Origin of the sequence: Ramlibacter agri, assembly GCF_012927085.1 — a bacterium.
In the GTDB taxonomy this organism is placed as follows: domain Bacteria; phylum Pseudomonadota; class Gammaproteobacteria; order Burkholderiales; family Burkholderiaceae_C; genus Ramlibacter; species Ramlibacter agri.
Genome location: NZ_JABBFX010000001.1, coordinates 3100779 through 3156473, shown reverse-complemented (window position 1 = coordinate 3156473; position 55695 = coordinate 3100779). Strand labels below are relative to the sequence as shown.

The following is a 55695-nucleotide window of genomic DNA, read 5'->3' as shown; positions in this document are numbered from 1 at the left end:
TGAAGCGCACTGCATAAGCATCGTTCCAGTCGACCCCCACGTCAGCCGGCGCCACTGCATCGAGTGCCGTGTACAGGCGCTTGAGCGAGTTGCGGGCGTCGTCCAGGTGAACGTCGCTGTAGTTCAGCGGGCTGCGGTAGTGCGTGCGCGCGATGAAAAAGCGCACCGTCTCGGCGTCGAACTTCTGCAGCACCTCGCGGATGGTGAAGAAGTTGCCCAGCGACTTCGACATCTTCTCGTTGTCGATGTTGACGAAGCCGTTGTGCATCCACGTCGTCGCCAGCGGCACGCCGTTGGCGCCTTCGCTCTGCGCGATCTCGTTCTCGTGGTGCGGGAACTGCAGGTCGGCGCCGCCGCCGTGGATGTCGAAGGTGTCGCCCAGCAAGGCGCACGCCATCGCGGAGCACTCGATGTGCCAGCCCGGGCGGCCGTTGCCATAGGCGCTGGCCCATTGGGCGTCCTGCGGTTCGTCCGGCTTGGCGGACTTCCACAGCACGAAGTCCAGCGGGTCTTCCTTGCCTTCCAGCACGGCGACGCGTTCGCCCGCGTGCAGTTCGTCGAGCGACTTGCCCGAGAGCTTGCCGTAGCCGGGGAAGCGGCGCACGGCGTAGTTGACGTCGCCGCCGGCGCGGTAGGCGAGCCCCTGGTCCTCCAGCTTGCGCACGATGTCCAGCATCTGCGGCACGTAGTCGGTGGCGCGCGGGTCGTGGGTGGGACGCTCGATGCCCAGGGCGTCGAAATCGCGGTACATCTCGGCGATCATGCGGTCGGTCAGCGAACGCACGGTCTCCTTGTTCTCGAGGGAGCGGCGGATGATCTTGTCTTCGATGTCCGTGATGTTTCGCACGAACGTCACCTTGTAACCGGAGGCCTTCAGCCAGCGCTGCACGATGTCGAAGGCGATGCCGGAACGGGCATGGCCCACGTGGCACAGGTCGTAGACGGTCATGCCGCACACGTACATGCGCACGTGTCCGGGCTCAAGCGGCGAAAAGTCCTCCAGGGCACGCGTCAGCGTGTTGTAGATGCGCAGGCTCATTGTGGAATGTGGGTGGCACCGTCGGGACGTCACAGGGGGCGCTGGGCGCCGGTTCCGCGGGCCGGTGTGTCTTGTTCTAGCAGCAGCGGAATGTTCCGCTCTGGCGGCCCCGGCTACAATCGGCCAGCAGTATATAGCCCCCTGTGAGGGCTTGTCATTGCGGTTGGAGTACCCCAGAGGCCTTATGACGCTTGCGCGACCCACGATTCCAAGAACACTAGTCCTCGCCGTCCTGACCGCCGCCCTGCTGGCGGCCGGTGGCCTGGCCCGCGCCGACGATTACAGCGACGTCAACCAGCTGCTGCGCGGCGGCAAGCTGCCCGAGGCGCTTTCCAAGGCCGACCAGTATCTCGCGGGCAAGCCGAAGGACCCGCAGATGCGCTTCATCAAGGGCGTCATCCTCACCGAGCAGGGCAAGACCGGCGAGGCGATCACCACCTTCCAGAAGCTGACCGAGGACTACCCGGAGCTGCCCGAGCCCTACAACAACCTCGCCGTGCTGTACGCCGGCCAGGCGCAGTTCGACAAGGCACGCGCGGCGCTGGAGATGGCGATCCGCACCAACCCCAGTTACGCCACCGCCCACGAGAACCTGGGCGATGTCTACGCCAAGCTGGCCAGCCAGGCCTACAGCCGCGCGCTGCAGCTCGATGCCAGCAACACCGCGGTGCAGCCCAAGCTGGCGCTGATCCGCGAGCTGTTCTCCGCCAACCCCAAGGTGTCCGCCGCCGCTGCCCGCACCGGCGGCGCCATCCCGGCGCCGGCAACCGCCGCCGCGCCCGCGCCTGCCGCGACGAAGGCGCCCACCGGCGGCGCCGTGGTGGCCCAGGCTCCGGCCCCGGCACCTGCCGCCAAGCCGGCCCCGGCCGTCGCCGCAGCCCCGGCCGCCGCGCCCACGCCGGCTCCTGCTCCGGCGGCGCCCGCCGTTGCCGCCGACAAGGCCGCCGCGACCAAGGACGTCGAGGCCGCCGTGCACGCCTGGGCGACCGCCTGGGCCGCCAAGGACATGGGTGGCTACCTCGGCTCCTACGGCAAGGAATTCGACCCGCCAGGCAAGCAGTCGCGCAAGGCCTGGGAAGAAGAACGCCGCGGCCGCATCGTCGGCAAGTCGCACATCGCCGTGAAGATCACCGACCTGAGCGTGTCGGTCAATGGCAACAAGGCCACGGCGCGCTTCAAGCAGGACTACGCCGCCGACGCGCTCAAGGTCAACAGCCGCAAGACGCTGGACCTGGTGAACAACGGCGGCAAGTGGCAGATCGTGCGCGAGAGCACGGGCTGAGCCCGGGACCAGCGTGGCGCCGGCATTGCAGTTGAATCCGCTTCGCACGCTGGGGGTGCTTGCCTGCGCCGCCGGCCTCCTGGTCACCGCCCACGCCGCCCCGCCCCACCTGCACAAGCCTGCCGCCCCGGCGCATCCCGCGCCGGCCGCGGCGCCGCAGGTGCGTGACGGCGAAGCCGAAGCCCGCCTGATCGAGGTCTACAAGCTGATCGGCCAGGCCCGCAGCCGCGAGGCGCTGGCGAAGGCCGAAGTGCTGGTGCGCCAGCACCCCAACTTCCAGCTCGCGCAACTGGTCTACGGCGACCTGCTGATGGCGCAGCAGGGCCCGGTGCGCGCCTTCGGCGACGTGCCCGAAGCCGCCGCCAAGGAAGGCGGCGCGATGCTGGCGGAACTGCGCGAGGAGTCGCAGCTGCGCATGCGCGCGCTGCGCGAGCGGCCGCCGGCCAACGCCATCCCGGCGCAGTTCCTGCAGCTGGCGCCGAAGAACCGCCACGCGATTGCCATCGATACATCGCGTGCCCGCCTCTACCTGTTCGAGAACGAGCCGGGCCAGCCGCTCAAGCTGATCGGCGACTACTACATCTCGGTCGGCAAGCTGGGCATCGAGAAGGCCGAGGAAGGCGACATGCGCACGCCGCTCGGGGTCTACTGGGTCACCAGCAACCTCGACCCGAAGTCGCTGAAGGACTTCTACGGCGCCGGCGCCCTGCCGATCAACTATCCGAACCCCTACGACGCCCGGCGTGGCAAGACCGGCCGCGGCATCTGGCTGCACGGCACGCCGCCGGCGCAATACTCGCGCGCGCCGAAGGCCACCGACGGCTGCGTAGTGCTGTCCAACCCGGATCTCGAGCGCATCATCAAGGCCGTGGAGGTCCGCACGACGCCGGTGGTCATCGCGCCCTCGCTGCGCTGGGTGAACCCCAACAGCGTGGAAACCGATTCGCGCCGCTTCGCCGACGTGCTGACCGCCTGGCGCGAAGCCAAGGCCAGCGGCGACATCAACCGCATGCTGGGCTTCTATACGCCCGACTTCACCGTCAACGGCAAGTCGCGCGCCGACTCGCAGCCGCTGCTGCAGGTGGAACTCAACCGCACCCGAGGCAAGGCGGTGGAACTGAAGGACCTGAGCTACCTGCGCTGGACCGACTCGGCCGACACCATGGTGGTAACCTTCGGAGAAGTCCCCACGGGGTCCCGCACGGGGCCCGTCAAGCGGCAATACTGGGTTCGCCAGGGGCTGCAGTGGAAGATCTTCTTCGAAGGAGTGATCGGTTGAGATTCCCCCTGACGCGCCGCGCTTTCGCGGCGCTGGCGCTCGGCGCCTGCCTGGCCGGCGGTGCCCTCGCCGCGGATGCCCCGCGCGTGAAGCTGGCCACCACGGCCGGCAACATCGTCCTCGAGCTCTACCCGGACAAGGCGCCCAAGACCGTAGCCAACTTCCTGCAGTACGTGGGCGACAAGCACTACGACGGCACGACATTCCACCGCGTCATCAACGGCTTCATGATCCAGGGCGGCGGCTACGACCCCAAGATGGTCGAGAAGCCGACGCGCCCGCCGGTGGCGCACGAAGGCCGTGACGCCTATGCCAAGGGCCTGCGCAACCAGATCGGCACGGTCGCCATGGCGCGCACCAACGATCCGGATTCCGCCACCTCCCAGTTCTTCATCAACGTCGCCGACAACAAGTTCCTCGACCCCACGGTCAAGGAATACGGCTACACCGTCTTCGGCAAGGTCGTCGAGGGCATGGACGTGGTGAACAGGATCAAGGCGGTCCCGACTGGCGCGAACGACGTGCCGCAGACCCCGGTGGTCATCACCTCGGCCACCATCGTCAAGTAAAAGGAAAGAAACATGAATCCGAAGGTCGAACTGCACATCCAGGGCCAGGGCGTCGTCACGCTGGAGCTCGACGAGCAGAAGGCGCCGAAGACCGTCGCCAACTTCCTCAACTACGTGAAGAAGGGCCACTACGACGGCACCATCTTCCACCGCGTCATCAGCGGCTTCATGGTGCAAGGCGGCGGCTTCGCCCCCGGCATGAGCCAGAAGGCCACCGACGCGCCGGTCGAGAACGAGGCCGGCAACGGCCTGAAGAACGACAACTACACCGTCGCCATGGCGCGCACCAACGACCCGCACTCGGCGTCGGCGCAGTTCTTCATCAACGTCGCCGACAACGACTTCCTGAACCACACCTCGCCCACGCCGCGCGGCTGGGGCTATGCCGTGTTCGGCAAGGTGGTGGGCGGCAAGGACGTGGTCGACCGCATCAAGGGCGTGAAGACCGGCCGCAAGGGCTTCCACGACGACGTGCCGAACGACGACGTCGTGATCGAGAAGGCCGTCGTCGTCTCCTGAGCGTGGGCGGCATGGAAGCAGCCCCGCGGGCGCAGGAACTGGTCGCGCCCCAGGGCTGGCGCAGCGTGGAGTTCATCTCCGACCTGCATCTGGAGGCTTCGCAGCCGGCCAACTTCGAGGCGTGGCGCCGCTACATGGCGGCCACGCAGGCCGACGCCGTCTTCATCCTCGGCGACCTCTTCGAAGCCTGGATCGGCGACGACAGCGCCGCCGGGCCGGGGTTCGAGGGCGATTGCGCGGAAGTGCTGCGCGCGGCGACCCGGCAGCGGCCGATATTCTTCCTGCACGGCAACCGCGACTTCCTGCTTGGCGCCGGCTTTGCGGCCACGACCGGCGTGACCCTGCTGGCTGACCCCACCGTGTTCGCCTTCGGCAGCGCCCGCTGGCTGCTGACGCATGGCGATGCGCTGTGCCTGGACGACACCGAATACCAGGCCTTCCGCCGCCAGGTGCGCTCCCCGGCCTGGCAGGCCGCCGTGTTGGCGCGCCCGCTGGCGGAGCGCCGCATGATGGCCAAGGCGATCCGCAGCGAGAGCGAAGACCTCAAGCGCACCGACCGCGAGTACGCGGACGTCGACATGCCCGCGGCCCTGGCCTGGCTGCAGGCCGCCGACGCGGCGGTGATGATCCACGGCCACACGCACAAGCCGCGCGAACACGACCTCGACGCCACTCATCGCCGCATCGTGCTGAGCGACTGGGACCCGCAGGCGCAGCCGCCACGGCGCGAGGCCCTGCGCCTGGCGCGCGACGGCGCCTGGCAGCGCGTCGCCCTGGCCTGATGTTCGGCTGGCTGCGCCGTCGCCGGGAGGCTCCCGCCCTCCCCGACGCGCTGTGGCGCTCGACGCTGGCGGCCTATCCCTTTCTCTCCGAGCGCAGTCCCGAGGACGTCGCGCGGCTGCGCGAGCTGGCGGCGCGCTTCCTGCGGGACAAGGAATTCCACGGCGCCGACGGCCTCGCCATCACCGATGCGATCGCGCTGGCGATCGCCGCGCAGGCGGTGCTGCCGGTGCTGCACCTGGGCCTGTCCTGGTACGACGATTTCGTCGGCATCGTGGTCCACCCCGGCGAAGTCGTGGCGCCCCGCCAGGCGATGGACGAGGTCGGCGTCGTGCACGACTGGGAAGAGCCGCTGGTGGGCGAAGCCATGCCGGGCGGCCCGGTCATGCTCAGTTGGCACGACGTCGCGCATGCCTCGGCCGACAGCGGCTACAACGTCGTGATCCACGAGTTCGCCCACAAGATCGACATGCGCGACGGCGCCTCGGACGGTTGCCCGCCGATGCCGTCGAAACAGGCGCGCCAGCAATGGCTGGCCGTGCTGCAGCCGCAGTACGACGCGTTCCGGGAGAAGGTGATCGTCGCCGAGCGCTTCGGCGGCGAGGAACCCTGGCTGGATCCCTATGGCGCGCAGAGCATCGACGAGTTCTTCGCCGTGGCCTGCGAGGCGTATTTCGTGAACCGGCAGAGGTTCACGAGCGAGTTTCCGGCGCTCGTGCCTCTGTTCGACGGGTTCTTCCAGCCGGTTTGACCCGCACGGGTTGGCAGGTGCGCAGCTGCGCTGCGCACCGCACGCTCACTTGCGCAGCAGCGCCTTCAGCGCATTCTGCAGGCGCCGCGCCGCATTGCCTTCATGCGGCGTCCCCAGCACCTTCGCCACGTCCTGGCCCCAGGTCTCCTGTGGCGAGGGATCGTGCCGGCGCGTCAGCAGCTGCAGTTGCAGCGCGCGGCGCGCGGTGATCTGTTCCGCCGGCGTCGGCACGTCGGCGGCGATCTCCAGCCGCAGCAGCGCCTCGGCCGCATCGCCTCCCGCGGCAGGCTGCGACACCGCCTGCACCCAGGCCTGGCGCACCGGCGTGCTCACGGCCTTCAGTTCCTGGTGGCCCGGCACCTGCTCGCCCACACGCTGTTCCCAGGCGGACATCAGTTGCGTCAGCGCTTCACCGTGCGCCTGCGCCGCCAGCTTGCGCAGGGCGGCCTGCGCGTGCTCCAGCGCCTCGCGCTGCGCGCGGAAGGCGGTGTCGCCCAGGCGCGGGCCCCGGTCCTCGCGATCGCCACGGTCACCCCGGCGATCGTCGCGGCGGTCATCGCGCGGGCCACGGCGGTCGTCCCGGCCACCCGGGGCGCCGGGACGGCGCGAATCGCCGAAACGGCCACCGCGAGCCGGCGCTGCCGGTTCGGCCTTGCGCGCGCCAGGGCGGTCGTCGCCGCGCACGGCCACGACGGGCTTGGGCGGCTGCTTGGCCGGCGCGGCCGGCGCTTCGGCAGCGGCCTCGGCCTCACCTTCGTCGGCCTGGCCTTCGGCGGCCTCGCCTTCCGGCGCGGCGGCTTGTGCCGGCGCGGCAGGCGCGGGAGCCGCAGCAGCGGCATCGCTGTCGCGGGCCCGCAGCGCCTGCTCCAGCGCCGTCATCGCCGTACGGATCTTCTGGGCGTCGCCGCTGGCGGTGGCTTCCTCCACCGCCTTGGACGCTTCCAGCACGGCGCGGTCACGGCCGCTCATGGCGGACGCGGCCTTCTCGCGCTCGGCGGTCTTGCGGTTGAACGCCTCGTCGATCGGCTTGCGGAACGCGTCCCACAGCTTCTGTTCCTGCTTGCGGTCCAGCGGCACGGCCTGGGCTTCGCCCTGCCAACGCTGCTGCAGCGACTTGACGGCATCGATGCGCAGCTGCGGCGCATCACCCAGCGCCCGGGCTTCGTCGATCATCGCGTTGCGGCGCTCGATGGAGGCCTTCTGCGCCTGCTCCAGCGGGGCGGCGGCACGGCCGATCGCGTCCTTCCACTGCGGCTGCAGTTCGGCGAACGCCTTCTCGCTCAGGTGGCCGGCCTCGCGCCAGCGGTCCGAGAACTGGTGCAGCGCGCGGTTGAAGCCCTTCCAGTCGCCACGTTCCGGTTCGGGGTGGGCGGCGGCCCAGGACTTCACTTCCTCGATCAGGGACAGGCGGGTGCCACGGTGCTCGGCGGCCTCGGCCTTCACCTTGTCCAGCCATTCCTGCACCACCTTGTAGGCCTCGTTGCAGGCTTCGTCGAAGCGCTTCCACAGCGCGTGGTTCGGCGGGCCACCCTGGTCCACCTGCTTCCACTGCTCGCGCAGGCTGCGCAGGGTTTCCTGCATCTTGCGGCCGCCGAAACGCGGACGGCGTTGCGGGGCGACGGCGGGAGCCGGGGCAGCATGGCTCGCTTGTGCCTCGGCTGCGGGCTCGGCTTGCGTAGCGGCTCCTTGATCAGGAGCGGCCGCCGATTCGGGAGCTGCCTGGGCTTCGGCCGCAGGTTGCAGTTCGCTGGCAGCCTCTGCAGCGGGCTGCACCGGGGCTTGGGCTTCGGCGGCTTCGACCGCCGGCTGCGTCTCTGCGGACGGGCCGGTTTCAACTGCGGGCTGCGCTTCGACGGCAGGCTGCGCCTCGGCGGCCGGCTGGCCTTCCGCGGCGGCTGGCGCCTGCTCCGTGCCAGCGGGCTGGACGCCCGGCTTCGGCTTCCGGGGCGGACGCGCCGGCTTGGCGGCCGCGCCCGGGGCGGGGACGGTCTCGAACAGCGCTTCGGCCTTGGCCACCAGTTCCTGGCGCAGTTGGTCGGCACGCCAGCGCTGCCAGCCTTCCAGTTCGGTGGCGGCGGTCAGGGCGTTGTGCGCCTGCGTCTCCAGCTTGTCGTCGACCAGCTTGCCGTGCTCCTTCAGCGCGTTGCGCAGCGCATTGGCCGCGCCGGCGCTCGCCTTGCCGTGGCCCTGGGCGATTTCCGCTTCCAGTTTGGAAAGGGCGTCGGTGATGGCGTGGCTGGCCTTGGCGCGCAGTTCCGGGTCGACCTTCGGCTTGGGCGGCTTCGGCGGCTTGGGTGCGGCGGCCGGCGCTTCGGCGGGCAGGCCGCGGGCCTGGCGCAGTTCGTCGGCCCACACCGGCACGGGCGGCAGCGGCGCGCTGGCGTCGTCGGCGGCGGCGATGGCCTGGGCCAGCGCGTTCTGGAACGAATCCCACACCACCTGCAGCTGGCCGCGCGAGGCTTCCAGCAGCGGCGGGAACTTGGTGTCCACGCTGCCCCAGTTGGAATCATCGAGCAGCGCCTGGGCCTGCCCCTGCCATTGCGGCACGTCGGCGCGCAGGGCGTCGGCGGCGGCCTGGGCGTCGCGCCAGGACTTGGTGGACAGGACTTCGATGCGCTGCGCCAGCAGCACCGCCGCCTCGCGCTGCACCTGGACGCGGTTCTGCAGGTCCTCGATGCCCTTGATGCGATCGGCCAGCTGCGTCTTCACGCCAGCCAGCGGCTCGCGGCTCAGGGGCGCGCCGGCCTTGGCGGCATCGCGCTGCCAGGCCATGGCGTCGGCGATGTTCAGCCGCGGCTGGGCCAGCAGGACACGGGCGCGCTCGGCCCATTCGGCGGCGATGGCCTCCTGGCCCTTGGCGCGCTTGATCTCGTCCAGCTTCTCGCGCAGCAGGCGCGCGGCGCCCTTGTCGCGGGCGCTCAGCTCCCGGAACACCTCGTGCATCTGCTCGGTGCTGGGCTGGCTGGCCAGCCACTCGCGCACACGGGCAGCGCGCTCGCCGGACGTCGGCGCGGAAAAGGCACCACCCGTCAGCGCGTCGAGCTGCTGGGTGTCGTGGGGTTTGAGTGAGCTCACGGACAGGAATTCTTCTGGTGGGAAAGGAAAGCCCCCAGGCGGGGGCAAGTGCGTATTCTCGCCGCGAATCGGCTCCGTCGTGCAGATGCCCCGCGAGACCTGCATCGCGCGGCGATTTTCGCTGCTCCAAATAAGAAAGCCCGGACAGGAAGCCTGAAGCCGCCTGCCGGGCTGGACGGTCGACCCATGTCGCCACCGTCTGGGTTCGCAACGTGGAGGTCGATGTCCATGTTGCGCCGGAAGCAATGTATTGCTTCCAAGAGGGGCCGGGGCTGCCACAGACCGTGGCCCTACCGGCTAACACCTGATCGCTCAGGCCCTGTGAAGTTAGATGACGCGCGCGGCGTTTTCAAATCCGAGTTTTCAATGACCGCGGGATGCGCGATTGACCTCCTTGCCTTGACAGGGTCGCACCAGTTTCCTTACGGCCGTAAAAAATCCGGCGGGACCGCCCGTCGCCGCCGCGTCATCCGACAAACGGTTACAGCCGGACCGTCCGGCAAGCCACCGCGCAGTCGGCGTTTCTTGCCCCAATCTGGTGCGCCGACTTGTAACAGACGGTTGTCACCGGGATTCTTTGGCATTCGCGCTCTTATTTTTGTAGCGCGACCCTGCCTTGTCGGACGCTGACCTACAAATTGCCACGGCACATTCCGACCGTGTTGCGGACTCAAACCGGCCTAAATTCTCCAGCCGTTATGTTTCATAGCGTATAAAAAGTGACAGAAACATCCTTGACCTCGTATTTGGCCGCCTGCTAGAGTCCGCCCGTCCCTGGCCGTCGGAGCGCCGGGGACGACCTGAACCCGCTGCCGACCCCGGCTAAGTCGACACCGTGGCGGGCGCCTCCAGCAAGGAGGGCCCCCGGTTTCGATGGCGTACCAATCCAAACGAGGAGCCATGTTGGGACCGTGCTGCTGCCCTCGCAGCGCACACCTCGCATGAATCCGCGCGTAGAAAGGAAGTGCTATGACAGCGTTAGGCAAAGCAGCCTCCGGGCTGCGGACGTTCACCTCCGACGTCGCCCAAGGCTTTTTTGAAATCACGCATAACGGCTTCGCGGTCGTCGGCCTCGCCGTCGTCTTCGCGGTGCTGACCCTGACCGCCCGCCCGGACCTGCGCCAGGCTGGTGAAGGGCAGCTCATGTCCTGGCTGCGGGCCCGCCAGGCCCAGGCCCTGGGCATGGTGCCCGAACTCGATGCGATCGACCGCGCCACCGCGCTCAACCCCAAGGACCTGCCGAAGCAGCAGGCCGCCGTCGCCTACTGGCTCAGCAAGAAGTACCGGGTGGCGCCGGAGCCGATCAGCGCGCTGGTCGCCGAAGCCTACGAGACCGGCAGCCGGACCAAGATGGATCCGACCCTGATCCTGGCCGTGATGGCGGTGGAATCGGGCTTCAACCCGTTCGCCCAGAGCACGGTCGGCGCGCAGGGCCTGATGCAGGTCATGACCGGCGTGCACAGCGACAAGTACGAGAACTTCGGCGGCAAGCTGGCCGCCTTCGACCCCGTCACCAACCTGCGGGTCGGCGTCAACGTGCTGCAGGAATGCATCCAGCGCGCCGGCTCCGTCCAGGCCGGCCTGAAGTTCTACGTCGGCGCGGCCAACCTCACCGACGACGGCGGCTACGCCGACAAGGTGATGGCCGAACACGAGCGCCTGCGCCTGGTGGCTTCCGGCCGCATGGTGCCGCTGGTGCCGCCGGCCGCCCCGGCCCTGCGCACCAGCGCGCCCGGCCCGGCCCTGCCGGCCGTGAAGGAAGAGGCAGCCCGCCCGGTCGCAGGGGCGGAACCGACGATCTGACGGCCAGCCCGCGGCCTCAGTTAAACTTGCGGCCGCACGCGACTGGCGATAGGCGCCCCATCCTCGGGGCGCTGACGTGGACCAACAAACCACTGGGGAGCGTGCCGCAGCCTGCTGGCGGAAAGCCGCTGCGCTGCAGCGCTCATCGCGCTGCTGCGCCTCAGCTTCCCACGCAGGCTTCGATCAGCCGTTCGCCTGGGCAGCCCCGCTGGAAGGCCAGGGGCGCGACGTCCTAGGAACTGCCGCATGTACCACCGCAACATCCTCATCGAACAGACCGACCCCGAACTCTGGGCCGCCATCCAGTCCGAAAACCGCCGCCAGGAAGAGCACATCGAGCTGATCGCCAGCGAGAACTACGCCTCGCCCGCGGTGATGGCCGCGCAGGGCACCCAGCTGACCAACAAGTACGCCGAGGGTTACCCCGGCAAGCGCTACTACGGCGGCTGCGAATTCGTCGACATCGCCGAGCAGCTGGCGATCTCCCGCATCAAGGAACTGTTCGGCGCCGACGCCGCCAACGTGCAGCCGCACTCCGGCGCGCAGGCGAACGAGGCCGTCTTCCTGGCCTTCCTGAAGCCCGGCGACACCATCATGGGCATGAGCCTGGCCGAAGGCGGCCACCTCACCCACGGCATGCCTCTCAATATGAGCGGCAAGTGGTTCAACGTGGTGAGCTACGGCCTGGACAAGAACGAAGCCATCGACTACGACGCGATGGAGCGCAAGGCCCACGAGAGCAAGCCGAAGCTGATCATCGCCGGCGCCTCGGCGTACAGCCTGCGCATCGATTTCGAGCGCTTCGCCAAGGTGGCGAAGGACGTCGGCGCCATCTTCATGGTGGACATGGCCCACTACGCCGGCCTGATCGCCGCGGGCGTCTACCCCAACCCGGTGCCGCACGCCGACGTGGTGACCTCCACCACCCACAAGAGCCTGCGCGGCCCGCGCGGCGGCTTCATCCTGATGAAGTCGCAGCACGAGAAGGCGATCAACAGCGCCATCTTCCCCGGCCTGCAGGGCGGCCCGCTGATGCACGTCATCGCCGCCAAGGCCGTGGCCTTCAAGGAAGCGCTGCAGCCCGAGTTCAAGGCCTACCAGCAGCAGGTGGTGCGCAACGCCCAGGTCGTCGCCGAGACGCTGGTCCAGCGCGGCCTGCGCATCGTCAGCGGTGGCACGCAGAGCCACGTGATGCTGGTCGACCTGCGCGCCAAGGGCATCACCGGCAAGGAAGCCGAAGCCGTGTTGGGCGACGCCCACATGACCATCAACAAGAACGCGATCCCCAACGATCCCGAGAAGCCGATGGTCACCAGCGGCGTGCGCATCGGCACGCCGGCCATGACCACCCGCGGCTTCAAGGAAGAAGAGGCGCGCCAGACCGCCAACCTGGTGGCCGACGTGCTGGAGCATCCGCGTGACCCGGCCAACATCGCCAAGGTCCGCGAGCAGGTCAACGCGCTGACCCGCCGCTTCCCGGTCTACAAATGACAGCCCCCACGGTCGGCGCTACGCGTCCTCCCTGCCCCCCGAGGGGGCGCTTGCTTGCTTGGGGCGGCCCGGCGCTGCGCTCGGCATGAAGTGCCCCTTCTGCGGCCATGCCGACACCCAGGTGGTGGAGACCCGCATGGCCGAGGACGGGGGCTTCATCCGCCGGCGGCGCCAGTGCGCGCACTGCGAGAAGCGCTTCACCACTTATGAGCGGCCGGACGTCACCTTCCCGGCGATCGTCAAGAAGGACGGCCGCCGCATCGAGTACGACCGCGAGAAGCTGCTCGGCTCGATGAAGCTGGCGCTGCGCAAGCGCCCGGTCAGCACGGAGCAGATCGACGGCGCGGTGGAGCGCATCGAGGAAAAGCTGCTGAACATGGGCGTGCGCGAAATCCCCAGCTCGCGGCTGGGCGAGCACGTGATGCGCGAACTGAAGAAGCTGGACAAGGTCGCCTACGTCCGCTTCGCCAGCGTCTACCGCAGCTTCGAGGACGTCGACGAGTTCAAGCACGTGGTCGACGAGATCCGGAAGTAGGCTCCCGCCTCACATGCAGCTTTCCAGCTGCACCTTCTGCACCCGCGGCCTGCCGCCCGCGTTGATGATGATCTGCCGGCCCTCCCCCGGCCCCGCCGAGAGGCGGCACAGCGTGAACGTGCCGGCCTGGAAAGCGCCCGACGCCATGACCGTGCCACCCAGCGGGTGGTAGGACACGTAGCGCGCCAGCGGGTTGTTGGCCGTCAGGCGGTATTGCGGCGGCAGGGGGTTCAGGCGCTGCAGGATCGGCTCGTGCGCCTCGCGCGTCCCGCTGTTGTTAGTGTCCTCGAACAGGATCCAGCCCTGCTCCCACCCGCCCTGCTCCGCGCAGGACTCGCCATCGGGTGACTTGCACACCGCAACCCGCCGGTTGCGCTTGATCGCCTCGCTGCGCGCCAGGAACAGCTGCTGCATCACGTCGTTGGACACGCCCGCCAGCCGCAGGTCGTGCACCATGTCCGTGATCGAGGTGAGCGCCATGGCCAGCAGGCCGCCGAGCACGCTGAAAGTCACGAGCATTTCGGGCAGCGTGAACCCGCGCTGAGTCGTCTTGTCCATGCGGCCACGATAGGAAGCGGGCCGTGGCGCGGCAGTGAACTATGGGCCGCGGCTTCGCGCAGAATGCCGCCATGGAAAAGCTGCATCCTGCGATGGAAGAAGCGCTCGCGCTGGCGCACCGCGCGATCGCCCTGTCCGAGCCCAACCCGCGCGTGGGCTGCGTGATCGTCGCCGCCGACGGCAGCCGCGTGCTGGGAAGCGGCCACACGCAGGCTGCCGGCCAGGCGCACGCCGAAGTGCAGGCGCTGCGCGACGCCGCCGCCCGCGGCGAGGACGTGCGCGGCGCCACCGCCTACGTCACGCTGGAACCCTGCTCCCACCACGGCCGCACCGGCCCCTGCTGCGACGCGCTGGTGCAGGCCGGCATCGCCAAGGTGGTCGCATCGCTCGGCGACCCGAATCCGCTGGTCGCCGGCCAGGGCTTCGCGCGCCTGCGCGCGGCCGGCGTCGCGGTGGAGGTCGGCCCGGGCGCCGCCGAGTCGCGCGAACTGAACATCGGCTTCTTCAGCCGCATGGAGCGCAAGACCCCCTGGGTGCGGATGAAGATCGCCGCCTCGCTGGACGGCCAGACCGCGCTGGCGAACGGCGCCAGCCAGTGGATCACCTCCGAAGCAGCCCGCGCCGACGGCCATGCCTGGCGCGGCCGCGCCGGCGCCATCCTCACCGGCATCGGCACCGTGCTGGAGGACAACCCGCGGCTGGACATCCGGCTGTGGCCGGCGCCCAAGCAGCCACCGCTGGTGGTGGTGGACAGCCGCCTGCAGACGCCGCCGGACGCGGCCCTGTTCGTGCCCGGCCGCCATGTGCTGGTTTACGCGGCGGAGCAGCACGCACAGGCCCAGGCCGCGCTGGAAGCCCGCGGCGCCGAAGTCGTCTACCAGGCCGGCGGCCCCAAGGGCAAGGTGGACCTGGCCGCCATGCTGGCCGACCTGGCCCTGCGCGAGGTCAACGAGGTGCACGTCGAATCCGGCTTCAAGCTCAACGGCTCGCTGCTGCGCGAAGGCCTGGTGGACGAACTGCTGGTCTACCTCGCGCCCAAGCTGCTCGGCCCCGGCCAGGGCATGGTCAACATCGGGCCCCTGCAGCGGCTGGACGAAGCCGTGGAACTGGAGTTCGGCGAGATGAAGGCTTTCGGCCCGGACCTGCGCATCCTCGCCAAGGTGAAAGCCAGCTGCCAGCCACAAGTGGGAAAATAGTCCGCATGTTCACCGGCATCATCACCGGCGTCGGACGCATCGCCGCCGTCGACGACCTTGGCTCTTCGGCCCAGCACGGCAAGCGACTCACCGTCGAAACGCCGGCCGGCTACCTGGAAGACGTGCAGCTCGGCGACAGCATCGCGATCAACGGGGCCTGCATGACGGTGACCTCGCTGGACGCGAACGCCCACCATTTCAGCATCGACATCTCCGCCGAATCGCTGGACAAGACCGCGGGCCTCGGCGAGCGTGGCCCGGTCAACCTGGAAAAGGCCTTGCGTGCGCAGGACCGCCTGGGTGGCCACCTGGTTTCCGGGCACGTCGACGGCGTCGGCACCGTGCAGCGCATGGAGCCGGTCGGGGAAAGCTGGGAGCTGCGCATCCTGGCGCCGCAGGCGCTGGGCAAGTACCTGGCCTACAAAGGCTCCATCACCGTCAACGGCGTGAGCCTCACCGTCAACAGCATCAGCGACCTGGCCGACGGCACCGAGCTGAGCATCAACCTGATTCCCCACACGGTGGACAACACCGCGTTGCATGCCCTGAAGGCTGGCAGCCGGGTGAACCTCGAGATCGACCTGATCGCGCGCTACGTGGAACGCATGCTCGGCGCCGGCCTGCCGCAGGCCCGCAGCGCGGCCTAGAGCCATTTTCTCCAGCCCGGGCTCGCACTTCTCCTAAGCCCGGCGACCCCGCCTGGGGGATCATGGCGGTCGCGACATTCCGTTACATGCTGACGGAACCGCTTCGCGCCACGCAGTACCCCCCATGCCAGCCACCACCAACCGCCGGGTGCTCGTCGTCGACGACATGCCGGCGATGCACCACGATTTCCGCAAGAGCCTGGTCGCCGGCCGCAGCGACGCCGCGCTCGACCAGCTCGAAGCCACCTTGTTCGGCGAAGCGCCGGCCGCCAACGACGCGGAAGGCTTCGACGTCGATTCGGCCTACCAGGGCAAGGAAGCGCTCGAGAAGGTTGCGACCGCGATGCGCGAAGGCCGCCCCTACGCGCTGGCCTTCGTCGACATGCGCATGCCGCCCGGATGGGACGGCGTGGAAACCATCGAGCGCCTCTGGCAGGTGGACCCGCAGCTGCAGGTCGTGATCTGCACCGCCTATTCCGACCACGCGTGGGAGGACGTGCTGCAGCGGCTGGACGTGCAGGACCGGCTGCTCGTGATCAAGAAGCCCTTCGACATGATCGAGGTGGCGCAGCTCGCGCGCACGCTCACGGTCAAGTGGGACCTGGCCCAGGACGCGCTGCACCACCTGGGCGAGCTCGAAGCGACCGTGCAGAAGCGCACGCATGAACTGCAGGTGGCCAAGGAGGCCGCGGAACAGGCCAGCCGCGCGAAGGACGAGTTCCTGAGCAACATGAGCCACGAGATCCGCACGCCGATGAACGCGATCATCGGCCTGTCGACGCTCTTGCTGCAGACGGCGCTCGACCCGCAGCAGCGCCAGCACCTCGGCATGGTCGCCGAGTCGGCCGACCACCTGATGGGCATCCTCGACGACATCCTGGACTTCTCGCGCATCGAGTCCGGCAAGCTGGCCCTGGAGCAGACGCATTTCACGCTGGCCTCCGTGGTCGACCGGGTGACCGGCACGCTGGGCGCCAAGTGCGCCGCCCAGGGACTGGTCCTGAGCTGCGACGTCGACGCGCAGGTGCCGCCGCTGCTGGTGGGTGATCCGCTGCGCCTGGCGCAAGTGCTGCTGAACTTCACCGGCAACGCCATCAAGTTCACCGAGCGCGGCCAGGTCGCGATCGCCGCGCGGGTGGAGTCCCGTGCGCCGGGCGAAGTCGTGCTGCGCCTGTCGGTCACCGACACCGGCATCGGCATCACCGCCAGCCAGCTGCAGCGGCTGTTCCAGCGCTTCCAGCAGGCCGACGCTTCCACCACGCGCCGCTTCGGCGGCACGGGCCTGGGCCTGGCGATCTCCCGCAAGCTGGCCCACCTGATGGGCGGCGAGGTCGGCGTGGAGAGCGAGCCCGGCCGCGGCAGCTGCTTCTGGTTCACCGCGCGCCTGGGCCTGCCCGCCACGGCGCAGCCGCTGCCGCCCCGCATGAACGCGGAGCAGGCCCAGCGGCTGCCGCTGCTGCGCGGCGCCCGCGTGCTGCTGGTGGAGGACAACGAGACCAACAAGGTGGTGGCCAGCCTGCTGCTGCGCCGCGCCGGCATCGAGGTGGACGTCGCCAGCGACGGCGCCGAGGCGCTCGAGCGCGTGGAGCAGTCCTGCTACGACGCCGTCCTGATGGACGCGCACATGCCGGTGCTCGATGGCGTGGATGCAACGCGCGCCCTGCGCGCAAGGCCCGGCCACGCGGACCTGCCCGTCATCGCGATGACGGCCAGCGTGCTGCAGCGCGATCGCGAGCGCTTCCTGCAGGCCGGCATGGACGATTTCATCGCCAAGCCGCTGGAGCTCGAGGCGATGTGGGACGTGCTGCTCAAATGGATCCCGCCGCGCCTCGAGGCCCGGCGCGCCCGCGAGGCGGGGCAGCCATGACGCAGGCGATGCAGCCTCCGTACGGCGACTTGCGCCTGGATTCCGGTTTCGGCGCCGATGCACGCGAGCTCACCTCGGGCCTGCGCATGCGCATCCTGCTGCCGCTCGCGGCGGCCCTGCTGCTGCTGGTGTCCCTGGTCGCCCTGCTGATGTTCCTGGCGCGCGGCGAGTACATGCAGCAGCAGGCCAACGACACCGGCAAGGCCATGAAGTCCCTCCTGGTGGGGCTGACCGGCCAGGAGGTGCAGACCATGCAGTCGGTGCAGGACATGCTGATGGCCGACCCGCGCATCCTGCACGCCCAGCTCGCGCGCGACCCGCGAATGCTGCTCGGGCTGACGTCCGACCTCCTGCTGGACCTGAAGCGGCGACATGCGATCACGCACCTGTACTTCATCACGCCCGACCGCAAGGTGCTGCTGCGCGTGCACGAGCCGGACCACGCCGGCGACCGCGTCGACCGCTTCGTGATGATGGAGGCCGAGCGCAGCGGCCATGTCGCCTGGGGCAACGAACAGGGCACCAACGGCGCCTTCACCCTGCGCGTCAGCGCGCCGTGGTTCGTCGACGGCCAGCTCATTGGCTACATCGAGCTCGGCGCCGAACTGGAGGACCTGTTCGCCCAGATCACCAACACCGTGGACGGCCAGGCGCTGCTGCTGCTGAACAAGCACTTCCTGGACGAGGCGACCTACCGCGAGTACCAGAAGCGCCGGGGCATCCACGAGAACTGGGACGAGTTCCGCGACGTCATCGTCCTGAGCCGCAGCACGGCGGACATCCCCTCGGGCGTGCACGACTACCTGGCAGGCCCGCGCGGCCCGGAAGGCACGCAGCAACCGCTGCAGGCCACCGACGGCGGCCGGACCACGCAGGTGGTGGAGCAGGCGCTGCTGAATTCGCGCGGCCAGAAGGTCGGCTCGCTGCTGGTCATGACGGACGTCACCGGGCTCGCGCGCACCTGGCGCCTGGCCGCGGGCGGCGTGATCCTGGTCTTCGCGCTGATCGGCGGCGCCCTCACCTGGTTCTTCCACCGCCTGCTGTCCCGCGTGCAGCGGGACGTGGCCGGGCGCTCCGAGCGCCTGAACCAGGCGCAGGCCACCCTGCTGAGCGAGCAGGTCCAGCGCCAGCGGGCCCAGCGCGAGCTGGCCGCGCAGCAGGAGCGCAACGTGTTGCTGGAGAAGCTGCGCGAGACCCAGGACGAACTGGTCGCCGCCGCCCGCCAGGCTGGCCGCGCCGAAATCGCCACCAACGTGCTGCACAACGTGGGCAACGTCCTGAACAGCATCAACACCTCGGCCAGCGTGGTCGCCGGCACCTTGCGCAAGTCGCGCCTGGGCGGCCTGGGCCGGGCGGCGACCATGCTGCGCGACCAGGGCGAAGACGCGGGCCGCTTCCTCGCCGAGGACGACAAGGGCCGGATGCTTCCGGCCTACCTGGCGGCCGCCACCGCCGCCCTGGCCGAGGAACACCGGGACATGACGAGCGAAGTCGAACGCCTGGTCAAGAGCGTCGAGCACGTCAAGGACATCGTCGCCACCCAGCAGTCGCATGCCGGCGGCAGCCACGTCGTCGAAGCAGTGGAACCGGCGGAACTGGCGGAGGAGGCCTTGCGCATGCAGGGCAGCTCGCTGGCTCGGCACCAGGTGGAGGTGGTGCGCGACTACGCGCCCATGGCCGCCGTGCCGCTGGACCGCGGCCGCGTGCTGCAGATCCTCGTCAACCTCATCAGCAATGCCAAGCATGCGATGGCGGGCCTGGCCGGCCAGCGGGCGCGACTGACGGTGCGCATCGAACAGCCCGAGCCGCAGCGCCTGCGCATCTCGGTGCACGACGAAGGCGAAGGCATTCCGGAAGAGAACCTGACGCGGATCTTCTCGCACGGCTTCACCACCCGCCGCGACGGCCACGGCTTCGGCCTGCACAGCTGCGCGCTGGCCGCCCGCGAGATGGGCGCCGCCCTGAGCGCCGCCAGCGACGGCCCGGGCCGGGGCGCGAGCTTCACCCTCGACCTGCCGCTGCCGGCCGCCCGCGCGGCCTGACCCGGCCCCACACAGGGGCCGGCAACGGGGCAGATGCGACAATAGCGGGATGACTGCCCGTCCCGCCGTCCTCAACCCCGTTCCCGTCTCCCCCGTCGAGGACATCGTCGCCGAGATGCGTGCCGGCCGCATCGTGATCCTGGTCGACGAAGAAGACCGCGAGAACGAAGGCGACCTCGTGCTCGCCGCCGACCACGTCACGCCCGAAGCGATCAACTTCATGGCCCGCTTCGGCCGTGGCCTCATCTGCCTGACCCTCAGCCGCGAGCGCTGCGAGCGCCTGCAGCTGCCGCCCATGGTGGCCCGCAACGGCACCAAGATGGGCACGGCCTTCACCGTGTCCATCGAGGCCGCCACCGGCGTGACCACCGGCATCTCCGCCGCCGACCGCGCCCGCACGGTGCAGGCCGCCGTGGCGAAGGACGCCACCGCCGCCGACCTGGTGCAACCGGGCCACATCTTCCCGCTGCAGGCGGTGGATGGCGGCGTGCTGATGCGCGCCGGCCATACCGAAGCCGGCTGCGACTTCGCCGCGATGGCCGGCTGCACGCCGGCCGCCGTGATCTGCGAGGTGATGAAGGACGACGGCACCATGGCCCGCCTGCCGGACCTGCAGCTGTTCGCCGCCGAACACGGCCTGAAGATCGGCACCATCGCCGACCTGATCCACTACCGCAGCCGCCACGAGAGCCTGATCGAGAAGATCGGCACCCGCCAGCTGGCCACGGCCTACGGCGAGTTCACGGCCCACGCCTGGCGCGACAAGCCCAGCCAGGGCCTGCACCTGGCGCTGGTCAAGGGCCAGTGGGACGCCGAGCAGGCGGTGCCGGTGCGCGTGCACGAACCGCTGTCCGTGCTGGACGCGCTGGAGCTGGATCGCTCCATGCACAGCTGGAGCCTGGACTCCAGCCTGAAGCACATTGCCGCCACCGGCCACGGCGTCGCCGTGCTGCTGAATTGCGGCGAGACCGCCGACCAGCTGCTGGAGCAATTCGAGGGCACGGCTCGCGCGGCGCAAGCGCCCGAACGCGGCCGCATGGACCTGCGCACCTACGGCGTCGGCGCCCAGATCCTGCGGGACTGCGGCGTGCGACGCATGAACCTGATGGGCGCGCCCCGGCGCATGCCCTCCATGGCAGGCTACGGCCTGGAAGTGGCGGGCTACACGCCCCGCCCGAACGAATAGGAATTCCGATGTTTGGAGCTGACAAGGGCGCCGCGGACCGGCTGGACGGCAAGCGGCTGGCGATCGGCATCGTGCAGGCGCGCTGGAACCCCGGCGTGACCGACGCGCTGGCCAAGGCCTGCCGCGAAGCACTGCTGGAACACGGCGTCGAGGACGACAACATCGACCACGTGTTCGTGCCCGGCGCGCTGGAAGTGCCGGTGGCGCTGCAGGCGATGGCGGAGAAGGACCAGTACGACGCGCTGGTTGCGATCGGCTGCATCATCCGCGGCGAGACCTACCATTTCGAGCTGGTGGCCAACGAGTCGGGCGCCGGCGTCACGCGCGTGTCGCTGGACTACCAGCTGCCCATCGCCAACGCCATCCTCACCACCGAGAACCTGGAGCAGGCCGTGGCCCGCCAGGTGGAGAAAGGCCGCGACGCGGCGCTGGTCGCCATCGAGATGGCCAACCTGCTGGAAGACCTGGAATGAGCGAAACGCCCCCGCGCAAGACCAGCGCCAAGCCGGCGCGCAGCCGCGCCCGCGAATTCGCCGTGCAGGCCCTGTACCAGCACCTGGTGGGCCGGCAGGACCCGGAGAGCATCGACCAGTTCACCCGCGGTCTCTCGGGTTTCCACAAGGCGGATTCGGTGCACTACGACGCCCTGCTGCATGGCTGCATCAAGGAATCGGCGGAACTCGACGCGCTGATCGTGCCGCTGCTCGATCGCAAGCTGGAGGAGATCTCCCCCATCGAGCACGCCGTCATGTGGATCGGCGCCTACGAGTTCCTGCACGTGGCGGAAGTGCCCTGGCGCGTCGTGTTGAACGAATGCATCGAGCTGGCCAAGGAATTCGGCGGCACCGACGGCCACAAGTACGTGAACGCGGTGCTGAACGGCCTGGCGCCCAAGCTGCGCTCGGCGGAAGTGGAAGCCGACCGCGCAGCGGGGAAGGCGCGGCCTTGAAGATCAGCCGCCGCGCCGAACGCATCGAGCCCTTCTACGTGATGGAGGTGGCCAAGGCCGCCTCGCAGCTCGCCCGCGAAGTCGCGCGCAGCGACCAGCCGATGATCTTCCTGAACATCGGCGAACCGGATTTCACCGCGCCGCCGCTGGTGCAGGAAGCAGCCGTTCGCGCCATCCACGACGGCCGGACGCAGTACACCGACGCCACCGGCCTGCCCGCCCTGCGCGAACGCATCAGCGGCTGGTACCAGGAACGCTTCGGCGTGAATGTGCCGGCGCGCCGCATCGTCGTGACCGCAGGTGCATCCGCGGCCTTGCAGCTGGCCTGCCTGGCGCTGATCGACACCGGCGACGAGATCCTGATGCCGGATCCCAGCTATCCCTGCAACCGGCATTTCGTCAGCGCCGCCGAAGGCGAAGCGGTGCTGATCCCGACGACGGCGCAAGAGCGCTACCAGCTCAGCGCCGCCAAGGTGCAGGAGCACTGGCGCGCGCGCACGCGCGGCGTGCTGCTCGCTTCGCCGTCCAATCCGACCGGCACCTCGATCCACCCGGACGAACTGCGCCGCATCCACTCTTTCGTGCAGGCGAAAGGCGGGATCACGCTGCTGGACGAGATCTACCTGGGCCTGTCCTACGAGGACACCTTCGGCCACACGGCGCTCGCCATCGACGACAACGTCGTCAGCATCAACAGCTTCTCCAAGTACTTCAACATGACCGGCTGGCGCCTGGGCTGGATGGTCGTGCCGGAGCAGTTGGTGCCGGTGGTGGAGCGCCTCGCGCAGAACCTGTTCATCTGCCCCAGCACCGTGGCGCAGTACGCGGCTCTCGCCTGCTTCGCGCCGGAGAGCATCGCCGAATACGAGCGCCGGCGCGCCGAGTTCAAGGCCCGCCGCGACTGGTTCATCCCCGCCTTGCAGTCCATGGGCCTGCAGGTGCCGGTGGTGCCCGATGGGGCCTTCTACGCCTGGGCGGACTGCAGCGCGGTCGCCCACAAGCTGGGCGTCGAAGGCAGCTGGGACTTCGCCTTCGAGGTGATGAAGCGCGCCCACGTCGCCGTCACCCCGGGCCGCGACTTCGGCCAAGCGGACACCGGCCGCTTCGTCCGCTTCTCCACCGCCAACTCGATGGCGCAGCTGCAGGAAGCCGCGGCGCGCCTGAAGGGCGTCCTTTCATGACGGGATCGGCCATCTTTACCTGGCCGATACGCGTCTACTGGGAAGATACCGATGCGGGCGGCATCGTCTTCTACGCAAACTACCTGAAGTTCTTCGAGCGGGCGCGCACCGAGTGGCTGCGCTCGCTCGGCGTCGCGCAGGGCGCGCTGCGCGAAACCGCCGGGGGCCAGTTCATCGTCAGTGAAACTTCGGTTCGCTATCTCGCGCCGGCGAAGCTCGATGATGAACTCTCCGTTACAGCGGCGCTCGAAGCTTCGGGGAGAGCCTCTCTGATAATTGCCCAGCAGGCGCGCCGCGGCGCGCAACTGCTGGCGGAGGGGACCATCCGCATCGGCTGGGTGGACGCCGCAACGCTGCGGCCCGCCCGCATTCCCGAAGCCATCCTGGAAGTACTGAACAAGAAGCGATGAACCACCAAGACCTGTCGATCGTGCAACTGGTAATGGGAGCCAGCTGGGTGGTGCAGCTCGTGATGCTGCTCCTGCTGCTCGTCTCCGTCACCAGCTGGGCGGCGATCTTCCGCAAGTTGTTCGCCCTGAACCGCGTGAAGTCGCTGAACGACGATTTCGAGCGCGAGTTCTGGTCCGGCACCAGCCTCAACGACCTGTTCGCCGCCGCCGCGCAGAACGCCAAGCTGTCCGGCCCCATGGAGCGCATCTTCGCCTCCGGCATGCGCGAATACCAGAAGCTGCGCGAGCGCCGCATCGCCGACACCGGCACCCTGCTCGATGGCGCGCGCCGCGCCATGCGCGCCAGCTTCCAGCGCGAGCTGGACGTGATCGAGACCAACCTCTCCTTCCTGGCCTCGGTCGGCTCGGTGTCTCCCTACGTCGGCCTGTTCGGCACCGTGTGGGGCATCATGCACGCCTTCACCGGCCTGGGCGCGCTGCAGCAGGTGACGCTGGCTACCGTGGCGCCCGGCATCGCCGAAGCGCTGGTGGCCACGGCCCTGGGCCTGTTTGCCGCCATCCCCGCCGTGGTGGCCTACAACCGCTTCGCCCGCGACATCGACCGGGTCGCGATCAAGCTGGAGACCTTCATCGAGGAGTTCTCCAACATCCTGCAGCGCAACCTGGGCGGCTCGCCGCAGCCCGCCTTCGCCAACACCGCCTCGGGCCACTGACATGCCGCACGTCGCCGCCCGCGGCCGCGGCCGCCGCACGATGAACGAGATCAACATGGTCCCGTTCATCGACGTGATGCTGGTGCTGCTGATCATCTTCATGGTGACGGCGCCGCTGATCACGCCCAGCCTGATCGACCTGCCCAGCGTCGGCAAGGCCTCGCGCAAGCCGGACCAGGTGATCGAGGTGAGCGTGGGCAAGGACGAACACCTGGAGCTGAAGCTCACGGACAAGTCGGTCGGCATGCCGCTGAAGGACATCCCGCCCGCCATCCTGCAGGCGCAGGCGGACAAGCCGGCGGGCAGCGTGGCCGTCGTCATCAGCGCCGACCGCAACGTCAAGTACGAGGCAGTGGTGAAGGTGATGGACGCCCTGCAGCGAGCCGGCGTGCAGCGCGTCGGCCTGTCGGTGCAACTGACGCAATAGCGCGCCGTGGACGCCGCCTCCGACCGCCACCAGTTCGCGCCGCCGCCCCAGCCGGGGATGCTGCGCGCCGTCGTGCTGGCGGTCATCGCGCACCTGCTGCTGCTCGTCGCCCTCACCTTCGGCCTGCACTGGCAGCGCGAGAGCGAGAACACGGTGGCCGAGGCCGAACTGTGGTCCAAGCTGCCGCAGGAAGCGGCGCCCAAGCCGGTGGTGGAACCGACGCCGCCCCCTCCCGCGCCGACGCCGCCCGCGCCACCGGTCGTCAAGGCCCCGCCGCCGCCCCAGGCCGACCTGCAGGCGCAGCGCGATGCACAGATCGCCGTGGAGCGCGAGAAGGCGAAGCGCGAAGCGGAAGAGCGCCGACTGGCCGAACTGCAGAAGCAGAAGGAGCTGGATCGCAAGCGCAAGCTGGAAGCACAGCGCAAGCACGACGAGGAAGTCGCGCGCCAGAAGGAAGAGGACAAGCGCCAGCTGGCCGAGGCCAAGCGCAAGGAAGACCTCGAGAAAGAGAAGAAGCGCAAGCTGCAGGACGAGCAGCAGGCGAAGAAGCTGGCGCAGCTGCGCGACGACACGCTCAAGCGCATGCAGGCGATGGCGGGCACCGGCGCGCCGGGCTCGACCAGCGCCGCCGCCCATTCCAGCGGGCCGTCGGCGACCTGGGGCGCGCGCGTGCAAGCCAAGGTGCGGCCCTTCATCCACTTCACGGACACCGTGTCGGGCAATCCGGAAGCGGTCGTCACGGTGCGGCTCGCGCCGGACGGCACGATCGTCGCCAAGACGCTGAAGAAGTCCAGCGGCGTCAAGAGCTGGGATGACGCCGTGCTGCGCGCCCTCGAAAACGCCGAAACCCTGCCGCGCGACGTCGATGGCCGCGTGCCGAGCGGCGGCGACCTGGTGTTCCGGCCCCAGGGGTGAGCGGCCGAGGCCGGCCGACTTGTTGCGCGCGCGCGTGAGTCGTTTCGCAGTGGCGCTTTAGGCCGCCTCCTTACACATCCCCGCAACACTGCGCCCTTCCTGCGCGCCCCGCTTCGAAATCGAGAGCAAGGCTTGCAACCGGCGGTAAGTTGCCGCAGCCCCCTCTAGCCGCCGCGCAACTTGGCTGCGCAGACTCTGGCTCAAGCGCAGCGATATGCGCATCAGGGGGAAGAACAATGATCAAGCGCCGAACATTTCTTGCGCGCGGGACGGGCTGGGGAATCGCCGCCGGCGTCGCTGCACCTCTTTGGGTGCAGACGACGGCGGCGGCCGCCCCCTTGGTGGTGGGCCAATCGGCGGCGCTCACGGGGCCGCAGGCCGGCTTCGGCACGGCGATGCGCGACGGCATCCTGGCCGCGCTGCATTCGGTCAACCGCGCAGGCGGCGTCGACGGCCGGCGGGTGCAGCTGCTCTCGCTGGACGACCAGGGTGACAAGGCGAAGACCGAGGCCAACACCGAGCTGCTCACGGCCAACCGGCAGGTGATCGGGCTCACCGGTTACACGACCCGGCCCTGCTCCGAAGCCGGCGCCGTGATGGCCGCGAAGGAAGGCATCGCGCTGGTGGGCGCCTTCTCGGGCACGCCGCTGCTCTATGGCGACAAGGCGGGGACCACCTTCACCACGCGCGCCAGCTACGAGCGCGAGCTGGAAGCCATCGTCCACCACTACCGCCAATTGGGCGTGTCGAACTTCGGTTTCGTGCACCTGGAAGACGCGCGCGCCACCAACGTGCCGCTGCTGGAGAAGATCCTGGCGCAGCAGGGCGGCAAGCTGGTGGTGACGGCCGGCGTCGACCGCAAGGGGCCGTCGCTCAATGCGGCTGCCCTGAAGACGCTGGACCAGGCCAAGCCGGAGATGCTGATCATCCTGGCCAACAACGCGCCGCTCACCACGCTGCTGCGCGACTACGCGCCGCGCACGCTGGTGCTGCCGAAGATGGTGATCTCCTTCGTCGACCGCGAGAAGCTGCTGGCCGACCTGGGCGCCGACGCCGCCGGCGTGGGCTTCAGCGTCGTGGTGCCGGAGTACACCCGCGAAAAGTACTGGGTGGTGCGCGAGTTCGTTGCGATCGCGCGCGAACTCAAGACCACGGTGACGCCGGTGTCGCTGGAAGGCTTCATCACCGGCCTGGCGCTGGCCGAGGGCCTGAAGCAGTCGCGCGGCGAAACCCGCGCCGGGCTGATCGACGGCATGGGCCACGTGGGCGCCCTGGACCTGGGCTACACGAACCTGCGCTACAGCCGCAGCGAGCGCTCCGGCTCGCGCTTCGTCGACCTGTCGCTGGCCTCGCGCACGGCCGGCATCGTCTGAGGATCCGAGGGAAGAAGTCCATGGCCATCAGCTACAACCCCATCACGCCCGTGCTCGGCGCCGAAGTGCAGGGCATCGACCTGGCGACGATCACGGTGCCGCAGTTCGCCGAGCTGTATGCCCTCTGGCGCCAGCACCACGTGCTGCTGCTGCGCGGCCAGCGCCTGACCAACGACGACTTCGAACGCTTCTCCGCCATGCTGGGCGAGCTGGACCCGCCGCCCAACCAGGGCGCCGGCCGCAAGAGCGTGCCCGGCCACCCCAACCTGTACGTGGTGTCGAACCGCAAGTCCGCCACCGGCGAGGCGCTGGGCGCACTGGGCGACGGCGAGGCGCACTGGCACACCGACATGTCCTACCTGGAGCGGCCGCCGTTTGCTTCGATGCTGTGGTCCATCGAGCTGCCCGCCAAGGGCGGCGACACCTGGTTCGCCAGCATGCCGGCAGCGCTGCGCTCCATGCCGGCCGACCTGGTGCGCCGCATCAGCCGCCTGGGCATTAAGCACGACGGCACCTACGACAGCGGCGGCAACGTGCGCTTGGGGCTGGTCGCCAACGACGACCCGACCCAGTCGGTGGGCACCGTGCATCCGATCGTGATCGTGCAGCCCGAGTCCGGCGAGCACACGCTGTACCTGGGCCGGCGCCGCAACGCCTACATCCCCGGCCTGCCGCTGGAGGAATCCGAGCGGCTGCTGAACATCATCTGGAGCTACGCCACCGCCGGCTCGGTGACGCTGTGCCACCACTGGCGCCTGGGCGACGTGGTGCTGTGGAACAACCTCACCACCATGCACCGGCGCGACGCCTTCCCGCCGGACCAGATCCGCACCCTGCACCGCTCGCAGATCAAGGGCCGCTACACGCTGTCCGCGCCGATCCAGCAGGAAGCCGCGCAGCGGCAGCCGGAGGCCGCGTGATCCGGCGCCGCGCCTTCGCCCGCGGCATTGCAGCCGCCGCGGTCGTCCCGATGCTGGGCCGCGCGGAGGAGAGTTTCCCGAACCGGCCGGTGAGGCTGGTGGTGGGCCTGGCGCCCGGCGGCATCGCCGACCTCACGGCGCGCATCATCGCGCCGCGGCTGGCGGAGATCCTGGGCCACATGGTGGTCGTGGAGAACCGCACCGGCGCCGGCGGCGCCATCGCCACCAAGTATGTCGCGGGCAGCCCGGCGGACGGCTACACGCTGCTGATGGGATTCGATGGCACGCACGTCACCATTCCCGCGGCCAACCCGCACATCGGCTTCGACCCGGTCGCGGATTTCGCGCCGATCGGCAAGGTGGTGGATTCGCCGGTGCTGATCACGGCGCATTCCACTTTCCCGGCCAATGATTTCGGCGAGTTCATTCGCCTGTCGCGCAGCGCGCTCGGCACCGGCATCGGCCCGCGCGTGTTCGACTACGGCACCTCGGGGGTAGGCAGCACGGGCCACCTCACGATGGAGCTGCTGAAGCTGCGGCTGGGCTTTTATGCGGTGCACATCCCCTACCGCGGCGGCGGCGACGCCCGCGCGCAGGTGCTGGCGCGCCAGATCCCGCTGATGCTGGCCGCGGTGCCCACGACTTCCGGCGACATCCGCGCCGGCGTGCTGAAAGGGCTGGCCGTCACCAGCTCGAAGCGTTCGCCCGCGCTGCCCAAGGTGCCGACGCTCGCGGAGCTGGGCTTCCCGGAGTTGAAGGACGTGGACGTGAACTCCTGGGTGGGCGTGCTCGCGCCGGCGAAGACGCCCGCGCCCATCGTCGCGCGGCTCGATGCGGCCTTGCGCGAGACCGTCGCGACGCCGGACGTGCAGAACCGCCTGCTGAATTCCGGCTCGACGCCGGTGAAGAGCTCGCCGGAGATCTTCGGCAAGCAGATCGCGGCGGATTTCGGGCAGTGGAAGAAGGTGATCCTGCAGTCGAAGCTGAGCCTGGACGTCGGCTGACGCCCTACAGCTCGTAGACGATCTGCGCCTGCCCGCCATGGGCCTGCGCGATCCAGCTGGCGAGCGCAGCATCGCTCGGGAAGAACTTGGCCTGTTCGCCCAGCTGCAGTTCCGCCGTCGCCGACTCGCGCTGCACCAGCAGCCGCACGTTCAGCCCGCGCACCAGTTCGCCCTGCTCCGACATCTCGCGCTTGGGCGGGAACTCGCGCACCATGCGCGTGATGTCCGGCGCGGTGCCGTTGACGGCCACCTTCAGGTACTTGCCGAAGCGGCAGCGCGCCGTCGCCAGGTCCCAGATCTGCTGGATGTTCAGGCGGAAGCCGCCGGAAAAACGATCCGGCTGCAGCTTGGCCATCACGACGATCAGCTCGTCGTCCTTGAACCAGGCGTGCTGCTTGAAGACGCCTTCGTCGGCCGCGGCCTCGATCACGTCGCTCTTGTCATCGAGCTTGAACAGCGCCAGCTTGCCGCGCTGCCCGTTGATGACGCGCAGGTCGGTGACGATGCCCGCCAGCAGCAACGGCTCGCGCGTGTCCACCAGCTCCTCGATCTGGCGCTTGCAGAAGCGGCGCACCTCGCGCTCGACCTCGTCGAAGAGGTGGCCCGAGAGGTAGAAGCCGACCGCCACCTTCTCGTGCGTCAGGCGCTCCTTGATGCCCCAGGGCGTGGCCTCCACCAGGTCCGGCTCCTGGTGGCTGGCGCCGTGGTGGTCGCCCATGTCGAACAGGCCGCCCTGGTTGGCGTTGGCGTCCTGCGCCACCGCGAACTCGAAGGCCCGGTCGATGGTGGCCACCAGCGTCGCGCGGTTCATGTGCAGCGCGTCGAAAGCGCCGGCCTTGATCAGCGCTTCCACCGTGCGCTTGTTGATGCGCGCGCGGTCGACGCGGGCGCAGAAGTCGTACAGGCTCGTGAAGGCCCCGCCCTCTTCGCGCGCGGCGACGATGGCTTCCACCGCCGACTGGCCCGTGCCCTTGACGGCGCCCAGGCCGTAGCGGATGACCTTGTCGGAGATCGGCTCGAAGCGGTAGGTGCCGCGGTTGACGTCCGGCGGCTCGAAGGTCATGCCGAAGTTCTTGACCGCGTCCTCGAACAACACCTTCAGCTTGTCGGTGTTGTCCATTTCAATGGTCAAGTTGGCGCAGTAGAACTCCGCCGTGTAGTGCACCTTCAGCCAGCCCGTGTGGTAGGCCAGCAGGGAGTAGGCGGCGGCGTGCGACTTGTTGAAGCCGTAGCCCGCGAACTTCTCCATCAGGTCGAAGATCTCGTCAGCCTTGTCCTGGGGGATGCCATGCGTCTTGGCGGCGCCCTCGCGGAAGCGCTCCCGGTGCACGGCCATCTCCTCGGCCTTCTTCTTGCCCATGGCGCGGCGCAACAGGTCGGCGCCGCCGAGCGAATAGCCGCCCAGGATCTGCGCGGTCTGCATCACCTGCTCCTGGTAGACCATGATGCCGTAGGTCTCGCCGAGCATGTCCGCCACCGCGGGGTGCGGGTACTCCACCGTCTCGCGCCCGTGCTTGCGCGCCACGAAGGACGGGATCAGGTCCATCGGGCCCGGTCGGTACAGCGCGTTCAGGGCGATCAGGTCTTCCAGCCGCGACGGCCGCGCGTCGCGCAACATGCCCTGCATGCCGCGGGATTCGAACTGGAACACCGCTTCGGTCTTGCCGTCGGTGAACAGCCGGTAGGTGTGCGCGTCGTCCAGCGCGATGTTCTCGAAGGCGAAGTCCTTCTGGGCCGGGTGCCGCTTGACGATGAACTCGCGCGCGAGCTCCAGGATGGTCAAGGTGGCGAGGCCCAGGAAGTCGAACTTCACCAGGCCGGCGGCCTCCACGTCGTCCTTGTCGTACTGGCTCACCGCGCTGTCGCTGCCCGGTTGCTGGTACAGCGGCGTGAAGTCGGTCAGCTTGCCCGGGGCGATCAGCACGCCGCCCGCGTGCATGCCGATGTTGCGGGTCATGCCTTCGAGGCTCTGCGCCAGATCGAGCAGTGTCTTGACCTCGTCCTCGCGCTGGTAGCGCTCCTTGAGGATAGGCTCCTGCTCCATCGCCTCGGCGATGGTCACGTGCGTGCCCGGCTTGTTCGGGATCAGCTTGCTGATGCCGTCGCAGAAGGTGTAGCTCATGTCCAGCACGCGGCCGACGTCGCGCACCGCCGCGCGCGCCGCCATCGTGCCGAAGGTGGCGATCTGCGACACCGCATCGCGCCCGTACTTGTCCTTCACGTACTCGATGACGCGGTCGCGGTTGCCCTGGCAGAAGTCGATGTCGAAGTCGGGCATCGACACCCGCTCCGGGTTCAGGAAACGCTCGAACAGCAGGTTGTACTGCAGCGGGTCGAGGTCGGTGATCTTCAGCGCGTAGGCCACCAGCGAGCCGGCGCCCGAGCCCCGGCCCGGGCCCACCGGGCAGCCGTTGTTCTTGGCCCAGCCGATGAAGTCGCCCACGATCAGGAAGTAGCCGGGGAAGCCCATCTTCAGGATGGTCCCGAGCTCGAACTCCAGCCGCTCCACGTAGCGCGGGCGCTGCTTTTCGCGCTCTTCTTCCTTGGGGAACAGGTGGACCAGGCGCTCCTTCAGGCCTTCGTGCGACGCGTAGCGGAAGTACTCGTCGATCGGCATGCCGTTGGGCGTCGGGAAGTTGGGCAGGCGCGGCTTGCCCAGCTCCAGCGTCAGGTTGCAGCGGCGCGCGATTTCCAGCGTGTTGGTGATGGCCGAAGGAAGGTCCGCGAACAGCGCCTCCATCTGCGCCTGGGTCTTGAAGTACTGCTCGCGCGTGAACTTGCGCACGCGGCGCTGGTTGCCCAGGATCTCGCCTTCGGAAATGCAGACGCGGGCCTCGTGCGCCTCGTAGCCGTCTTCCTGCGTGAACTGCACCGGGTGCGTGGCGACCACCGGCAGGTTCAGGCGGGCGGCCAGTTGCACGCAGGCGGCGACATGCGGCTCGTCGTCGGGACGGCCGGCACGCTGCACTTCCAGGTAGAAGCGGTGCGGGAACATCGCGGCCAGCTGCAGCGCGACGTCGCTCGCGCGGCCCTCGTCGCTGGCCAGCAGCGCCTGGCCCACCGGGCCGGCGTGCGCGCCGGCCAGCATCAGCAGGCCTTCGTTCAGCTCCTGCAGCCATTCGAGCTTGACCACGGCCTGGGCTTTCACCACGTTCCTGGTCCAGGCCCGGGCCAGCAGCTCGCACAGGTTCAGGTAGCCCTGGCGGTTCTGCACCAGCAGCGCGACGCGCGAGATGGCTGCGGGATCGGCGGCGAAGCCGTGCACCATCAGCTCGCAGCCGACGATGGGCTTGACGCCGGCGCCGCGGCCTTCCTTGTAGAACTTGATGGCGCCGAAGGCGTTGTTCAGGTCCGTGATGCCCAGCGCGGGCTGGCCGTCGGCGGCGGCCGCCTTGACGATCTCGTCGATGCGGTTGGTACCGTCGACGACGGAAAATTCGGTGTGCAGGCGCAGGTGGACGAACATGCCGCCATTGTAGAAAACACGCGGGTATTGACTTTCCCGGACAATCCCGCCTGCCGTGAACAAAGTCCTGAACGTCTCCGCCTACAAGTTCGTCGCCCTGCCCGACGCCGTCGACCTGCGTGCGCCGCTGCTGGCGCGGGCGCAGGCGCTGGGGCTGAAGGGGACGATCCTGCTGGCGCAAGAGGGTTTGAACCTGTTCCTGGCGGGCTCGGAGCACGCCGTGCGCGGCTTGCTGTCGGATTTGCGTTCCGATCCCCGCCTGGCGGACCTGCAGGCCAAGGAAAGCTGGTCGTCGGAAGTGCCTTTCGGCCGGATGCTGGTGAAGGTCAAGCAGGAGATCATCCGCATGAACCAGCCGGCGGTGCGGCCTTCCGCCGGCCGCGCGCCTGCCCTACCCGCGGCAACGCTGAAGCGCTGGCTGGACGCGGGCCGGGACGATGAAGGCCGCCCCGTGGTCATGCTGGACACCCGCAATGCGTTCGAGATCGATCACGGCACCTTCGCCGGCGCGGTGGACTGGCGCCTGTCCAAGTTCAGCGAATTCCCCGCGGCCTTGCGAGCCAACGCGGACGAATTCGCCGGCAAGACCGTGGTGAGCTTCTGCACCGGCGGCATCCGCTGCGAAAAGGCGGCGCTCGTGATGCAGGAAGCCGGCGTCGAAAACGTCTGGCAGCTCGAAGGCGGCATCCTCAAATATTTCGAGGAAACCGACGGGAGGCACTACGAAGGGAAGTGCTTCGTGTTCGACGAGCGCGAGGCGCTGGGTTCCGACCTCAGGAAATCGGCTCCGGCGGCGTGAACTGCGTTGGCGGCAGGGGAATGAACTCCGGGTCGCCGGGGACCACGCCCATCCGCATTTCCTTCCAGTCCACGCTGGCGGCCATGATCCGCTCCTTGCGGCTGGACACGAAGTTCCACCAGATATGCCGCGGCGCATCCAGCGGCGCGCCGCCGATGACGACCAGCCGCGCACCTGCAGGCGCGACCAGGCGCGCGGGCACGCCGGCCTCCAGCATGCCCATCACGCGCTCCGGCAGCGGCTCGCCATCGACCTCCAGCGCGCCTTCGACGGCATAGACCGCCAGCTCCGCCGCCAGCGGCGGCAGCTCGAACACGCCGCCGGCAGGCAGCCGCACATCGAGATACAGCGTGGGCGACAAGGCCGGCACCGGCGAGCGCAGGCCGAAAGCCTCGCCCACCAGCACGCGCACCTGGGCATCGCCGACGCTGCATTCCGGGATGGCGTCGGCCGGCGTGTGCGAGAACGAGGGCTCGGCCTCTTCCTGCTCCAGCGGCAGCGCCGTCCAGAGTTGCAGGCCGTGGTTGTAGTAGCGGGAGTTGCGCAGGTGGTCCGGCTTGCGCTCCGAATGCACGATGCCGCGGCCCGCGGTCATCCAGTTGATGGCGCCCGGCTCGATCAGTTGCTCCGTGCCCAGGCTGTCGCGATGCATCATCGCGCCCTCGAACAGGTAGCTGACCGTCGACAGGCCGATGTGCGGGTGCGGCCGCACGTCGTGGTTCTGCTCCGGCAGTTCTTCCGCCGGGCCGAAGTGGTCGAAGAAGATGAAGGGGCCGACGCTGCGCTGGCGCGCGGCCGGCAGGGACCGGCGGACGAGGAAGCCGCCGCCGAGGTCCTTCTCGTGGCCATTCAGCTGTTGGGAGAGGGGCATGGGCGGCAGCTTAACGGATGCAAGCTGGGGGCGCTGCGCGAACCCAGCCTGCAAGATGCCCGAAGAATCAAGCCGTCGCGGGGCGGTGCGCCGCGAAGCGCCGGCCGTCCAGGCTGAAGGCGCCGCCGCCGAAGGAGGCGAAGCCCAGCAGGCCGCCGGTGATGGCGAGGTTCTTCCAGAAGTTCAGCTTCTGGGACGGATCCGCCCAGAAGGGGTGGAAGATGGGCGTAATCACGATCGTGAAGACCGCCAGGCCCAGCGCCGCCCAGCGCGTCTTCCAACCGAACAGCAGCGCGAGGCCGCAACCCAGTTCGAAGAAGATGGCGAAGGCCGCCGCCACTTCCGGCAGCGGCACGCCCTTGGACGCGATGTAGCCGACCGTGCCGGCGAAGCCGACCAGCTTGCCCCAGCCGGCCGGGACGAACAGGACGGCCACCAGGATGCGGCCGATCAGGGACATGGCGTCCTGCGCCGCGTCGAGGGGGTGGGAAGTGGTGGTGGTCATGGCTTTCTCTTACTCCTGGGTTGCAAAAACGGGATCAATCGGCCGCGAGGTCGAACACCAGAACTTCGGCGTCCTTCCCCTCGGAAAGTTTCAGTTCGGCTTCGCCTTCCATCCTTGCGGCATCGCCGCCGGTCAGCTTCTGGCCGTTGACGGTGAGCTCGCCCCGGATCAGGTGCACGTAAGCCGGGCGCTTCGGGTCCAGCTTCAGCGTGGCGGTCTCGGCGCCGTCGAACAGGCCGGCGTAGAGGCGCGCATCGGCGTGGATCAGCACGGAGCCTTCGGCGCCGTCCGACGAGGCCACCAGGCGCAGCTTGCCGCGCTTGTCGGCGTCCGGAAAACGCTTCTGCTCGTAGCCCGGGTCGATGCCCGTCACGTTCGGCTCGATCCAGATCTGCAGGAAGTGCGTCGTCTGGTCCTGCGCGTGGTTGAACTCGCTGTGCATCACGCCGCGGCCGGCGCTCATGCGCTGCACGTCGCCGGGCGGGATGCCCTTGATGTTGCCCAGCGTGTCCTTGTGCGCCAGTTCGCCCGACAGCACGTAGCTGATGATCTCCATGTCGCGGTGGCCGTGCGTGCCGAAGCCGGTGCCGGGGGCGATGCGGTCTTCGTTGATCACGCGCAGGTTGCCGAAGCCCATGTGCTGCGGGTCGTAGTAACCGGCAAAGGAAAAGCTGTGGAACGACTTCAGCCAGCCATGGTCGGCATAGCCGCGGTCTTGGGATTTGCGAACTGTCAGCATGTGTCGGTTCCTTTGAATGAGGAAGGAATGTAGAGGTTCACCTGTGCCTCGAGACCGGTTGCACTTTGATGGCATCATTCAAAAATTCTGAAGATGCCCAGCCCGCGCGAAGTCCTCACCCCCGATGCCCTGGCCCTGGTCCAGGCCGTGGCCGACCACGGCAGCTTTGCCGCCGCGGCGCGCGAGCTGGGCCTGGTGCCCAGCGCCGTCACCTACCGCGTGCGCCAGGTCGAGGACGCGCTGGACGTGCTGCTGTTCGACCGCAGCTCGCGCACTGCGCGCCTCACCGCCGCCGGCAACGAGCTCTTGTGCGCGGGCCAGCAGCTGCTGCAGGACATCGACGCCATGGCCCACCGCGTGAAGCGGGTGGCCACCGGCTGGGAAGCGGAGTTCACGGTCGCGGTCGACGGCGCGCTGTCCTCGTCGACCGTGATGGAGCTGGCCGAAGCCTTCTACGCGCTGCAGCCGACCACCCGCCTGCGCCTGCGCGACGAGACGCTGGCCGGCACGCTGGAGGCGCTGGTCAGCGGCCGTGCGGACCTGGCGCTGGGCGTCGTGGTCGAGCCCGGCACCACGCCGGGCATCCACAGCCATGAGCTGGGCGACCTCGGCTTCGTCTTCGCGGTGGCGCCGCACCATCCGCTGGCGGCGCAGCCGCAACCCATCCCCGACGAGGTGCTGGTGAAGCATCGCGCGGTGGCGGTGGCGGATTCGGTCCTGCAGCGCAACTCGGCCCTGACCATGTCCTTGCTGGCCGGGCAGGACGTGCTCACCGTGGGCACCATGCGGGCCAAGCTGGATGCGCAGCTGCGCGGCTTGGGCGGCGGCTTCCTGCCCGAGCCGCTGGCGCGCCCCTACCTCGAAAGCGGCCGGCTGGTGGCGCGTGAAGTGAAGCGCGTGTCCAGCCGCCGTATCCGCATGAGCTATGCCTGGCGCGAAGCCGGCCCGCTGGGCCCGGGCCGCGCGCTGCAGTGGTGGCTGGCGCAGCTGGAAAGCGCCGCCACGCGCACTGCCCTGCTCGAGCGCTACCGCACGCCATGAGCCCGGCTTACCGGGGCCGGTTCGCGCCCTCGCCCACCGGGCCGCTGCATGCAGGCTCGCTGGTGGCGGCGCTCGCGAGCTGGCTCGACGCGCGTGCGCATGGCGGCCGCTGGCTGGTGCGCATCGAGGACGTGGACAAGCCGCGCTGCGTGGCCGGCGCCGACCACGAGATCCTGCGCCAGCTCGCCGCCTGCGGGCTCACGCCCGACGAGCCGCCGGTGTGGCAGTCGCGGCGCGAGCCGCTGTACCAGGAAGCGCTGGATCGCCTGGTGCAGGCCGGGCGCGCCTATCCCTGCGCCTGTTCGCGCAAGGACATCGAGGAGGCCCTGCGTGCGCTCGGCCGGCAGCGCGAACGGAATGCGGAGCTGGTCTACCCCGGCACCTGCCGCGATGGCCTGCACGGCCGCGCCGCGCGCGCCTGGCGCCTGCGCGTGGAAGAAGGCGGGGTCACCTGGGCCGACCGGCGCCTGGGCACGCAGTCGCAGGACGTGCCGCGCGAGGTCGGCGACTTCGTGCTGAAGCGCGCCGACGGGCTGTACGCCTACCAGCTCGCGGTGGTCGTGGACGATGCCGCGCAAGGCATCACGCATGTCGTTCGCGGCGAAGACCTGGCGGACAACACCGCGCGCCAGCTGCTGCTGCAGCGGGCGCTGGAGCTGCCCACGCCTTCGTACCTGCACACGCCGCTGGTGCTGGGACCGAATGGCGAGAAACTGTCCAAGCAGAACGGTGCGGCGGCGCTGGATCTGCGCGATCCGCTCGCGGCGCTGCAGGCTGCCGGGCGGACGCTGGGGCTGGACGTACACGGATCGGACAGCGGTTCGTGGCTGGCGACGGCTGTCTCTGCCTGGGCCCACCGATACGGCATGTGACCCACGGTCCGCCGGTCGCGGACAATCGGGGCATGAGCGACCAAGACAGCACGCCCGAAGGCGTGCCCCACCCCCGCGGCATCCGCAGCTACGTGCGGCGCGCGGGCCGCACCACCACCGGCCAGGCCAAGGCGCTGGAAGAACTGGGTCCGAAGTACATGGTGCCCTACCAGCCGCAGCCCGCGGACCTGGCCCAGGTCTTCGGCCGCGCCGCGCCCACCATTCTGGAGATCGGCTTCGGCATGGGCGAAGCCACGGCGCACATCGCCGGCCTCATGCCGGAGAAGAACTTCCTGTGCTGCGAGGTGCATCCGCCCGGCGTCGGCGCGCTGCTCAAGCGCATCGGCGAGCAGAACCTCACCAACATCCGCATCATCGAGCACGATGCCGTGGAGGTGCTGGAGAACATGCTGCCGGAAGCGGCGCTGGCCGGCGTGCACATCTTCTTCCCCGACCCCTGGCACAAGGCGCGGCACAACAAGCGCCGCCTGGTGCAGCCGCACTTCATCGCCAAGCTGGTGCCGCGCATGCAGGCCGGCGCCTACCTGCACTGCGCCACCGACTGGGAGCCGTACGCGCAGCAGATGCTGGAAGTGCTGGCGGCGCAGCCGCACCTGCGCAACACCGCGTCCGCCTTTGCGCCGCGTCCCGCCTACCGCCCGCTCACGAAGTTCGAGAACCGGGGCATCCGGCTGGGACACGGCGTCTGGGACGTCGTGTTCCAGAAAGCCTGATCAGGCCTTGATCTCTTTCGACGTGATCTGGTACTTGAAGTCGTCCGGCGCGTAGCTGTCGAAGCGGCCCTGCTTGTCCTCGGCGATCGGGTACATCAGGAAGCCCAGCTTGCCCAGGCGCGAGCCGGGCAGCGCGACGTCGTGGGCCATGTTGAAGCCCACCCAGTTGCCTTCCCAGCCGCCGTACAGGCCCTTGTAGACGGGCGCGATCAGGGGGTCGGACACCGTCTTGATCCAGGTCGGCGTCTCTTCGCGCATGACCTTGGCGACGTCGGCCGGGTCCATGGCCACCCAGCCGTGAGCCTGCAGGAAGACTTCGGCGCGGCAATGCTGCGAGCCCTTCAGGCTGGCGGAGTTGCCGCTCAGCGTCTTGTAGCCGAAAGCGGAAGGCGCGAGGCGCACGCCATAGACGTCGCGCGCCGGGATGCCCACCGAGCGCGCCAGGCCGACGAACAGCGCGTTGATGTCCGCGCACTTGCCGCCCAGGTTGCCGGTCTCCAGCATGGTCTTGATGTCGCCTTCGCCGCAGCCGCGCGTGGTCGGCTCGCGGAAGGCGTTGTGCACCACCCAGTCGTACAGGCGGCGCACTTTCTCTTCGTCGGTGCGCGCATCGCCCACGGCCTTCAGCGCGGTCTCGCGCACGATGCCGTCGGTGGGGATCAGCACCGTCGGCTGCAGCCAGTAGGCGCGGTCGGCCGCTTCCAGCTGCGCCTGCTTCTTCTGCTGCCAGTCGACGGCCCGGTTGCGCGTCTGCACGCGGCTGGTCAGTTCGACATACGGCTGCTTCACCGCTTCGGCGAAGTCCACCTGCAGGATGCCGGTGCCCTCACGGCCATCGGTGACGCGCGTGGCGGCGCCGTTGGTGGCGAAGCTGCTTTCCAGCGAACGCTGCCAGTCGGTGTTGACCGAGGGGACCGGCAGCCAGACGCGGGTGTCGCCCTGCGACAGGTTCACGTCCACGCGGGTGGTGACGTCGAAGGTGCGCCACTCGCCCGGCATCGGGGCGAACTGGCGCTCCTGGGCGAAGGCTGCGAGCGGCAGCGAGAAGGAACCGGCGGCAGCGGCGGCGGCGGAAAGGAAGTGGCGGCGATTGGGCATGGCGGGGATTATCCCGTCAGCGCCACAACCCTTCAACGAGCTTGCCGGCTTCGGCGCCGGACCAGTCGTATTCGCCCTGCACGCGCCAGCGGGCGCGGCCCTGGGCGTCGAAGCCCACGGTCGTAGGAAAAATCTTCACGGTCCAGGCCGCGGCGCCCTCGCCCAGCGGGTCCAGCAGCACCGGCACCTGCCAGGCAGCGGCCTTCACGTGGCGCAGCACCGTGGTGGCGCGCTCCTTGACGTTGACGGCCTGCAGCACCAGGCGGTCGCTGTAGAAGTCCGCCATCTGCTGCAGCAGCGGCATTTCGGTGCGGCAGGGCTCGCACCAGGTAGCCCAGAAGTTCACGACCGTGGGCTTGCCAGCCAGCGGCACGGCCATCTTGCGGCCTTCCAGGTCCAGGGCCTGGAAGGGCGAGATGCCGGTGGGCTGCTGCTGGATCTGGGCCGCGCGCAGTTGCGGCACGGCCAGGGCAAGACCCGCAGCAAGAATAGCCCGCCGCGGCAGCCCCTCACCCCGGCCCTCTCGCCAGAGGGGCGAGGGAGGAAGAACCGTCATACGCGGTCGGCGACCCATTGCTGCACCGACTGCAATGCGCCCGGCAGCTTGCTGGCGTCCGTGCCGCCGGCCATGGCCAGGTCCGGCTTGCCGCCGCCCTTGCCGCCGACCTGCTGGGCGACGAAGTTCACCAGGTCGCCGGCCTTCACCTGGCCCATGCGGTCCGCGGTGACGCCCGCTGCCAGTTGCACCTTGGCGCCGTCGACGGCGGCCAGCACGATGGCGGCGGACTTGAGCTTGTCCTTCAGCTTGTCCATGGTCTCGCGCAGGGTCTTGGCATCGGCGCCTTCCAGGCGCGCGGCCAGCACCTTGGTGCCCTTGACGTCCACGGCTTGCGCGATGAGCTCGTCGCCCTGCGAGGAAGCCAGCTTGCCCTTGAGCGCGGCCACTTCCTTTTCCAGCGCGCGCACCTGCTCCAGCACCTGGCCGATGCGGGACTGCAGCTCCGGCGCCGGCGTCTTCAGGGCGCCGGCGGCGCTGCTGACCGTGCTTTCCAGCTCCTGCAGGTAGGCCAACGCATTGCGGCCGGTCACCGCCTCGACGCGGCGCACGCCCGCGGCCACGCCACTCTCGGACACGACCTTGAACAGGCCGATGTCACCCGTGCGGGACACATGGGTGCCGCCGCACAGTTCGCGGCTGCTGCCGATGTCCAGCACGCGCACGGTCTCGCCATACTTCTCGCCGAACAGCATCATGGCGCCGGTGGCCTTGGCGGCTTCGATTTCCATGACGCGGGCCTGCGTCGGCTGGTTCGCCAGGATCTCGGCATTGACGATCTGCTCGATCTCGCGGATCTGCGCGTCGGTCACCGGAGAGTTCTGCGTGAAGTCGAAGCGGGTCTTGTCCGCATCGACCAGCGAGCCCTTCTGCTGCACGTGGCCGCCCAGCACTTCGCGCAGCGCCTTGTGCATCAGGTGGGTGACGCTGTGGTTGCGCATCGTGGACTGGCGCAGGGCCAAGTCCACCGAAGCCTTGACGACATCGCCGACCTTCAGCGTGCCTTGGGTCTGCACGCCGTGGTGGCCGAAGACATCGGCCTTGATCTTCTGCGTGTCCTGCACGCCGAACTGCAGGCCTTCGGCGGCCAGCAGGCCGCTGTCGCCGACCTGGCCGCCGCTCTCGGCGTAGAACGGCGTCTTGTCCAGGACGACGACGCCCGGCTGGCCTTCTGCCAGCTGCTGCACCGGCGTGCCGTCCTTGTACAGGGCGACCACCTTGGCCGTTTCCTGCAGGCTTTCGTAGCCGGTAAAGACGTTGCCCGCGCCGCCGTACTCCAGCGCGCGGTCCATCTTGAACTTGCCCGCCGCGCGGCCGGCCGCCTTCTGCTTTTCCATGGCGGCGTTGAAGCCTGCCTCGTCCACCGTCACGCCGCGCTCGCGGCAGACGTCGGCCGACAGGTCCAGCGGGAAGCCGTAAGTGTCGTGCAGCTTGAAGGCGACGTCGCCCGGCAGCACCTTCTGGCCGCCGCCCAGGGCCGCGTCCAGGATTTCCATGCCGTTGGCCAGCGTCTCGTAGAAGCGCTCTTCTTCCGCCTTCAGCACGTCCATCACGCGCTGCTCGGAAGCGGCCAGGTGCGGATAGGCCTCGCCCATCAGCTTGACCAGGGTCGGCACCAGCTTGTGGAAGAACGGCGTCTTCTGGCCCAGCTTGTAGCCGTGGCGGATGGCGCGGCGGATGATGCGGCGCTGCACGTAGCCGCGGCCTTCGTTGGACGGGATCACGCCGTCGGCCACCAGGAAGGCGGTGGCGCGGATGTGGTCGGCGATCACGCGCAGCGACGGGTTCGCGAGGTCCTTCGTGTGCGTCTCGCGGCCGGCGGCGGCGATCAGCGTCTCGAAGATGTCGATCTCGTAGTTGCTGTGCACGTGCTGCAGGATGGCCGCCAGGCGCTCCAGGCCCATGCCGGTGTCCACGCAGGGCGCGGGCAGCGGCTTGACCGAGCCATCCGGCTGCATGTCGAACTGCATGAACACGTTGTTCCAGATCTCGATGTAGCGGTCGCCGTCTTCATCGGGGCTGCCCGGGGGGCCGCCGGCGATCTCGGGGCCGTGGTCGAAGAAGATCTCCGAGCAGGGGCCGCAGGGGCCGGTGTCGGCCATCATCCAGAAGTTGTCGCTGGCGTAGCGGGCGCCCTTGTTGTCGCCGATGCGGACCACGCGCTCGGGCGGCAGGCCGATGACCTTGGTCCAGATGTCGTAGGCCTCGTCGTCTTCCTGGTAGACCGTGGCCCAGAGCTTTTCCTTGGGCAGCTTGTAGACCTCCGTCAGCAACTCCCAGGCCCACGTGAGCGACTCGCGCTTGAAGTAGTCGCCGAAGCTCCAGTTGCCCAGCATCTCGAAGAAGGTGTGGTGCCGCGCCGTGTAGCCCACGTTCTCCAGGTCGTTGTGCTTGCCGCCGGCGCGCAGGCAGGCCTGCACCGAGGCCGCACGCACGTAGGGGCGCTTGTCGGTGCCGAGGAAGACGTCCTTGAACTGCACCATGCCCGAGTTGGTGAACATCAGCGTCGGGTCGTTGCCCGGCACCAGCGGGCTCGAGGCCACCACGGCGTGGCCCCGCTCCTTGAAGAAGTCCAGGAAGGTCTGGCGGATTTGGGCGACGGTGAAGTTGGGAGTGCTCATGGAGGGTCCAGCTGAACCTTCAATTATAGATTTGGGGTTCTGGCGCTGCTCGCGGCCCCTGCCTGCGGGCTCGAGCCTCCCTCGACCAGGGGGAGCGGCGCCGGTGCCGGACTGCTAGGCTTGCGGCATGTACCACGATCCGGATTTCGCCGTCCTGGCGCATATCCTGCCGCCGGCCCCGGTCGTCATCGACGTTGGCGGGAACATCGGCCAGTCCATCGTCTCGATCAAGGCAGCCCGGCCCCAGGCGCTGATCTCCAGCTTCGAGCCCAACCCGGCGCTGATCCCGCAGTTGCGCCAGACGGCGCAGCGCTTCGAGGACGTGCGGGTCTTCGAGACCGGCCTGGGCGCGGCGCGGACCGCCATGACCTTCCACATCCCGGTGGTCGGCGGCGTGCGCTACCTCGAGGAATGCACGATGCGGCTGGAATCGCTGCAGGAGCCGTGGGTGGTGGAGCGCTTCGCCCGGCGCGGCGGCCAGCCGAGCTTCGAGACCTTCACCGCGGCCGTCGTTCCCGGCGATGAACTGGCGCTGCAGCCGGACCTGATCAAGGTCGACGTCGAGGGCGTGGAATCGGAAGTAGTGGCAGGTTTCCGCGAGACCATCGCCAGGCACGCGCCCATCCTGCTGGTCGAGAATGGCGACTGGACGCGGCTGGCCCCCATCATCCAGTCGCTGGGCTACAGCCCCTGGATGGCCAACGAGCGCTACGACGGCCTGGTGCCGTTCTCCGGCGCGCGCACGAATACCTTCTACCTGAAGGACCGCTAGGCGATTCACTTTCCCCGGTCCCGGGAAAACCATGAGCGAGCCGGCTTGCGCTGGCCCGGCTTTCCTGGGCATGCTCGGCTGCGCTTTGCTGGCAAGCGCGACGAGGTTCCATGCTCAAGAACATCGACCCGCTCCTGACGCCCGACCTGCTGCACGCCCTCGCCGCCATGGGCCACGGCGACTGCATCGCCGTGTGCGACACCAACTTCCCGGCGTACAGCATCGCGGGCGACCGGCCGCTGATCCACTTGCCCGGCTGCAACCTGGCGCAGGCGCTGCGAGCCATCCTGTCGGTGTTGCCGCTGGACACCTACGACACACCGGTGCTGCGGATGGCGCAGGTCGGTGACGCGTCCACCTTGTCCGACGCGCAGCGGGAAGCCGTCGAGACGGTCTTCTCCCGGCTCGACCCGCAGCCCCGGGTGGAGGCGCTGGAGCGCTTTGCCTACTACGAGCAGGCGAAGCAGGCCTATGCCGTGGTCCAGACCGGCGACGCCAGGCCTTACGGCAACTTCATCCTGCGCAAAGGCGTGCTGAACTGAAGGGCCGGTGCGGCGATGACCAGGATCGACGCCCACCAGCACTTCTGGAGACCTGCGCGCGGCGACTATGGATGGCTGCGCGCAGACGAGCCCGCGCTTGCGCCGTTGCTGCGCGAATTCCTCCCTGAGGACTTGTTGCCGCTGCTGAACGCGGGCGGCATCGGCCAGACCGTGCTGGTGCAGGCGGCCGCCTCCGTCGCCGAAACCGAATTCCTGCTGGAACTGGCGACTCGCCATGACTTCATCGCCGGCGTTGTCGGCTGGGTGGACCTGAGTCGCGCGGACGCCGTAGCCACGCTCGAAAGACTGGCCCGGCACCCGAAGTTCAAGGGCGTGCGGCCGATGCTGCAGGACCTGCCGCAGGCCGACTGGATCGCCAGCGCGCCGCATCCTGACGCCGTGCGGGCACTGCTGCGACTGGGCTTGCGCTTCGATGCATTGGTCAAGCCCCAGCATCTTGCGGCCTTGCTGCAGTTCGTGCGTGCATGGCCCGAACTGCCCGTCGTCATCGACCATGCCGCCAAGCCCCGGCTCGCCGAAGGCTGGCAAGGCGAACGGGTGCCGGATTGGCGGCGCCACATGAACGAGCTGGCCGCGCTGCCCCAGGTGAGCTGCAAGTTCTCCGGACTGGCGACCGAACTTCTTCCAATGGAGCCGACAGTCGCAGCGCTGCAGCCGGTCTGGGACGCCCTGCTGCAGTGGTTCGGGCCGGCGCGGCTGTTATGGGGCAGCGACTGGCCTGTGCTCACGCTGGCGAGCAGCCACGCCCAATGGCTCGAGATGAGCAAGAGCTTCATCGGCTCGCTCGCCCCTTCGGAGCAGGACCTCGTGTGGCAAGGCAGCGCGCGCCGCTTCTACGGCCTGTCCTAGACCATGGAACCCATCGTCTCCATCCGCCACCTGTCCAAGGCCTTCGCCGGGGTCAAGGCGCTGGACCGCGTGCAGTTCGAACTGTTCCCGGGCGAGGTGCACGCCTTGATGGGCGAGAACGGCGCCGGCAAGTCGACCCTGATGAAGGTCCTGGCCGGCATCCATGCGCGCGACGCCGGCGAGATCGTCGTCGACGGCAAGCCGGTCGACATCACCAGCCCGCGCGCCGCGCAGGCTCTGGGCATAGGCATCGTGCACCAGGAGCTCAACCTGATGAGCCACCTGAGCGCGGCGCAGAACATCTTCATCGGCCGCGAGCCGCGCCGCGGCTTCGGCCTGCTGCTCGACGAAGAAGCCCTCAACGCGCAGGCCGCCAAGATCTTCGCACGCATGAACCTGGCGCTGGATCCGCGCACGCTGGTCAGCGAACTGTCGGTGGCCAAGCGGCAGATGGTGGAGATCGCCAAGGCGCTGTCCTTCCATTCGAAGGTCCTGATCATGGACGAGCCGACGGCGGCACTGAACAACCAGGAAGTCGCCGACCTGTTCCGCATCATCCGGCAGCTGAAGGCCGAAGGCGTCGGCATCGTCTACATCTCGCACAAGATGGACGAACTGCAGCAGGTCGCCGACCGGGTCACGGTGCTGCGCGACGGCCAGTACATCGCCACCGTGCCCATGGCCTCCACCAGCCTCGAGGCCATCATCGGCATGATGGTCGGCCGCCAGCTCGAACAGCTGCACGAGGAACATCCGGACACCGCCGGCAACGAGGTCGTGCTGGAAGTGCGCGGCCTGAGCCGCGGCTCGGCGATCCAGGACGTCAGCTTCGTGCTGCGCCGGGGCGAGATCCTGGGATTCGCCGGCCTCATGGGCGCCGGCCGCACCGAGGTGGCGCGCGCGGTGTTCGGTGCCGATCCCATAGCTGCCGGCGAGATCCGCGTCCACGGGCAAGCCGTTCGCATCCGTTCGCCCGAGCACGCGGTGGCTTGCGGGATCGGCTACCTCTCGGAAGACCGCAAGTTGTACGGCCTGGCGACGGCGCTCGATGTGGCCACCAATGTCGCCATGCCGTCCATGCGCAGCTTCCTCCAGCTGGGCCTGTTTCTCGACGCCTCCCGGATCCGCACGACCGCGGAGTCTTACGTTCGCCAGCTGGGCATCAAGACGCCTTCGGTCGAACAGCAGGTGCAATTGCTCTCGGGCGGCAACCAGCAGAAGATCGTCATCGCGAAGTGGCTGCTGCGCGACTGCGACATCCTGTTCTTCGACGAGCCCACGCGCGGCATCGACGTCGGCGCCAAGGCGGAGATCTACCGCTTGCTCCACGCCCTGGCGGCGCACGGCAAGGCCATCGTCGTGATCTCGTCGGAACTGCCGGAGATCCTGCGGCTGGCGCATCGCGTCGTCGTCATGTGCGAAGGCCGCCTGACCGGCGAACTGGCGGCGCGCGATGCGACGCAGGAGGAAATCATGCGCCTGGCTACCCGCCGCGAGGAAAGAGTATGACCCTGCCCCTGACCCCGACCGAAGCGCAGGCCACCGCGCCCGGCTTGCCGGTGCTGCTGAAGGACCGCCTGTTCCGGCCGGCCACGCGCCAGAAGCTGCTCGCGTTCGCCAGCCTGCTGGTGCTGATGGTGTTCTTCAGCGTTGCGTCGGGCAATTTCCTGCAGGTCGACAACCTGGTGAGCATCCTGCAGGCCACCGCCGTGAACGGTGTGCTCGCGATCGCCTGCACCTTCGTCATCATCACGGGCGGCATCGACCTCTCGGTCGGCACCTTGATGACTTTCTGCGCCGTGATGACGGGCGTGTGCCTCACCTACCTCGGCCTGCCGCTGCCCGTGGGCGTGCTGGCGGCGATCTTCTTCGGCTGCCTGAGCGGCTTCACATCCGGCGTGCTGGTCGCCAAGCTGAAGATCCCGCCCTTCATCGCCACGCTGGGCATGATGCTGCTGCTCAAGGGCCTGGCGCTGGTGATCTCCGGCACCAAGCCGATCTACTTCAACGACACGCCGGGCTTCTCCGCGATCTCGCAGGACTCGCTGATCGGCCAGGTGCTGCCCTCCCTGCCCATCCCCAACGCGGTGCTGATCCTGTTCCTGGTGGCAGCGGCCGCGGGCATCGTGCTGAAGCACTCCATCCTCGGGCGCTACGCCTTCGCGCTGGGCAGCAACGAAGAGGCGGTGCGCCTGTCCGGCGTCAACGTCGACTTCTGGAAGATCGTCGTCTACACCGTCAGCGGCGGCATCTGCGGCATTGCGGGCCTGCTGATCGCCTCGCGGCTGAACTCCGCGCAGCCGGCACTGGGGCAAGGCTACGAGCTCGACGCCATCGCGGCCGTCGTGATCGGCGGCACCTCGCTCTCGGGCGGCGCCGGCACGATCCTCGGCACCATCATCGGCGCCTTCATCATGAGCGTGCTGGCCAACGGCCTGCGCATCCTGTCCGTCGCCCAGGAGTGGCAGACGGCGCTGACGGGAGTCATCATCATCCTCGCCGTCTACACCGACATCCTTCGCCGGCGCAGCCGGTGAGCATCGTTCCACCACAGGAGACCACCATGTCGACGAAACGTGCTTTCGGTATTGCAGTCGTCTGTGCCGCGGCGCTGGGCATTCCCTCCGGGGCGCTGGCGCAGGAGACCTACATCCCGCTCGTGTCCAAGGGCTTCCAGCACCAGTTCTGGCAGGCGGTGAAGTCGGGCGCCGAGCAGGCCGCCAAGGACTACAAGGTCAAGGTCACCTTCGAAGGCCCGGAGACGGAAGCGATGGTCGACAAGCAGATCGACATGCTGTCCGCCGCGCTGGCCAAGCACCCGACGGCACTCGGCTTCGCCGCCCTGGACAGCAAGGCCGCGATTCCGCTGCTGAAGAAGGCGCAGGCCGCCAAGGTGCCCGTGGTGGCTTTCGACTCGGGCGTGGACAGCGACATTCCGGTCACCACCGCCACCACCAACAACAAGGCCGCCGCTGCGCTCGCCGCGGACAAGATGGCCGACCTGATCGGCAAGAACGGCGAAGTGGCCGTGGTGGCGCACGACCAGACCAGCCGCACCGGCGTGGACCGCCGCGACGGCTTCGTCGATCGCATGAAGGCGAACTACCCGAACGTCAAGATCGTGACCGTGCAGTACGGCGGCGGCGACCACCTGAAGTCCACCGAGATCACCAAGTCCATCCTGCAGGCCTACCCGAACCTCAAGGGCATCTTCGGCACCAATGAAGGCTCGGCCATCGGCGTCGTCAACGGCGTGAAGGAGATGAAGCGCAAGGTCGTGATCGTCGGCTACGACTCCGGCAAGCAGCAGAAGGACGCGATCCGCGACGGGCTGATGGCCGGCGCCATCACCCAGAACCCGGTGGGCATCGGCTACAAGACGGTCGAGGCGGCGGTGAAGGCGATCAAGGGCGAGCAGCTGCCCAAGGTGATCGACACCGGCTTCTACTGGTACGACAAGACCAACATGAACGATCCGAAGATCGCCGCCGTCCTGTACGACTGATGGACCTGCACCTGCAAGGCAAGGTCGTCGTCGTCACGGGCGGCGCCAGCGGCATAGGCGGCGCGATCAGCCAGCAGCTGGCGCGTGAAGGCGCCCTGCCCGTGATCCTCGATCGCGGCGAACGGCCCGACGCCCTGGCGGGTCCGGGCATTCGCTTCTTCCGGCTCGAGCTGGAGGACGAGGACGCCTGCAAGGATGCGATCGCGCGGACCCAGGCCGAATTCGGCGGCATCGACGCGCTGGTGAACAACGCGGGCAGCAACGACGGCGTCGGCCTGGAAGCCGGCGTTGCCGCTTTCCGCCGCTCGCTGGAAGCCAACCTGGTCCATTGCTACCTGATGGCGCACCTGTGCGCCGAGTCCCTCAAGCAGCGCCGGGGCGCCATCGTCAACATCTCGTCGAAGACGGCGCTCACCGGCCAGGGCGGCACCAGTGCCTACGTGGCCGCGAAGGCCGCGCAACTCGGGCTGACGCGCGAGTGGGCCGCCGCGCTGGCGCCCTGGGGCGTGCGGGTCAACGCCGTGCTGCCGGCGGAAGTGATGACGCCGATGTACCAGCGCTGGCTGCAGTCGCGGCCCGACCCGGAGGCGTCACGGCATGCCATCACCGAGCGCATTCCGCTGGGCCATCGCATGACGACCCCGCAGGAGATCGCCGACCTCGTGGTGTTCCTGCTTTCGGACCGGTCCTCACACACCACAGGCCAGTGGCTGCATGCCGACGGCGGCTACGTGCACCTGGACCGGGCCCTGCCCTGAAGCGGATCAGGCGGCCAGCGCCCAGGCAATCAGTCCGGCGGTCAGCGCCACCGAGGAACCGAGCACGACGAGGCCCGCGCGGCGATTGCGCTTGTTCATCAGCAGCCACATCGCGACGCCGCTCACCGACAGGAAGATCAGGCTGCCCACCAGCGTGTCCACCAGCAGGATCCACGCGGCGGGCATGCCGACGCCCTTGTGCATGTTGGCGATCGTCGCCGCGAAACCGTTGTTGGTGACGTTGACGCCGACCGAGCGGTTGCCCTTCCAGTAGTCCGCCTGCACCATGCGGTCCGGGCCGCCGAAAGTGAAGATCCAGTGTTCGGGCTGCGTGATCGGCTGGCCGTCGGCCTGCTGCCATTGCAGCTTGCGCGCGGGCTCGACGCGCGTGACGTTCGCGTCGCGGCCCTGCTGCAGCGCGCCGCGCAGCCAGCCGGCCATGTCCGCCGGCGTGGCCGGCGCGGGGTCGGGCACGGCGATCTGCGCATGCTCGCGGAGCTGCGAGGTCGGGATCTTCATGACGGCGCGGTGGTTCAGCCAGAAGCCCGCCATGCCGAACAGGAGGCCCAGCACCGCGCCCCACAGGCCGATCCAGCCGTGGGTCTTGCGCAGCCAGAGCAGCGCGCGGGCGGACAGGGGAGGACGGATGGCCGTCGAAGATGCTGTGGCGGCGGGGCCGGACAGCGTGGTGGCCCGATTCAAGGATGGCTCCATTTTCTCAAGAGGTTGTGATAGATGCCGACCAGCGCGATGCGCGCGGGTTCGTCGGCGTTCGTGAATGCGAGGCGCTGGATGGAGGCATCCAGCTGGAACAGGAGCTGCCGCTCGCCGGCATCGGCGACCAGGCTCTGCACCCAGAAGAAGGAAGCGACCCGCACGCCGCGCGTGACGGGCGTCACGCGATGCACGGTGGTCGCCGGATAGAGGACCATGTCGCCGGCCGGCAGCTTGACGCTGCTGGTGCCGCTGGCGCCTTCGACCACGAGCTCGCCGCCGTCGTAGCTGTCCGGGTCGCTGAGGAACAGCGTGGCCGACAGGTCGGTGCGCAGCTTGCGGCCGTCGTGCGGATGCAGGCGCACGCCGCCGTCGACATGCGCGCCGAACTCCATGCCGCCGGCATAGCGGTTGAACATCGGTGGATACAGCACGTTGGGCAGCGCCGCGCTGATGAAGGTGGGATGCCGCTCCAGCGCCACGGCGACGATGGCGGCGCCGCGCTGCGCCGTCGCGCTGCGCTCGTCGACCTGCTGGTTGGCCTTGACCTGCGCGCCCTGGTGGCCGGCCGTCACGCGGCCGTCCACCCATTCGGCCTGCGGCGCGTCGAGCAGCGCGCGCAGCTCGGCGAGTGCGGCGGCGTCCAGCACGCCGGGGATCACGAGCAGCATGGCTAGAACCTGTAGGTGCCGGTCAGCATGGCCGAACGCTCCAGGCCGGGCACCGCGCGGCCGCCATCGGAGGGGATCAGGGCGTCGTAGTAATGCTTGTCCGCCAGGTTGAACAGGTTCAGCCGGATGTCGTAGCGCGGCTGGTGGTAGGCGATGACGGCGTCGAAGCGCGTGTAGGCGGGCACGCTGACCAGGTTGGTGTTGTTGGCGTAGCGCGAACCGATGTAGTTGGCGCCGCCGCCGATTTCCCACTCGGGCGTGAGCGCATAGGAGAGCCACACGTTGGCCGCGTTCTGCGGCGTGTTGAGCGGAACCTTGCCCTGGGTGGCCGGCGCGATGGCGTCGACGATGCTCGCATCGAGATACGTGTACGCGGCGAAGACCTGCACCGACTTGGTCAGGCGCCCGGACGCTCCGGCGCGGAAGCCGTTCACCCGCACCGTGCCGGTGGCGGTGTAGGTGCCGTCGTTGTTCTGCGAACGGGCGTTGTACTGCGTGATGCGGAACACGGCCGCGTTCGTCGACAGGTCGCCATCCAGCAGGTCCCACTTCATGCCGCCCTCGAAGGCCTTGTTCTCCTGCGGCGGCAGCGGCTGCGTGGTGCCCGTGGTCGACACCAGCTGCTCCAGCGAAGGGTTGAACGAGGTGCTGTAGGAGACGTAGAACGACTGCGCCGCCGTCGGCTGCCAGATCACGCCGCCACGCACGCTGGTGTAGTTCACCGTCTGCGACTGCGAGGCGGACTGCGTGGCCGATGGCGTGGAGTTGTCGATGTCGGCGCGGTAGCGGTCGTAGCGCGCGCCCGCGACCAGCTTCCAGAACTCGCCGAGCGACATCGTGTCGTTGAGGAAAGCCGCCGTGGTGGTGGCATGCCCTGTGGCCAGGTTGCCCGCCGTCTCATTGACGCCCGCGGGCGAGGTGACCTGCGGCGGATCCACCAGCGGCGTGCAGGCGACATAGCCGCTGGTGCCGCCGGCCGGGTTCAGCGCCACGCCACCGCAGCTGCCGTTGCGGTAATAGGCCTGGTTGCGGTAGTCGTCCACGCCCAGTTCCAGGCCGCCAAGCAGCGCGTGCTTCACGCTGCCCTGCTGCAAGGTCGTGTGGTACTCGGTCAGGTTGAACAGCGACTTGTCGTGGATGGTGCGATCGTGGCTCTGCTGGCGCACCCACAGCTGGTCCAGCGGGAGGCTGCTGCTCGGGGTGATGGGCGCGGCCGTCGTGCCGGTGGCGAGCGGCACGAAAGGCCCGGTGCCGCCGGCGCGGGTGCCAATCACCTGCGGCGCGGTCTCGATGGCGTTGGTGCGGACGTCGTTGTACTGCGTCTGGTTGCGCAGGGTCGCGACCGGCGTCAGCTTGTGCTGCACCGTCAGCGACAGCGAGCCGATGTCGGAGTTGGTGCGATCGTCGGTGAAGCCGTAGGCGGTGTCGCGGTTCACCCGGGCCGGCGCGCCGTTCAGCGGCGGCACGCCGTAGTCCGGCATGTCGTGGTTGTGCTGCAGCAGCGCCGTCGCGGTGATCTGCGTGGGCGTGCCCAGACCCAGCGCCAGCGAGGGGGCCAGGCCGAAATCGCGCAGCTCGTTCTGCTGGCGGTTGGTGGCATTGCCTTCCTGCGCCATGGCGGCGAGACGGAAGGCCGAGGTCTCCGACAAGGGCCGGTTCAAGTCGGCGGTCGTGCGCAGCAGGCCGTAGGTGGTGCCGGACACCGAGACCTCGCCGAAAGCCTGGTGCGAGGGCTTCTTGGTGACCTGGTTGATCACGCCGCCGGTGGACCCGCGCCCGAACAGCATCGAGGACGGTCCCATCAGCACCTCGACCGAGTCGAGGGCGAAGATGTCGCGGTAGTACTGGCCGCGGTCCCGCATCCCGTCGAGGTAGAGGTCAGTGCGCGCCGAAAAGCCATTCAGGTTGATGTTGGTGCCGATCTGGCCGCCCTCGGCCGCGCCGATGGTCAGGCCCGGCACGTTGCGCAGGGCCGAGGCCAGCGAGGTCGCGCCCTGCGCGTCCATCAGCGGCTTGGTGATGACGGTGATCGACTGCGGCACGTCCCGCGGGTCCGCCCCTACGCGGCTGAGCGAATTGGCGCCGGGGGCGTAGCTGGCGCCGTCGCTGCCGCCCTCCACCGTCACCGTCGGCAGGGTCACGGAGCGCGGCGGGGCTGCCGGCGGGCTGGCCTGGGCGTGGGCACGGACGACGGGCGCAAGGGACAGCAGGGCAAGGACGACCGGGCGCAGCCGGATCGGGGGGACGATGGGCATGGGGAGTTTCTTTTTGGGAATTGGTTTTTTAGCGACTGTAATCTAAACGAGAATAAATCTCATTGTTAGCCGCAACGCCCTGCGCGGCCGCAGGTCGTTCCTACACCGCCCGATTTACCCAGCCGACACGGCCGGGCTGCGCGGGGCCGGAGAGTGGGAAGCAGTCCTCACACTCCCAGGAGTTCCCCATGCCAGTCCAGGTCACGGAATGGAGCGACGCGATGTTCACCTCGCTCGCCGCCGCGATGGCCCTGCTCTTTTCGGCCATCCCCAAGATCATCGGCTTCGCCCTGATCGTCATCGTCGGCTGGTTCGTCGCCTCGCTGATCGAGCGCGGCGTGGTGGCCGTCCTGCGCCGCATCCACTTCAACGACCTCGCGGCGCGCTCCGGCCTGGCCGACTTCGTGCACAAAATGGGCATGGACACCGACGCGTCCGGCGTGCTGGGCCTGGTCGTCAAGTGGTTCGTGCGGCTGATCGCGCTGGTGGTCGCCTTCGACGCCTTGGGGCTGCCCGCCGTCAGCGAGGTGCTGCGCCAACTGCTGCTCTGGCTGCCCAACGTGGTCGTCGCGCTGGTGGTGCTGGTCATCGGCGGACTGGCGGCGCGCGCGCTGTCGAACGTCGTGCGCGGCGCCACGGCCGAAGCCGGCCTGTCCAACTCCAACTTCCTCGCCCGGCTCGCGTCGGGCGTGGTGTGGGCCTTCGCCATCGTGGTGGCGGTGAACCAGATCGGCATCGCGACCGAGCTGGTCAACACGCTGTTCATGGCGGTGGTGGGCGCGCTGGCCCTGGGCATCGGCCTGGCCTTCGGCCTGGGCGGCCGCGAGACGGCCGGTGAGATCCTGCGCAGCTGGTACGCCCAGGCCCGGGACAAACAAGGCGAGATCAAGGAAGCGGCGAACAACGCCAGCGAGCGCATGACCGGCGGCGGCAGCGAGCCGGCGGCGCCCTGGCCCACCGGCGGCTACCCGCAGGGCGGCGCGCCGGTGCCGGCAGACAAGCGCCACGACCTCGAAGGCGGCTGATCGCGCCCGCCGCGCCGGGCCCGCATCCGCGGCCCGGCGTACAGTGCCGCATGGCCTTCGTCCCCGTCATCTCCAGCCTGCTCGATACCGACCTCTACAAGTTCACGATGTGGCAGCCGATCCTGCATCGGCATCCGCAAACGCAGTCCCACTACCGCTTCGTGTGCCGCAACCAGCCGGCCTACCCGCTGGCGGAACTGCTGGAGGACGTGAACGCGCAGCTGGACCACCTGTGCCGCCTGCGCTTCGAGCGCGAGGACCTGGCCTTCCTCGGCGGCCTGCGCTTCATCCGGAGCGACTTCGTCGATTTCCTGCGCATCTTCCAGCTGCAGCGCGACTTCATCCACGCGGAAGCGAGCGGCGGTGAACTCCGGATCACCGCCATGGGCCCGCAGGTGCACGTGATGCCCTTCGAGATTTTCGTGCTGGCGATCGTCAACGAGCTGTACTTCCGCCGCTTCGACGCGGCGAGCGCGCTGGCCGAGGGCCGCCGCCGGCTGCAGCAGAAGGTGGCCCTGCTGCAGGAGTTCGCCGCGCAGCCGCCGCTCGCCCATCCCTTCGAGTTCTTCGACTTCGGCGTGCGCCGGCGCTACTCGCATGACTGGCAGCGCGAGGTCGTGCGCACGCTGAGGGACGCCGCCCCGCAATTCTTCAAGGGCACGTCCAACGTGCTGCTCGCGCGCGACCTGGGCACCACGCCGATCGGCACCATGGGCCACGAATACCTGCAGACTTTCCAGGGCCTGGGCATCCGCCTGCGGGACTTCCAGCGCGCCGCGCTGGAGGAATGGGTGCAGGAATACCGCGGCGACCTGGGCATCGCGCTCACCGACACCGTGGGCATGGATGCCTTCCTGGCCGACTTCGACCTCTACTTCGCCAAGCTGTTCGAGGGCCTGCGCCACGATTCGGGCGACCCCGTGGCCTGGGGCGAGAAGGCGCTGGCGCACTACAAGGCGCTGCGCATCGATGCGCATTCCAAGCGCCTGGTGTTCTCCGACGCCCTGGACCTCCCCAAGGCGATCACCCTGTACCGCCACTTCGGCGACCGGGTGAATGTGGGCTTCGGCATCGGCACCAACCTCACCAACGACATGAGCCTGGCCACGCTCAACATCGTGATGAAGCTGGTCGAATCCAATGGCCAGCCGGTGGCCAAGCTCTCGGACTCGCCGGGCAAGACGCTGGCGGCGGACGCAACCTTCCTGGCCTACCTGCGCCAGGTGTTCCAGATGCCCGCCTGAGGCGGCGCTTCAGGCGGAGGGCCGCTCGCTCGCGCTGCGCGTGAGGTGCGCGCGCACCTGCTCGGCGTCATCGCCGGCCGCGGCCACGGCCTCCTTCACCCGGGCCTGGGTGACGTTGAAGTGGCGCGCCCAGGCGCATACCGCGTAGTCGTCGCGGACGTCGATGCGCTCCTGGCGCGCGGCGGGTTTTTGGGTCGTGGACTGCATCGTGGGGTTTTGCGAAAGAAGCCATGCTAGGAAGGCCTCGCGCCGCGCGATGTAGGACAGCATCGGCGGAGCGCGCCCTCCAGCACGACAGCAAGAAAGGAATCCCATGCGCCTCGTTCCCCTCGGCCGCACCGGCCTGTTCGTCTCCGAACTCTGTCTCGGCACCATGACCTTCGGCGGCAGCGAAGGCATGTGGGGCAAGATCGGCACGCTGCAGCAGTCCGAGGCCGAACGCCTGGTCGGGCAGGCGCTCGATGCCGGCATCAACTTCATCGACACCGCCGACGTCTACGCGGGCGGCGCCTCCGAGCAGATCACCGGCCAGGCGCTGCGCAACCTGAAGGTGGCGCGCGACCAGGTCGTCGTGGCCACCAAGGTGCTCGGCGAGACCGGCCCCGGCGCGAACATGCGTGGCGCCAGCCGGGCGCACATCCTGCACGGCGTGCAGGCCAGCCTGAAGCGCCTGCAGCTGGATCACATCGACCTGTACCAGATCCACGGCTTCGACCCGTCCACGCCGATCGAGGAGACGGTGCGCGCGCTCGACCAGCTGGTGCGCGACGGCCTCGTGCGCTACGTCGGCGTCTCCAACTGGGCGGCGTGGCAGATCGCCAAGGCATTGGGCATCGCGGAACGCTGGGGGCTCGCCCGCTTCGAGTCGCTGCAGGCCTACTACACGGTCGCCGGGCGCGACCTCGAGCGCGAGATCGTGCCCATGCTGCGCAGCGAAGGCCTGGGCCTGATGGTGTGGAGCCCGCTGGCCGGCGGCCTGCTTTCGGGCAAGTACGGGCGCGAGCAGCAGGCCGAGGCCGGCAGCCGGCGGCTGGAGTTCGACTTCCCGCCGGTGGACAAGGAGCGCGCCTTCGATGCGGTGGACGTGATGCGCGACATCGCGCAGGCCCGGGGCGCGACGGTGGCGCAGGTGGCGCTGTCCTGGCTGCTGCACCAGCCGCAGGTGACGAGCGTGATCGTCGGTGCGAAACGGCCGGAGCAGCTGGCTGACAACATTGCGGCCACCGGGCTGCGGCTCGATGCCGACGAACTCGCGCGCATCGACACGGTCAGCCAGCTGCCCGCCGAATATCCGGGCTGGATGCTCGCGCGCCAGGGCGAGGCGCGTCGGCGCCAGCTGTCCGAGTCGGCGCGCTAGGCGCGCGGCAGGTGCAGCAACAGCCGCACCAGATCCAGCTGGCGGCCGGTGCCGGTCTTGCCGAACACGCAGCGCAGGTGCTTGCGCACCGTGTCGGGCTGGCTCTGCACCGCGGCTGCGATCTCTTTGAGGGTCAGGCCCTCGGCCAGCAGCACGGCGATGCGGGCTT

At 69.0% G+C, this 55695-nt stretch carries 53 protein-coding genes (2 of these 53 running past the window's edge); 38 read left to right on the top strand and 15 right to left on the bottom strand.

Translation table 11 applies throughout. From position 1 onward, the window contains the following. Positions 1-1039, bottom strand: partial view of a cysteine--tRNA ligase gene (gene cysS, locus HHL11_RS15390; RefSeq protein ID WP_169419227.1) — the 5' portion only. 335 nt of this gene lie to the left of the window's left edge; the window shows 1039 of its 1374 coding nt (coding positions 1-1039); its start codon is at positions 1037-1039; the stop codon falls past the left edge of the window. Between the two features lie 184 nt (positions 1040-1223). Between cysS and HHL11_RS15385 the strand changes: the two genes are divergently transcribed. From HHL11_RS15385 to HHL11_RS15360, 6 genes are read left to right on the top strand one after another with little or no spacing between them, the layout of a single operon-like run. Continuing rightward, complete coding sequence (locus HHL11_RS15385) at positions 1224-2321, top strand: nuclear transport factor 2 family protein (RefSeq protein WP_169419226.1); 1098 nt, start codon at positions 1224-1226, stop codon at positions 2319-2321. Between the two features lie 25 nt (positions 2322-2346). Further along, the gene (locus tag HHL11_RS15380; RefSeq protein WP_205964285.1) at positions 2347-3600 is read left to right on the top strand and encodes a L,D-transpeptidase family protein; all 1254 of its coding nucleotides are present in this window, start codon (positions 2347-2349) and stop codon (positions 3598-3600) included. After that, positions 3597-4169 (top strand): peptidylprolyl isomerase, encoded by a 573-nt coding sequence (locus HHL11_RS15375; protein WP_169419224.1) that lies wholly within the window; start codon positions 3597-3599, stop codon positions 4167-4169. The genes HHL11_RS15380 and HHL11_RS15375 overlap by 4 nt, the downstream gene beginning before the upstream one ends. 12 nt (positions 4170-4181) lie before the next feature. Next, on the top strand, positions 4182-4688 hold the full coding sequence (locus HHL11_RS15370; protein WP_169419223.1) for a peptidylprolyl isomerase: 507 nt from the start codon (positions 4182-4184) through the stop codon (positions 4686-4688). An 11-nt stretch (positions 4689-4699) separates the two neighbouring features. Beyond that, a complete protein-coding gene (locus HHL11_RS15365) occupies positions 4700-5470 on the top strand; it encodes a UDP-2,3-diacylglucosamine diphosphatase (protein WP_169419222.1) in 771 nt (256 codons plus the stop codon). Next, the gene (locus tag HHL11_RS15360; RefSeq protein WP_169419221.1) at positions 5470-6219 is read left to right on the top strand and encodes a M90 family metallopeptidase; all 750 of its coding nucleotides are present in this window, start codon (positions 5470-5472) and stop codon (positions 6217-6219) included. Before HHL11_RS15365 ends, HHL11_RS15360 begins: the two co-directional genes overlap by 1 nt. A 45-nt stretch (positions 6220-6264) precedes the next feature. Here HHL11_RS15360 and HHL11_RS15355 read toward each other — a convergent pair whose 3' ends face one another. Further along, on the bottom strand, positions 6265-9300 hold the full coding sequence (locus HHL11_RS15355) for a DUF349 domain-containing protein (protein WP_425355210.1): 3036 nt from the start codon (positions 9298-9300) through the stop codon (positions 6265-6267). Positions 9301-10263: 963 nt separating this feature from the next. Here HHL11_RS15355 and HHL11_RS15350 point away from each other — a divergent pair. From HHL11_RS15350 to nrdR, 3 genes are all read left to right on the top strand, one after another. Continuing rightward, a complete protein-coding gene (locus HHL11_RS15350) occupies positions 10264-11097 on the top strand; it encodes a lytic transglycosylase domain-containing protein (RefSeq protein WP_169419219.1) in 834 nt (277 codons plus the stop codon). A gap of 246 nt (positions 11098-11343) precedes the next feature. After that, entirely contained in the window at positions 11344-12588 is a 1245-nt protein-coding gene (gene glyA, locus HHL11_RS15345) for a serine hydroxymethyltransferase (RefSeq protein WP_169419218.1), read from the top strand. 85 nt (positions 12589-12673) lie between these two features. Continuing rightward, the gene (nrdR, locus tag HHL11_RS15340) at positions 12674-13123 is read left to right on the top strand and encodes a transcriptional regulator NrdR (RefSeq protein ID WP_169419217.1); all 450 of its coding nucleotides are present in this window, start codon (positions 12674-12676) and stop codon (positions 13121-13123) included. A 9-nt stretch (positions 13124-13132) separates the two neighbouring features. Here nrdR and HHL11_RS15335 read toward each other — a convergent pair whose 3' ends face one another. Then, on the bottom strand, positions 13133-13681 hold the full coding sequence (locus HHL11_RS15335) for a GspH/FimT family pseudopilin (protein ID WP_169419216.1): 549 nt from the start codon (positions 13679-13681) through the stop codon (positions 13133-13135). A gap of 71 nt (positions 13682-13752) precedes the next feature. Here HHL11_RS15335 and ribD point away from each other — a divergent pair, with 71 nt between their 5' ends. The 15 genes from ribD (at position 13753) to HHL11_RS15260 (ending at position 28511) form a co-directional block, all read left to right on the top strand. Beyond that, on the top strand, positions 13753-14877 hold the full coding sequence (gene ribD, locus HHL11_RS15330) for a bifunctional diaminohydroxyphosphoribosylaminopyrimidine deaminase/5-amino-6-(5-phosphoribosylamino)uracil reductase RibD (RefSeq protein ID WP_169419215.1): 1125 nt from the start codon (positions 13753-13755) through the stop codon (positions 14875-14877). Positions 14878-14882: 5 nt separating this feature from the next. After that, positions 14883-15524, top strand: a complete 642-nt coding sequence (locus HHL11_RS15325; protein ID WP_169419214.1) for a riboflavin synthase — start codon at positions 14883-14885, stop codon at positions 15522-15524. Between the two features lie 124 nt (positions 15525-15648). Next, positions 15649-17391, top strand: coding sequence for a response regulator (locus HHL11_RS15320; RefSeq protein ID WP_169419213.1), 1743 nt, complete (start codon positions 15649-15651; stop codon positions 17389-17391). Beyond that, positions 17388-19433 carry an ATP-binding protein gene (locus HHL11_RS15315; RefSeq protein ID WP_169419212.1) on the top strand — a complete coding sequence of 682 codons (2046 nt, stop codon included), beginning with the start codon at positions 17388-17390 and terminating at the stop codon, positions 19431-19433. The genes HHL11_RS15320 and HHL11_RS15315 overlap by 4 nt, the downstream gene beginning before the upstream one ends. A gap of 49 nt (positions 19434-19482) precedes the next feature. After that, positions 19483-20619, top strand: a complete 1137-nt coding sequence (ribBA, locus tag HHL11_RS15310; RefSeq protein WP_169419211.1) for a bifunctional 3,4-dihydroxy-2-butanone-4-phosphate synthase/GTP cyclohydrolase II — start codon at positions 19483-19485, stop codon at positions 20617-20619. An 8-nt stretch (positions 20620-20627) separates the two neighbouring features. Beyond that, a complete protein-coding gene (ribH, locus tag HHL11_RS15305; RefSeq protein WP_169419210.1) occupies positions 20628-21092 on the top strand; it encodes a 6,7-dimethyl-8-ribityllumazine synthase in 465 nt (154 codons plus the stop codon). Then, complete coding sequence (gene nusB, locus HHL11_RS15300; RefSeq protein ID WP_169419209.1) at positions 21089-21568, top strand: transcription antitermination factor NusB; 480 nt, start codon at positions 21089-21091, stop codon at positions 21566-21568. The genes ribH and nusB overlap by 4 nt, the downstream gene beginning before the upstream one ends. Beyond that, positions 21565-22749 (top strand): pyridoxal phosphate-dependent aminotransferase, encoded by a 1185-nt coding sequence (locus tag HHL11_RS15295; RefSeq protein ID WP_169419208.1) that lies wholly within the window; start codon positions 21565-21567, stop codon positions 22747-22749. Before nusB ends, HHL11_RS15295 begins: the two co-directional genes overlap by 4 nt. Continuing rightward, positions 22746-23159 (top strand): tol-pal system-associated acyl-CoA thioesterase, encoded by a 414-nt coding sequence (ybgC, locus tag HHL11_RS15290; protein ID WP_169419207.1) that lies wholly within the window; start codon positions 22746-22748, stop codon positions 23157-23159. The genes HHL11_RS15295 and ybgC overlap by 4 nt, the downstream gene beginning before the upstream one ends. Next, entirely contained in the window at positions 23156-23872 is a 717-nt protein-coding gene (gene tolQ / locus HHL11_RS15285; RefSeq protein ID WP_169419206.1) for a protein TolQ, read from the top strand. The genes ybgC and tolQ overlap by 4 nt, the downstream gene beginning before the upstream one ends. 1 nt (position 23873) lies before the next feature. Beyond that, positions 23874-24299 carry a biopolymer transporter ExbD gene (locus tag HHL11_RS15280; RefSeq protein WP_169419205.1) on the top strand — a complete coding sequence of 142 codons (426 nt, stop codon included), beginning with the start codon at positions 23874-23876 and terminating at the stop codon, positions 24297-24299. A 6-nt stretch (positions 24300-24305) separates the two neighbouring features. After that, complete coding sequence (locus HHL11_RS15275; protein ID WP_169419204.1) at positions 24306-25214, top strand: TonB C-terminal domain-containing protein; 909 nt, start codon at positions 24306-24308, stop codon at positions 25212-25214. A gap of 236 nt (positions 25215-25450) precedes the next feature. Beyond that, the gene (locus HHL11_RS15270) at positions 25451-26587 is read left to right on the top strand and encodes an ABC transporter substrate-binding protein (protein WP_169419203.1); all 1137 of its coding nucleotides are present in this window, start codon (positions 25451-25453) and stop codon (positions 26585-26587) included. A 20-nt stretch (positions 26588-26607) separates the two neighbouring features. After that, positions 26608-27507, top strand: coding sequence for a TauD/TfdA dioxygenase family protein (locus HHL11_RS15265; RefSeq protein ID WP_169419202.1), 900 nt, complete (start codon positions 26608-26610; stop codon positions 27505-27507). Further along, positions 27504-28511, top strand: coding sequence for a tripartite tricarboxylate transporter substrate-binding protein (locus HHL11_RS15260; RefSeq protein ID WP_169419201.1), 1008 nt, complete (start codon positions 27504-27506; stop codon positions 28509-28511). Before HHL11_RS15265 ends, HHL11_RS15260 begins: the two co-directional genes overlap by 4 nt. Before the next feature lie 4 nt (positions 28512-28515). Here the strand turns inward: HHL11_RS15260 and dnaE are convergent, their stop codons facing one another. Further along, a complete protein-coding gene (gene dnaE, locus HHL11_RS15255) occupies positions 28516-31977 on the bottom strand; it encodes a DNA polymerase III subunit alpha (protein WP_169419200.1) in 3462 nt (1153 codons plus the stop codon). A gap of 55 nt (positions 31978-32032) precedes the next feature. Here dnaE and HHL11_RS15250 point away from each other — a divergent pair, with 55 nt between their 5' ends. Beyond that, a complete protein-coding gene (locus tag HHL11_RS15250; RefSeq protein ID WP_169419199.1) occupies positions 32033-32776 on the top strand; it encodes a sulfurtransferase in 744 nt (247 codons plus the stop codon). Here HHL11_RS15250 and HHL11_RS15245 read toward each other — a convergent pair. The 3 genes from HHL11_RS15245 to HHL11_RS15235 form a co-directional block, all read right to left on the bottom strand. Beyond that, positions 32751-33647 carry a pirin family protein gene (locus tag HHL11_RS15245; protein ID WP_169419198.1) on the bottom strand — a complete coding sequence of 299 codons (897 nt, stop codon included), beginning with the start codon at positions 33645-33647 and terminating at the stop codon, positions 32751-32753. The genes HHL11_RS15250 and HHL11_RS15245 overlap by 26 nt on opposite strands. Positions 33648-33714: 67 nt before the next feature. Beyond that, positions 33715-34152, bottom strand: a complete 438-nt coding sequence (locus HHL11_RS15240) for a DoxX family protein (RefSeq protein WP_169419197.1) — start codon at positions 34150-34152, stop codon at positions 33715-33717. 34 nt (positions 34153-34186) lie between these two features. After that, complete coding sequence (locus tag HHL11_RS15235) at positions 34187-34891, bottom strand: pirin family protein (protein ID WP_169419196.1); 705 nt, start codon at positions 34889-34891, stop codon at positions 34187-34189. Positions 34892-34984: 93 nt separating this feature from the next. On the opposite strand from HHL11_RS15235, the gene HHL11_RS15230 reads away from it, so the two are divergent. The 3 genes from HHL11_RS15230 to trmB are packed head-to-tail and all read left to right on the top strand — an operon-like array spanning position 34985 to position 37538. After that, entirely contained in the window at positions 34985-35932 is a 948-nt protein-coding gene (locus HHL11_RS15230; protein ID WP_169419195.1) for a LysR family transcriptional regulator, read from the top strand. Then, positions 35929-36804 (top strand): tRNA glutamyl-Q(34) synthetase GluQRS, encoded by an 876-nt coding sequence (gene gluQRS, locus HHL11_RS15225; RefSeq protein WP_169419194.1) that lies wholly within the window; start codon positions 35929-35931, stop codon positions 36802-36804. The genes HHL11_RS15230 and gluQRS overlap by 4 nt, the downstream gene beginning before the upstream one ends. A 32-nt stretch (positions 36805-36836) precedes the next feature. Further along, a complete protein-coding gene (gene trmB, locus HHL11_RS15220; protein WP_169419193.1) occupies positions 36837-37538 on the top strand; it encodes a tRNA (guanosine(46)-N7)-methyltransferase TrmB in 702 nt (233 codons plus the stop codon). Here trmB and HHL11_RS15215 read toward each other — a convergent pair whose 3' ends face one another. From HHL11_RS15215 to alaS, 3 genes are all read right to left on the bottom strand, one after another. After that, a complete protein-coding gene (locus tag HHL11_RS15215) occupies positions 37539-38636 on the bottom strand; it encodes a transglutaminase-like domain-containing protein (protein ID WP_169419192.1) in 1098 nt (365 codons plus the stop codon). It abuts the gene before it with no gap. A 16-nt stretch (positions 38637-38652) separates the two neighbouring features. After that, complete coding sequence (locus HHL11_RS15210) at positions 38653-39099, bottom strand: redoxin family protein (RefSeq protein WP_205964284.1); 447 nt, start codon at positions 39097-39099, stop codon at positions 38653-38655. A gap of 89 nt (positions 39100-39188) precedes the next feature. Further along, the gene (gene alaS / locus HHL11_RS15205) at positions 39189-41813 is read right to left on the bottom strand and encodes an alanine--tRNA ligase (RefSeq protein ID WP_169419191.1); all 2625 of its coding nucleotides are present in this window, start codon (positions 41811-41813) and stop codon (positions 39189-39191) included. A gap of 127 nt (positions 41814-41940) precedes the next feature. On the opposite strand from alaS, the gene HHL11_RS15200 reads away from it, so the two are divergent. The 7 genes from HHL11_RS15200 to HHL11_RS15170 all read left to right on the top strand — a co-directional run bounded on the left by HHL11_RS15200 (position 41941) and on the right by HHL11_RS15170 (position 48260). After that, positions 41941-42585 (top strand): FkbM family methyltransferase, encoded by a 645-nt coding sequence (locus HHL11_RS15200; protein WP_169419190.1) that lies wholly within the window; start codon positions 41941-41943, stop codon positions 42583-42585. Positions 42586-42695: 110 nt separating this feature from the next. Then, positions 42696-43127: an RbsD/FucU family protein gene (locus HHL11_RS15195; RefSeq protein WP_169419189.1), complete on the top strand. Its 432-nt coding sequence runs from the start codon at positions 42696-42698 to the stop codon at positions 43125-43127. Positions 43128-43142: 15 nt separating this feature from the next. After that, positions 43143-43997 (top strand): amidohydrolase family protein, encoded by an 855-nt coding sequence (locus tag HHL11_RS15190; RefSeq protein WP_169419188.1) that lies wholly within the window; start codon positions 43143-43145, stop codon positions 43995-43997. Positions 43998-44000: 3 nt separating this feature from the next. Then, complete coding sequence (locus HHL11_RS15185) at positions 44001-45506, top strand: sugar ABC transporter ATP-binding protein (RefSeq protein WP_169419187.1); 1506 nt, start codon at positions 44001-44003, stop codon at positions 45504-45506. Continuing rightward, positions 45503-46534 (top strand): ABC transporter permease, encoded by a 1032-nt coding sequence (locus tag HHL11_RS15180; protein ID WP_169419186.1) that lies wholly within the window; start codon positions 45503-45505, stop codon positions 46532-46534. The genes HHL11_RS15185 and HHL11_RS15180 overlap by 4 nt, the downstream gene beginning before the upstream one ends. Positions 46535-46560: 26 nt before the next feature. Further along, positions 46561-47502, top strand: coding sequence for an ABC transporter substrate-binding protein (locus tag HHL11_RS15175; RefSeq protein ID WP_169419185.1), 942 nt, complete (start codon positions 46561-46563; stop codon positions 47500-47502). Beyond that, complete coding sequence (locus HHL11_RS15170; RefSeq protein ID WP_169419184.1) at positions 47502-48260, top strand: L-fucose dehydrogenase; 759 nt, start codon at positions 47502-47504, stop codon at positions 48258-48260. The genes HHL11_RS15175 and HHL11_RS15170 overlap by 1 nt, the downstream gene beginning before the upstream one ends. Before the next feature lie 6 nt (positions 48261-48266). On the opposite strand, the gene HHL11_RS15165 is transcribed toward HHL11_RS15170, so the two are convergent. From HHL11_RS15165 to HHL11_RS15155, 3 genes are read right to left on the bottom strand one after another with little or no spacing between them, the layout of a single operon-like run. Further along, complete coding sequence (locus HHL11_RS15165) at positions 48267-48962, bottom strand: PepSY-associated TM helix domain-containing protein (RefSeq protein WP_240980083.1); 696 nt, start codon at positions 48960-48962, stop codon at positions 48267-48269. After that, the gene (locus HHL11_RS15160; RefSeq protein WP_169419182.1) at positions 48959-49645 is read right to left on the bottom strand and encodes a Fe2+-dependent dioxygenase; all 687 of its coding nucleotides are present in this window, start codon (positions 49643-49645) and stop codon (positions 48959-48961) included. The genes HHL11_RS15165 and HHL11_RS15160 overlap by 4 nt, the downstream gene beginning before the upstream one ends. 2 nt (positions 49646-49647) lie before the next feature. Then, complete coding sequence (locus HHL11_RS15155) at positions 49648-51900, bottom strand: TonB-dependent receptor (protein ID WP_169419181.1); 2253 nt, start codon at positions 51898-51900, stop codon at positions 49648-49650. Between the two features lie 188 nt (positions 51901-52088). On the opposite strand from HHL11_RS15155, the gene HHL11_RS15150 reads away from it, so the two are divergent. Then, complete coding sequence (locus tag HHL11_RS15150; protein WP_169419180.1) at positions 52089-52925, top strand: mechanosensitive ion channel family protein; 837 nt, start codon at positions 52089-52091, stop codon at positions 52923-52925. 50 nt (positions 52926-52975) lie between these two features. Then, positions 52976-54169, top strand: coding sequence for a nicotinate phosphoribosyltransferase (pncB, locus tag HHL11_RS15145; protein WP_169419179.1), 1194 nt, complete (start codon positions 52976-52978; stop codon positions 54167-54169). Between the two features lie 9 nt (positions 54170-54178). Here pncB and HHL11_RS15140 read toward each other — a convergent pair whose 3' ends face one another. Continuing rightward, positions 54179-54376 carry a DUF3606 domain-containing protein gene (locus tag HHL11_RS15140; protein WP_169419178.1) on the bottom strand — a complete coding sequence of 66 codons (198 nt, stop codon included), beginning with the start codon at positions 54374-54376 and terminating at the stop codon, positions 54179-54181. Positions 54377-54482: 106 nt separating this feature from the next. Between HHL11_RS15140 and HHL11_RS15135 the strand changes: the two genes are divergently transcribed. Continuing rightward, complete coding sequence (locus HHL11_RS15135; protein WP_169419177.1) at positions 54483-55526, top strand: aldo/keto reductase; 1044 nt, start codon at positions 54483-54485, stop codon at positions 55524-55526. Here HHL11_RS15135 and HHL11_RS15130 read toward each other — a convergent pair. Further along, positions 55523-55695: the 3' portion of a helix-turn-helix transcriptional regulator gene (locus HHL11_RS15130; RefSeq protein ID WP_169419176.1), read on the bottom strand. 460 nt of this gene lie beyond the right edge of the window; only the last 173 of its 633 coding nucleotides appear in the window; its start codon lies off the right edge, out of view; its stop codon occupies positions 55523-55525. The two genes, HHL11_RS15135 and HHL11_RS15130, sit on opposite strands and share 4 nt — an antisense overlap.

Coding starts and splice junctions, on each gene's coding strand:
- HHL11_RS15385 (WP_169419226.1), top strand. CDS start 1,224: ATGACGCTTGCGCGACCCACGATTCCAAGAACACTAGTCCTCGCCGTC.
- HHL11_RS15370 (WP_169419223.1), top strand. CDS start 4,182: ATGAATCCGAAGGTCGAACTGCACATCCAGGGCCAGGGCGTCGTCACG.
- HHL11_RS15365 (WP_169419222.1), top strand. CDS start 4,700: ATGGAAGCAGCCCCGCGGGCGCAGGAACTGGTCGCGCCCCAGGGCTGG.
- HHL11_RS15360 (WP_169419221.1), top strand. CDS start 5,470: ATGTTCGGCTGGCTGCGCCGTCGCCGGGAGGCTCCCGCCCTCCCCGAC.
- HHL11_RS15350 (WP_169419219.1), top strand. CDS start 10,264: ATGACAGCGTTAGGCAAAGCAGCCTCCGGGCTGCGGACGTTCACCTCC.
- glyA (WP_169419218.1), top strand. CDS start 11,344: ATGTACCACCGCAACATCCTCATCGAACAGACCGACCCCGAACTCTGG.
- nrdR (WP_169419217.1), top strand. CDS start 12,674: ATGAAGTGCCCCTTCTGCGGCCATGCCGACACCCAGGTGGTGGAGACC.
- HHL11_RS15335 (WP_169419216.1), bottom strand. CDS start 13,681: ATGGACAAGACGACTCAGCGCGGGTTCACGCTGCCCGAAATGCTCGTG.
- ribD (WP_169419215.1), top strand. CDS start 13,753: ATGGAAAAGCTGCATCCTGCGATGGAAGAAGCGCTCGCGCTGGCGCAC.
- HHL11_RS15325 (WP_169419214.1), top strand. CDS start 14,883: ATGTTCACCGGCATCATCACCGGCGTCGGACGCATCGCCGCCGTCGAC.
- HHL11_RS15320 (WP_169419213.1), top strand. CDS start 15,649: ATGCCAGCCACCACCAACCGCCGGGTGCTCGTCGTCGACGACATGCCG.
- HHL11_RS15315 (WP_169419212.1), top strand. CDS start 17,388: ATGACGCAGGCGATGCAGCCTCCGTACGGCGACTTGCGCCTGGATTCC.
- ribBA (WP_169419211.1), top strand. CDS start 19,483: ATGACTGCCCGTCCCGCCGTCCTCAACCCCGTTCCCGTCTCCCCCGTC.
- ribH (WP_169419210.1), top strand. CDS start 20,628: ATGTTTGGAGCTGACAAGGGCGCCGCGGACCGGCTGGACGGCAAGCGG.
- nusB (WP_169419209.1), top strand. CDS start 21,089: ATGAGCGAAACGCCCCCGCGCAAGACCAGCGCCAAGCCGGCGCGCAGC.
- ybgC (WP_169419207.1), top strand. CDS start 22,746: ATGACGGGATCGGCCATCTTTACCTGGCCGATACGCGTCTACTGGGAA.
- tolQ (WP_169419206.1), top strand. CDS start 23,156: ATGAACCACCAAGACCTGTCGATCGTGCAACTGGTAATGGGAGCCAGC.
- HHL11_RS15280 (WP_169419205.1), top strand. CDS start 23,874: ATGCCGCACGTCGCCGCCCGCGGCCGCGGCCGCCGCACGATGAACGAG.
- HHL11_RS15270 (WP_169419203.1), top strand. CDS start 25,451: ATGATCAAGCGCCGAACATTTCTTGCGCGCGGGACGGGCTGGGGAATC.
- HHL11_RS15265 (WP_169419202.1), top strand. CDS start 26,608: ATGGCCATCAGCTACAACCCCATCACGCCCGTGCTCGGCGCCGAAGTG.
- dnaE (WP_169419200.1), bottom strand. CDS start 31,977: ATGTTCGTCCACCTGCGCCTGCACACCGAATTTTCCGTCGTCGACGGT.
- HHL11_RS15245 (WP_169419198.1), bottom strand. CDS start 33,647: ATGCCCCTCTCCCAACAGCTGAATGGCCACGAGAAGGACCTCGGCGGC.
- HHL11_RS15240 (WP_169419197.1), bottom strand. CDS start 34,152: ATGACCACCACCACTTCCCACCCCCTCGACGCGGCGCAGGACGCCATG.
- HHL11_RS15235 (WP_169419196.1), bottom strand. CDS start 34,891: ATGCTGACAGTTCGCAAATCCCAAGACCGCGGCTATGCCGACCATGGC.
- HHL11_RS15230 (WP_169419195.1), top strand. CDS start 34,985: ATGCCCAGCCCGCGCGAAGTCCTCACCCCCGATGCCCTGGCCCTGGTC.
- gluQRS (WP_169419194.1), top strand. CDS start 35,929: ATGAGCCCGGCTTACCGGGGCCGGTTCGCGCCCTCGCCCACCGGGCCG.
- trmB (WP_169419193.1), top strand. CDS start 36,837: ATGAGCGACCAAGACAGCACGCCCGAAGGCGTGCCCCACCCCCGCGGC.
- HHL11_RS15215 (WP_169419192.1), bottom strand. CDS start 38,636: ATGCCCAATCGCCGCCACTTCCTTTCCGCCGCCGCCGCTGCCGCCGGT.
- alaS (WP_169419191.1), bottom strand. CDS start 41,813: ATGAGCACTCCCAACTTCACCGTCGCCCAAATCCGCCAGACCTTCCTG.
- HHL11_RS15200 (WP_169419190.1), top strand. CDS start 41,941: ATGTACCACGATCCGGATTTCGCCGTCCTGGCGCATATCCTGCCGCCG.
- HHL11_RS15195 (WP_169419189.1), top strand. CDS start 42,696: ATGCTCAAGAACATCGACCCGCTCCTGACGCCCGACCTGCTGCACGCC.
- HHL11_RS15190 (WP_169419188.1), top strand. CDS start 43,143: ATGACCAGGATCGACGCCCACCAGCACTTCTGGAGACCTGCGCGCGGC.
- HHL11_RS15185 (WP_169419187.1), top strand. CDS start 44,001: ATGGAACCCATCGTCTCCATCCGCCACCTGTCCAAGGCCTTCGCCGGG.
- HHL11_RS15180 (WP_169419186.1), top strand. CDS start 45,503: ATGACCCTGCCCCTGACCCCGACCGAAGCGCAGGCCACCGCGCCCGGC.
- HHL11_RS15175 (WP_169419185.1), top strand. CDS start 46,561: ATGTCGACGAAACGTGCTTTCGGTATTGCAGTCGTCTGTGCCGCGGCG.
- HHL11_RS15170 (WP_169419184.1), top strand. CDS start 47,502: ATGGACCTGCACCTGCAAGGCAAGGTCGTCGTCGTCACGGGCGGCGCC.
- HHL11_RS15160 (WP_169419182.1), bottom strand. CDS start 49,645: ATGCTGCTCGTGATCCCCGGCGTGCTGGACGCCGCCGCACTCGCCGAG.
- HHL11_RS15155 (WP_169419181.1), bottom strand. CDS start 51,900: ATGCCCATCGTCCCCCCGATCCGGCTGCGCCCGGTCGTCCTTGCCCTG.
- HHL11_RS15150 (WP_169419180.1), top strand. CDS start 52,089: ATGCCAGTCCAGGTCACGGAATGGAGCGACGCGATGTTCACCTCGCTC.
- pncB (WP_169419179.1), top strand. CDS start 52,976: ATGGCCTTCGTCCCCGTCATCTCCAGCCTGCTCGATACCGACCTCTAC.
- HHL11_RS15140 (WP_169419178.1), bottom strand. CDS start 54,376: ATGCAGTCCACGACCCAAAAACCCGCCGCGCGCCAGGAGCGCATCGAC.
- HHL11_RS15135 (WP_169419177.1), top strand. CDS start 54,483: ATGCGCCTCGTTCCCCTCGGCCGCACCGGCCTGTTCGTCTCCGAACTC.